This window comes from Parashewanella curva (assembly GCF_003675895.1).
In the GTDB taxonomy this organism is placed as follows: domain Bacteria; phylum Pseudomonadota; class Gammaproteobacteria; order Enterobacterales; family Shewanellaceae; genus Parashewanella; species Parashewanella curva.
In genome coordinates, this window is the sequence record NZ_ML014777.1 from 1 (window position 1) to 57,671 (window position 57,671).

The window sequence follows — 57,671 nt, forward strand, 5'->3', positions numbered from 1 at the left end:
TGAAACACCGTGGCAATGAGGACATTGAACATCAATAGAATGGCGCATGACATGCTCTAAAATAAATTAAACCAGCGTGCAACCATGATAGAACAATTCACAAAAGCAGCCCACTACCCCTTATCTTACGTTAACACAATTCATCGACATAGTTTCTAAAGCCACATCACTAAGTGAAGCGAGAATGGTACAAGCTCGGATACTTGAAGGGTTAAGACCTCAATAACAAAAAAGGTCGGCAGTGCCGACCTTTAAACATTTAAGCTAGTTATTACCAGCCAGTTTTCTCACGAAGTGCTTTACCAATGTCAGCCAGAGAGCGAACAGTAGTTACACCAGCCGCTTCTAGTGCAGCGAACTTCTCGTCAGCCGTACCTTTACCGCCAGCGATGATTGCACCAGCGTGACCCATACGCTTACCAGCAGGTGCAGTAACACCAGCAATGTAAGAAACAACAGGTTTAGTTACGTGGTTCTTGATGTACTCAGCCGCTTCTTCTTCAGCTGTACCACCAATTTCACCAATCATAACGATAGCTTCAGTACCTTCGTCGTTTTGGAACATTTCTAAAACATCGATGAAGTTAGTACCTGGGATTGGGTCACCACCAATACCAACACACGTAGATTGACCGAAACCTTCGTCAGTAGTTTGCTTAACCGCTTCGTAAGTCAAAGTACCAGAACGTGAAACGATACCCACTTTACCAGGCTTGTGGATGTGACCAGGCATGATACCAATCTTACATTCACCCGGAGTAATAACACCTGGGCAGTTAGGACCGATCATGCGAACGCCAGTTTCTTCAAGCTTAACTTTAACTTCAAGCATATCCAAAGTTGGAATACCTTCAGTAATACATACGATTAGCTCGATACCTGCGTCGATAGCTTCTAAGATTGCATCTTTACAGAAAGGTGCAGGAACATAGATAACAGTCGCAGTTGCGCCAGTTTCAGCTACAGCGTCTTTAACAGTGTTAAATACAGGTAGACCTAGATGAACTTGACCACCTTTACCTGGAGACACACCACCAACCATCTGAGTACCGTAAGCGATAGCTTGCTCAGAGTGGAAAGTACCTTGACCACCAGTGAAACCTTGGCAGATAACTTTAGTATCTTTATTAATTAAAACAGACATTATTTGCCCTCCGCAGCAGCAACGACTTTAACTGCAGCATCAGTTAGTGACTCAGCAGCGATAATGTCAAGACCAGAGTTAGCTAGAACTTCGCGGCCTTTCTCAGCGTTAGTACCTTCAAGACGAACAACAACTGGTACTTCAACGCCAACTTCTTTAACAGCACCAATGATACCTTCTGCGATCATGTCACAACGTACGATACCACCAAAGATGTTAACAAGAACCGCTTTAACATTGTCATCAGAAAGAATGATCTTGAATGCTTCAGCTACACGCTCTTTAGTTGCGCCGCCACCTACGTCTAGGAAGTTAGCTGGCTTGCCGCCGTGTAGGTTTACGATGTCCATCGTACCCATCGCTAGGCCTGCACCGTTAACCATACAACCTACGTTACCGTCTAGAGCAACATAGTTAAGTTCGAACTTAGCCGCGTGTGCTTCACGAGCATCTTCTTGAGAAGGATCGTGCATTTCACGGATTTTAGGCTGACGGAACAATGCGTTACCATCAACACCAATCTTACCGTCTAGGCAGTGAATGTTACCTTCTTCAGTGATAACAAGTGGGTTGATTTCTAGAAGTGCGAAATCATGGTCAGTAAACATAGTCGCTAGGCCCATGAATACTTTAGTGAACTGCTTCATTTGAGTTGGGTTTAGACCTAACTTGAAGCCAAGATCACGTGCTTGGTAAGCTTGAGGACCTACTAGAGGATCGATGATTGCTTTGTGAATCAACTCAGGAGTTTCTTCAGCAACTGTTTCGATTTCAACACCACCTTCAGTAGAAGCCATGAATACAACTTTACGAGTTGCACGGTCAACTACAGCGCCTAGGTACAACTCGTTAGCGATATCTGTGCAGCTTTCTACAAGTATTTTAGCAACGGGTTGACCATTCTCGTCAGTTTGGTAAGTAACCAAGTTTTTGCCTAGCCATTGCTCAGCAAATGCTCTGATTTCTTCTTTGTCGCCAGTTACTTTAACGCCACCAGCTTTACCGCGGCCGCCAGCATGTACTTGACACTTAACGACCCACATGTCACCACCAATACGTCCAGCCGCTTCAACAGCTTCTTGAGCTGTATCACAAGCGTAACCTTCAGATACTGGTAAACCATATTCAGCAAAAAGCTCTTTTGCCTGATACTCATGCAAATTCATGATGATCTATCCGTTTACTACAAAATTGAATTAAATAACCGCCCATTTAACTTCAAGGGCGGTCGCTAGGGTATTGTCTTATTTCAACCTTTATCAGATTCTGTCATTCCTGCAAAGGCGGGAATCTAGCGACTTTTATTTAAGTAATCTAAAATCACTGGGCACCTGCCTACGCAGGTGCGACGGAAACACAAATTATAGGTCTAGTAATAGACGAGTTGGATCTTCTAAGAAGTCTTTAATAGCAACTAGGAAGCCAACTGATTCACGACCATCGATGATACGGTGGTCATAAGATAGTGCTAAGTACATCATAGGTAGAATTTCTACCTGTCCATTCACTGCCATTGGACGATCTTTAATGGCGTGCATGCCTAAAATTGCACTTTGTGGCATGTTAAGAATTGGAGTCGACATTAGCGAGCCGAATACACCACCGTTAGTAACAGTGAAGTTACCGCCAGTCATGTCTTCAACGGTTAGTTTACCGTCACGACCTTTGATCGCTAATTCACGAACTTTCTTCTCGATATCTGCAAGGCTCATCTTGTCAGTATCACGTAGTACAGGAGTTACCAGACCACGTGGAGTAGATACTGCGATGCTGACGTCGAAATAGTTGTGATAAACGATATCGTCACCGTCAATAGAAGCATTCACTTCAGGGAAGCGCTTAAGTGCTTCAGTTACCGCTTTAATGTAGAAAGACATAAAGCCTAAACGTACACCGTGGCGCTCTTCAAAGATATCTTTGTATTGCTTACGGATATCCATGATTGGCTTCATGTTGATTTCGTTAAACGTCGTCAACATTGCAGTTGAATTCTTCGCTTCAAGAAGACGGTTTGCAATTGTCTTACGAAGACGAGTCATAGGAACACGTTTCTCGCTACGTTCAGCTGCTACTTGAACAGGAGCCGCCGCTGCCGATGAACCTTGAGACTTAACAAACTTTTCAACGTCTTCTTTAGTGATACGACCACCAACACCAGTACCTTTCACTTTGCTGGCATCAACATTATGCTCTGCAATTAGGCGGCGCACTGATGGACTTAATGCATCGTTACTTTCTTCTTGCGCTGGTGCAGCTTCTGCAGCAGGAGCCGCTTCCGCTTTTGGTGCTTCAGCTTTCGCTTCAACAGCACCAGGGATTAGAGTCGCAATCACTTGCTCGCCTAAAACGGTTTCGCCTTCGCCAAATTGGATTTCACCAATTTGACCGTCAGCTTCAGCAACAACTTCTAAAACTACTTTATCAGTTTCAATATCAACCAAGTTTTGGTCGCGAGTTACTGACTCACCAGGCTGAACGTGCCAAGTCGCAATGGTTGCGTCTGCAACTGACTCTGGCAATACGGGTACCTTAATTTCGATACTCATAAAAAACTATCCTTTCTATAAACGATAACTAAGTTTGACCTAGAAAAAGCAGTTGGATTTTTCGCAATTGCTTTTTCTCTATCTTATTAGCAGCTTCACTCAAAAAGAGATTACTCTGCTTTTCCTAGGTTTAATGCGTCTTTGATTAATGCTTCTTGTTGACGCATATGTAAGTCAGCATAACCGCATGCAGGAGCAGCGGAAGCTTCACGACCGGCATAAGTCAAATCAGCACCTGCTGGGATAGCAGTTCTGAAATGATGTTGGCTACAGTACCAAGCACCTTGGTTTTGAGGCTCTTCCTGACACCAAACAAAATCGGTAACGTGCTGATAATCCGCTAGAGCCTTAGCCATTTCCTCATGTGGGAATGGATATAGCTGCTCAATACGAACAATCGCCACGTTCTCAATGTTTTCTTTACGACGCTTATCCACTAAATCGTAGTAAACCTTACCGCTACAAAGTACAACACGGTCTACTTTCTTAGCGTCTAGCTCGTCAATCTCACTAATCACATTTTGGAAAGTACCATTAGCCAGCTCATCCATTGATGAAACTGCAAGTGGATGACGAAGTAGAGACTTAGGAGACATAACCACAAGTGGACGACGCATTGGACGTACAACTTGGCGGCGTAGCATGTGATAAACCTGTGCTGGTGTTGATGGTACACACACTTGCATATTATGGTTAGCACAAAGCTGTAAAAAACGCTCTAGACGTGCACTTGAGTGCTCTGGTCCCTGCCCTTCATAACCATGAGGAAGAAGCATAGTTAGACCACACAAACGTCCCCACTTCTGCTCACCAGAAGATAGGAATTGGTCAATAACTACTTGAGCACAGTTAGCAAAGTCACCAAATTGGGCTTCCCAAATGGTTAGACCGCTAGGCTCAGCAGTTGCGTAGCCGTATTCAAAGGCTAGAACTGATGCTTCAGACAGTACTGAGTCAGTGATATCAATCGGTCCCTGCTCACCCTCTAGATTACGAAGAGGCATGAAGGTACTCGCCGTCTTTTGCTCGTGTAGAACAGCATGACGGTGGAAGAAAGTACCACGACCTGAGTCTTGCCCCGTAATACGAACACGTTTTTGATCATCAAGAATGGTTGCATAAGCCAAGTTTTCAGCCATACCCCAATCAAGCAGTTTTTCACCATTCGCCATTGCAACACGATCTTTGTAGATCTTCGCAACACGAGATTGAACAACGTGACCTTCTGGAATCAACGCAACACGATCAGCAAGTTGTTTTAACTTGTCAGCATCAATGGTAGAAGCGTAATCTTCTTCCCACATGCGATTTAGATATGGACTCCAATCAACGGCATACTTTTCCATTTGACGCCATTCTTTAACCACACACTCGCCAGCATCTAAACCATCACGATAACCGTTGACCATTGCAACCGCTTCATCAGAAGCGATGACTTGTTCTGCAATTAGCTTGTCAGCGTAGATCTTACGTGGCGTTGGATGTTTTTTGATTTTCGCATACATCAACGGCTGAGTTGCACTTGGCTCATCAGCTTCATTGTGGCCGTGACGACGGTAACATACCAGATCAATCACAACATCACGTTTGAATTCGTTACGGTAATCAACAGCAAGTTGAGCCACAAAAGCTACAGCTTCTGGATCGTCAGCATTAACATGGAAAATTGGCGCCTGTACCATCTTAGCGATGTCAGTACAGTATTCAGTAGAGCGAGTATCTTCTTGCTTGGAGGTTGTGAAACCCACTTGGTTATTCACTACAACACGAATGCTACCGCCAACCTTGAATCCATGTGTTTGCGACATGTTAAAGGTTTCTTGAACGACACCCTGACCAGCAATTGCAGAGTCACCGTGAATAGTGATTGGCAACACTTGGCTACCATCTTTACAACCACGACGATCTTGGCGAGCTCGAACAGAACCCATAACCACTGGGTTTACGATCTCAAGATGAGATGGGTTAAACGCAAGTGCTAGGTGAACTAAGCCAGCTGGAGTTTCAAAATCAGATGAAAAACCTTGGTGATATTTAACGTCACCAGAACCGCCATTTGCAGCATGCTTACCCGCAAATTCATCAAATAATTCACCCGGACGCTTACCTAATACGTTAACAAGAACGTTCAAACGACCACGGTGTGCCATACCGATAACAACTTCTTTAGTAGAAGACTCACCAGCACGGTAAATGATTTCACGCAACATTGGTACTAACGAATCACCACCTTCCAGTGAAAATCGTTTTGCACCTGGGAATTTAGCACCAAGGTATTTTTCCATACCTTCTGCAGCGTTTAGACCTTCAAGAATACGAGTCTGAACGTCTTTCCCATAGTTACCATTACCTAAAGATGGCTCAATACGTTGTTGAATCCAACGCTTCTCATCAGTATCGGTAATGTGCATGTACTCAGCACCGATAGAGCCACAATAAGTTGTTTTAAGCGCATTAACCAAATCAGAAAGCTTCATGGTTTCGCCGCCGAAGGCAAACGAACCAGTATTAAACTCACTGCTCATGTCTTCAGCCGTTAACCCATGAAATGCAGGGTTTAATTCAGCAACAGCTTCACGCTTCCATAATTCCAATGGATCTAAGTTAGCATTTTGGTGTCCACGGAAACGGTGAGCATTGATAAGTTGGAGAACTTTAACTTGTTTTGCATCAAGCTCAGGATCAGCGGCTCTTGCTGCAGTGCCGCCACGACTTTCAAGTGCCAAACTACGGAAGTAATCTCGAACTTTAGAGTGTGCAACTTCTGGGGTACCGAATGCTTCACCATTTACGGAAGGAAGGTTATCAAAGACAGTTTTCCAATCTTCGGAAACTGACTGCGGATCTTCTTGATAGGCCTCGTACATCTCCTCAATGTAAGTGGCGTTAGAGCCATACAAATGAGAGGATTCGAGCCAGGCTTTCATAGTGCCTTGGTGCATTTCCATTCCTTTCAAACTTTATATCAATTAGTGGCAGATACTGTAGGTGGGAAAGCGTGTTTTCTTAATGTACAGTTTTGCTTTTCTAAAAGTACTTTTACAGATAGAAAAAGCCACCTCTATAGCATAGAGGCAGCTTTCTATTTTTACACCGTTATATTAACCAAATAGCTTTGGGACATTTATACAGCTCGCTTCAATAGCATTGACTTAATATGACCAATAGCTTTAGTTGGGTTCAATCCCTTAGGACAAACATCAACACAGTTCATGATACCGTGACAACGGAATACGCTGTATGCATCATCAAGCTCTGCAAGACGCTCCTCTGTTGCTGTATCGCGACTATCAATAAGGAAGCGATAAGCATGCAGAAGACCACTTGGACCGACGAACTTGTCTGGGTTCCACCAGAATGACGGACACGCTGTAGAACAACAAGCACACATAATACATTCGTACAAACCGTCTAAATGAGCGCGGTCTTCAATTGATTGAAGGTGCTCACGAGCTGGCGTTCTTTCATCATTAATCAAGTATGGCTTAATTTTTTCGTATTGCTTGTAGAATTGAGTCAAATCTACAATCAAATCACGAACAACCGGCATACCTGGTAACGGACGGATTTCAATTTTCTTACCATTGAAGGTAGAAACAGGCGTGATACACGCTAGACCGTTTTTACCATTCATATTGATACCGTCTGAACCACATACACCTTCACGACATGAACGACGGAATGCAAGTGTTGAGTCTTGCTCTTTAAGAAGGATAAGTGCATCCAATACCATCATATCGGAGCCTTCTTTCACTTCTAGCGTGTAATCCTTCATGTAAGGCTTAGTGTCTACATCAGGATTATAACGATAAACTGAAAAATTCAATTTCATCTTGGCAACTCCTTAGTAGGTACGCTTCTTAGGCGGGAATGCTTCACGGAACTTAGGCTCCATGTTCACATCACGCTTATTCATAGCTTCTGTATTCGGATCGAAGATCGAGTGACATAGCCAGTTTTCATCATCACGCTCTAGGAAATCTTCACGTGAGTGCGCACCACGGCTTTCGGTACGGAAGTTAGCTGCATATGCAGTAGCCAATGCCGTTGCCATTAAGTTATCTAATTCTAAGCACTCAATACGTTGAGTGTTAAACTCTTTCGAGTTATCAGATAGTTTAGCGTTGTCTAAACGCTTACGAATCGCTTTTAGCTCTTCTAGACCTTCAGCCATTGAGTCACCGCTACGGAATACCGAGAAGTTCAACTGCATACATTGCTGTAGATCTTTCTTAATTTGTACTGGGTCTTCACCGTCTTTGTTGTTTTCCCAACGGTTTAGACGCGCAAGACTCGCGTCGATTTGTGCTTCAGTTGCTGCTTTAGGGTTTGGCGTTTCATCTAACGCTTTACCTAAGTGCTGACCTGCTGCACGACCAAATACCACAAGGTCAAGTAGTGAGTTACCACCTAAGCGGTTTGCACCGTGTACTGAAACACAAGCGATTTCACCTACTGCGAATAGACCGGGAATGTCATGCTCTGTGCCATCTTCATTTTGGTGGATAACTTGACCAGAAACCTTAGCTGGTAAGCCACCCATCATGTAGTGACAAGTTGGGATTACAGGGATTGGACCATCTGCTGGATCAATGTGTGCGAATGTACGAGACAGTTCACAAACACCCGGTAGACGCTCTTCAAGCGTTTCTTTACCTAAGTGATCAAGCTTCAAATAGATGTGTGGACCATGTGGACTATCAACACCACGGCCTTCACGGATTTCGGTCATCATAGAACGAGCTACAACATCACGAGATGCAAGATCTTTTGCGTTTGGTGCATAACGCTCCATGAAGCGTTCGCCGTCTTTATTTAGAAGATAACCACCTTCACCACGACAACCTTCAGTCACAAGAACGCCTGCGCCAGCAATACCCGTTGGATGGAACTGCCACATTTCCATATCTTGTAATTGAACGCCAGCACGAGCCGCCATACCAACACCATCACCAGTGTTAATGTGAGCGTTAGTGGTAGATGCGAAGATACGACCTGCACCACCAGTGGCTAAAACAGTTGCTTTAGACTTGAAGTAAACGACTTCACCGGTTTCGATTTCTAATGCAGTACAACCTACGATTGCGCCGTCTTCGTTTTTAACAAGATCCAGTGCATACCATTCAGAGAAAACTTCAGTCTTGTTTTTAACATTTTGTTGATACAAGCAATGAAGCAACGCGTGACCAGTACGGTCAGCTGCCGCAGCAGTTCGTGCTGCTTGCTCGCCACCGAAGTTTTTAGACTGACCACCGAATGGACGCTGATAAATTTTTCCATTCTCGAAACGAGAAAAAGGAAGACCCATGTGCTCAAGCTCAATAATGGCTTCAGGGCCAGTTTGACACATGTATTCGATTGCATCTTGATCACCAATAAAGTCAGAACCTTTAACGGTGTCATACATGTGGTATTCCCAATTGTCTTCGTGTGCATTACCTAGCGCAACTGTAATACCGCCTTGAGCAGATACAGTGTGAGAACGAGTTGGGAATACTTTAGATAAAAGCGCACAGCTTTTACCTTCTTTAGAAATTTGCAATGCGGCGCGCATACCTGCACCGCCAGCACCGATTACTACGGCATCAAATTCGCGAACTGGAATACTCACTTACACACCCCACACTGTAATTGTGCCAACCGCTAGATAAGTAAAAGCGGTAATAACAAAAATAAACTGCAATAAGCCACGTAATTTAGTGCACTTAATATAGTCAGTCAGAACCTGCCAAGTACCAATCCACGCGTGGATTAGTAATGCAATTAAGGCAATCAAAGTAAATACTTTCATTCCTATGGTGCTGTATAAACCAGACCACGCCTCATAAGTCATCGGCGCATTGCAGGCAAAAAAGCCAACTAAAAAGAGTGTGTAACAAGCTAGGATGATTCCGCTTGCACGAATAAAAATGAAGTCATGAACACCGCTGCGTCCAAAACTTGCTGCATTGGTTACCATACCCAAATCCCCGCTACAATAGAAACAACAATCGTTAACGCAAAAGAAACTTTTGCCGATGTTGCACCTGAGTTCAATTCTTCCCAACGCCCTGTATCCATGATCAAGTGACGTATGCCACCAATCAAATGGTAAGCCAAGGCGGTCAAGATGCCCCAAACAACGAACTTAGCTAGAGGGTTGGCAAATAAATTTTGCAATTCGGCGAAGCTTTCTGCTGATGCTAATGAAGAATGTAACATCCACAGCAAGATGCCTGTGGCAAAAATCATAATCACACCGGAAATTCGGTGAAGAATGGACGCAATCGCTGTTGCAGGAAAGCGGATTTGTTGTAGATCTAGATGGACAGGTCTTTGCTTTTTCACGTTCTGCTCACTCAGCCTCATTGAGTTTTGTTTAATTATACGATGCTTGCCAAAATTCCGATCTTTTTTTTAACAACCGATACTCTGGCAAAAATCGTTATTGAAAGTACTTGCTCTCTGAAGCCACTAATTTTACAAATAGAGATCAATCTTATTATTTTCACTTTTGAAACTCTTTCAAAAGCCGAAAAGAGTATACTCGCGGGAAAAGTCAAATACAAACATCACATAACGTAAAATATCAATTTTCCGAAAATTAGTGTTCAGCTGTATAAGTAACGAGCATTGTGAGCCAGATCACCGTTAAAAAAATTAACAATTTTGAATAAAACAGCCATTTGAATTGCAACCTTCCCCTAAATGCGGTTAAAGTATTGCACCTTTTATATATATATTCACTATTGCATTTTTATGCACTACTATGAATATACATACCACTCTCATATGAAGATTGAAGTAAGGAGAACGCGGTATGGCTGAATTAAAAGCCACTTTAAACTTACCGGAAAACGATTCTATCGATTTACCAATCAAACAAGGAACTGAAGGTTTCGATGTAATCGACATCAGCAAGTTGGGTAGTAAAGGCTACTTTACGTTTGACCCAGGCTTTCTTGCAACAGCGTCGTGTGAATCATCTATTACATACATTGACGGTGCGCAAGGCATTTTGCTTCATCGCGGCTACCCTATCGAGCAATTAGCTGTAGATTCAAACTACCTAGATGTTTGTTATCTACTACTAAATGGTGAATTACCAAATAAAGCACAGCACGATAACTTCGTTGAAACCGTGACTAAACACACCATGGTTAACGAACAATTGGCGACCTTTTTTAAAGGTTTCCGTCGTGATGCACACCCAATGGCAATGCTTTGTGGTGTAACAGGTGCTCTTGCAGCTTTCTATCAAGACTCTCTTGATGTAAACAATGAAAGACATCGTGAAATTGCAGCGTATCGCTTAGTTTCCAAAATGCCTACATTAGCCGCAATGTGCTATAAGTACTCAATGGGTCAACCTTTCGTTTATCCTAAGAATGACCTTAGCTACGCAGGCAATTTCCTAAGCATGATGTTTGCTGTGCCATGTGAAGAATATAAGGTAAACCCAGTTGTTGAGCGTGCGATGGATCGTATTTTCATCCTTCACGCTGATCACGAGCAAAACGCATCTACTTCTACAGTACGTCTTGCAGGTTCTTCGGGCGCTAACCCATTTGCATGTATTGCAGCGGGTATCGCTTCACTTTGGGGACCTGCTCACGGTGGTGCTAACGAAGCTTGCTTGAAGATGTTAGAAGAAATCGGCTCAGTAGATCGTATTCCTGAGTTCATTGCAAAAGCGAAAGACAAGAATGACCCATTCCGTCTAATGGGCTTCGGTCACCGTGTTTATAAGAACTTCGACCCTCGCGCTAAAGTCATGCGTGAGACTTGTCATGAAGTTCTTAAAGAGCTAAACATACAAGATCCACTACTAGACGTAGCAATGGAACTTGAACGTATCGCTCTTGAAGATGAATACTTTGTATCTAAGAAGCTATATCCAAACGTAGACTTCTACTCAGGTATCATTATGAAGGCTATCGGTATCCCAACAAGCATGTTCACCGTAATGTTTGCACTAGCGCGTACTGTTGGTTGGATTGCTCACTGGAAAGAAATGCTAGATATGCCTGGTCATAAGATCAGCCGTCCTCGACAGCTTTATACTGGTGAAAAAGCGCGTGACTTTGTGAAATTGGGCGATAGATAAATTCCTATATCCTCTTAAGCCTGCTTTATGCAGGCTTTTATATTGTAATTAATTTATCAGCAACCTGCTTTTTTCAAAAAAAGTTTGATCTTTGTAAAGCACAACAAAAGGTTGGCCTAGTTCAGTGACTTATGAACGTGTTAAGCGTCTATACAAGAAGTTGAAATTTGATACGCTAGCATTCAACACTCCAGATGAAAAACGCAACTTTTGTTGCTTCTCTAGGTATTCCTGTTGGAATGCAAAACGCTGATGCGCCTAGTTTGACTCAATTTTGGAGTTGGGTTATACCATTGTTCCTTTGTCCGACAACTTACTTGGATTTTGTATTGGCGCCTCTTTTTTTGCGCAATCGTAGCAACAATCTTCACCCGTTTCATCACAGTGATACCAAGTCTTAGGAGGAATTCTTTCAGCCTTTCTATTCTCATCAGTTAAATCATAATTTAACCTAAACCTTTGATATGGATTCCTGCAAATATCACATGTCCCCTGTGCTTGCTTTTGAAAGTCTTTCCAACTATTTTCCTCTGCTGTTTTCTCAGCATAGCGATAATAGCTTGGGCCTAACATTCCAATACCAATAGCTTTGAAGCGACAGACTTTACCATTTCTACTAAGCGAAAATGCCCATAGATCTTGTGGTTCTTTGGTTTGTTTCGGCTTGATATGTAATGTATCTTTGAAAGCTCTTTGATAAACACTTGTACAATCTGCTGACCTTGATTTATGAGCCAATTCAAAATCCAACCACATTGCACCAACAGTCGTATCACCTTTAAGGATTCTTTTTCGGGGTTGATTTTCTTCTGCTGTTTCGAAATAGTCCCACAATAACTTAGGTGTTATTCCAAGCTCTTGTAATTGATGAATATGATTAGAATGCTCAGAAAGAATCTTGCTGAGATCATATCTTTGAAATTGTATATCATCTTTCAATAACTGAGCTCTAAATTGTTTAGCTTGATTAATTCCTGCCTTGTCCCGCACAAACAACCTAAACTCTAACTGTTCATTATCCAAAAACTTTATTGGCAAGTTGCTTACAGCATCTTCACTGAGTCCTAGCAAATGAAAAAAATTGAGTATATCGAACAGGTAAAATTGGTCTTGATTAGGTACCAGCGTAAATAGAAGCTTTAGCTCTGGAATCACAGTTATTACAGTTTGTAATGCTTTTTTATTTATTAATGTTTTTTGAGCAGCTATGGGATATTTCGCTTTTAACTCCGCTTGAACGGCTTGTTGTTGCTTTGTTTCAGTATTAGCCAAGTCTATACGCAATGCAGTTAAAAGATCTGAAACTCTAAATGGCTCACCCAACTCGTTCCCTAACGTTTCAATTAATGGTGCACAACCAAGCTTGAGGTATGGTGTTTGCTTACTTTGGTCATCAGTCACTTGGCTTGTTAGCGTTTTTTGCCATTCAGTCTTAAATTTCTCTGCATTTTCTCCATTAACATGGTATGCCTTATATATGCTTAATGACAGTTTGTATAATGGCATTTTTATTAATATTGCTTCCTCTGGGTGGTCAACACAGCAAAAGCAAAACAAATAACAAATATGAGTCATTGCATCCAGAGCATATTGATATCGCTCTGTGCTATGAAGTTTTGAGGCTTTTATCGCGGTATTTGGGTCAATACAAGCAAAAAAATAACAACCACAGGCGTTTGTTATATATCCGCTTTCATCTCTGATTAATGGGTTTTGTGCTAAAAGGAGTTGATAACGACCTTGGTATTTAGCAGTATTAATATCCCTTATGATTCTTGATAGTGCATCTTTTGTATTTGCGAGTAGTAGCTTAGCAGACATGCTTTTAATTTGCTTTATAGCGTCAGAAGTCCCTAAATTAAAGCGTGTTGGCGCTTGAGACATAACTCCTAAAAACGTTAATGTGTGATTAAAATCCACTATTACACCTGTTTTCTTGCTGTTCAGACAGCATGCGTGCGCGTAATCAAATGGCGTATCTGGGTTTGTTCCCCACATTACGAATTGAATATAATTAGTTTTTTTTGTACTTATTCGAGCTTGAGGATAATCTAGCCAAGTATCAATAACATTTTTTTCTCGATTGAGCCGCACATGGCCAGTTCCAACCACTTGTACCTCTGCAACAACACTGTCATTACCAATTCCAAGTTGAGCAGGTACTTGCTGTACTATGACCGGAACTTGAATAACGACTGGGTGTGATGAGAACTGATTACCTTGAAAGGGCATGCCAGGTCTAGTGATCGGCTTAAAGGCACTTGGATTAGGCTGATGAGTAGGTCTAACATAGCACTCTGAAAATTGTGGATGATAATAATTATAAGGTGGGAGATAAGGGTTATCACCATCTAAACGCTTCCCTGCTGAGATGGAAGCATTTTGCATTTGCTGAGTTACTCTTGAAACACTTGTCGCAGCTTGCTTATTAGGGGAGCTAGAAACGTCAAATTGGCTTAGTAGTGAATTAGGCGGAGCCGCTGGAGTCGCTGCTCCGGAATCAGGGGGTAAGCTTGAATTTAGATGATCTTCCCCTTCTGGCTCACTTACACTCCAATCTTGCCCTCTAAAATCTACAGGAGTTGGTTCACCAGTTTGCGAACTCCCTACCCAGTTTCTATCTCCATATTCAGCTGTATATGAGCGATGATCACTATGTCGTGGATCCCAATGATATAAACCGTTTGCCTCAGACATAAAGCCTCCTACCCTTTTAGTATCCACATAAAGAACAGCTTGTTAGCGGATTTTGAAACCTTTGGTCAGTTATATCAAAGATTTATAGTAACGAGTTGAGTATGAAAAAAAATTAACTTATTTATTTGATTGAGTTGTATATGCTTGCCCTATTCGAAACCATCATTCATAAATACACATGTCAACTCAAGTCACACCATCTTTACATTCTCCTGTTCATGAATGCTTGTATACCCATGAAGTTAAAGACGAGAAAGATATTTTTACTTGTAAGACTTGTAATGCTGAAAAGGCATATCTAGTAAGTGGCCGCGTTACTACTGTGGAAACTATCGATGAAAGGTGCCAAGAATTAGATAAGGTAATATCTAAGTTTTTAGATAGGTATCCAGATGAAAATGCTAAAATTTTTACAAATATAAAGCCGGGTAAATTTGATTCTGTTAGCAGTGAAGCCTTCATGGCTATCAGCAATAACCTCACTCGAGCTTTTGCGACATTGACTCCAACTCAAGCGCATATTTTAAAACAGCAAATAGAAGAGCAAGGGTTCTTAACAACAGGATTCTCAATGGAGCTCATTCGAAGAGAGAGAAACCCGAAACAACCTCCCTTATTTGACAGTAAAATAACTCAACGCTTTATTTATGAATTTAAATTAAGAATAAGTAATGATAACCCTCAACTTATGAGAAAACTTCTAGTAGGATTTCATAATGTGCCCAACAGTGAAGTGAAACAATTAGCAACAACAATGATTGAAAGATTAGAATCGGAACTATAAACCCTAGGGCCTGTTGATCTTTCAGGCTTAAATTTTGTGCTATTTGAGCACTTTTCTGTTCAAGGCGTGAGCAGTGAAGCTTAGCCATCTAAGTAAGCTGGTCACAACACAGAACAGGAAGTGCTCAAAAGCATCGAAGACAGCGTAAATTGGTCACTTCTGCTTCGTTATCGTTTGTTTATGTAGCAACGAAGTAACGACAGTTTTGTATGTCGGTAATAACTACACAGCACAAACTCCGCCTTGCACAAGATAACCAATTTGTCGCTGCAAAAATAAGCACGAAAGATCAACAGGCCCTAAATACTCTTTAGAAAACTATACCCAGTATTTAGTCCTGATTTTGTTTAAATGTGACTTTATAGCTTCGAAATCTACTGAACTTAAAAATTCAGGTTGGAGCATATAAACCACCATAAGAAGTAAACTGTCAATTGCGCTTACCTCACCAGATACTCTTATATCTGGCGACAGGGGAGTTTTATCATTAGTTTTTGTAAGTTTTTTCCAATTGGGAGAAGATGTTCTCAGATGACTAATCACTTTAGATTTCATCTTTGAAATGTCTAATCCTAATTGAGTCCAATCTGTTTTTTGCATATTTGTTGATACTAGCTTAGAAAATTTACCAGATAGAATAAAAATGAGCTGTGCAAACACCACAACGGCATTTTGTTTTGACTTATCTGGATCCATTTTTCCAACAGAGACATCACTTTTTATTGGTGATATTTTACGCCATTCTAAAAGAATTGACTGACTTCTCTTGGGAGCATAGCCAAAGTAGGATGGTAGTATTTGGGTTAAATCATAACCTTTGTCACAAAACACCTGCAATCCACTGCAAACCTGTTCTAAAAAATCAACCAGCCAAATATTATTAAACTGATAACCTACTCTATCAAACTCCTCAGAAGTAATACTATTCCTAGCATCAAATAACCCACGAAAATCGAATACCTGAATATCATCAATACCAAGAATAACAAACTGACTTGTATGGGTACTTTTAGTTTCAATAGCTACATCTAATCTCTTATTGGGCAACAATGGATGATCAGGAAGCTCAGACATTAACTGCTTGATATTTTTTAAATGTGACAGACCGCTTTCAGAAGTAGAAAAATCCAGCGTTAGAATTCGCTCAAGGTCATTAGACACAGGATTAAAAAACTTGATTAGAGCAATATTGATATATGGCTGAAGCCTAAGCTCGACCTGAAACAAAGACGTTATTGGAGCCCGTGCGAGATTAGAAAATTCAACACTACATTCAAAGGCATTCAGATTTGGGTTTTTCGGTAGACTTCCATTAGTCGAATAAAAACTATACCAAGCACTACAACAAGCGATTTCGGCGGGAGTAAAATTAGGATCAAGCCTTACATTGTAATAACAACTGAAGCCGTTTCTAAGTCCTAACTTAACTGAAGTGTAAGGCTCAACTGCTTCATCTGTTTGGACAACCGACTTGTGTTGTCCAGAAAAAGTTGCTGTAATTTCTGTAGCCACCGAAAAACCCTATTAAAAACTAACGGCAAATAAATATCATGGTGCAACCTTGGTTTCAATTTTTGCTTGAATGTCTTTAAAACTTGTTCAGTTTGTATAAAGATGCGAAGTTCTCCCCTTTGTTTTATTCAAAGGGGAAACAGAAATGAATCACTCTTGCCAATGTTCGGCACGTTCAGCAAGTAAAACCGGAATACCTTCCGTGATGGGATATGCTAACTTATCAGCTTTACAAATCAATTTTTGAGCTTCTTTGTCGTAGTCCAACTTACCTTTACATACTGGGCAAGCTACAATTTCCAACAGTTTTCTATCAAGTGACATAGCAGTGTCCTTAAGCGGTAATATGCTGAAGTTTATCCAGCAACTTTTTATCAAATTCAGTTTCTAAACGTGCAGTAACTGGTAGATACCACCAGTTGTTTTGTGAAAAAGGAAAGCATTTTATGGCGTCTTTTTCAGTCATTATCAAAGGATATTTGTCACTCAACTTTTCTAACTCATCTGCCGAGAAGGTATGATGGTCAGCAAATTCGATTTGACGTTCAATGTTATATCCCTGAGCTTTTAGGGTATCGAAAAATCGTTGAGGATTACCAATCCCAGCCATTGCCACTGCCGATTGAGTAATATCAAAAGTTCTGTTATCACCAATTAGGGGAACTGGCGCACTAGGCTCAAGCAACATTGAAAATTCATCTTGTTGATCGCTTCCGCCATTGATAACCGTAAAATCAACAGATTGCAACCTACCACTTAATTCTCGTAATGGTCCAGCAGGGATCAAACAACCGTTCCCTAAACGACGTTCACCATCAATGATAGCAATTTCGATATCACGCTCTAACGCATAATGCTGTAAACCATCGTCGCTGATAATAATATCAATATCATGTTCATCAATGAGTTTTTGAGCAGCCTTAACCCGCTTTGCAGCTACCACCATATGCACTTGAGTACGGGCTTTTATCATCGCAGGTTCATCACCTACCTGCTCAGGAGTATGTTCAGACGTAACGGTACGCTCCCCGTCAAACTCAGCGCCATATCCACGACTAATTACGCCGGGTTTATAACCATTAGCTCTTAGCAGTTCGATAAGATGAATCACCATCGGGGTTTTTCCACTTCCCCCAGCAGTAATATTTCCTACAACAATAACAGGCACAGGTGATTTATATTGTTTTTTTAAACCAATAGTAAAAAGTACTTTTCGAATACTCGATACAAGCCAAAATAGACAACTCAATGGCAGTAATAACCATTTGAACCAATGATTTTGATACCAAATCTTATTAACTAGTGAATGCACAAGCTTTCCCTAATCAGCTGCTAAACTGCATCGAGTACAATTTGGCATAATGACCGTCTTGTTCCAACAGTGATTGATGGTCACCTCTTTCAATCACTTCACCACGCTCAACAACCAAAATTTCATCGGCATTTTCAATTGTGGATAGACGATGGGCAATGACAATAGAGGTGCGATTTTGGCGCAAATTCTCTAAGCCTTTTTGGATAGCCTTTTCTGATTCAGTATCCAGAGCAGAAGTCGCTTCATCCAAAATCAATACAGGTGCATCACGCAACATTGCACGAGCAATAGCGATTCGCTGTCTCTGACCACCAGATAATAACACTCCGTTATCACCCACTACTGTCTCTAATCCATCAGGTAATTTTTCAATAAACTCCATAGCATAAGCTAATTCAGCAGCTTTGATTATTTGTTCCCGAGTGACCTCTCCCGGATACGCATAAGCAATGTTATTAGCAATAGTGTCATTAAATAATGTAACTTGTTGAGATACTAGCGCAATTTGGTTTCTCAATGATTTGAGCGTGTAATCTTCAACATTGATACCATCCAGAGTAATTTCCCCTTGCTCTAGCCCACCATAGAATCGTGTCATTAAACTGGCGATTGTTGATTTACCAGAACCTGAACGACCAACTAAAGCCAAGGTTTTACCTGAAGCTACAGAAAAGTTCACATCGGATAACGCTAGGTTTTCTTGTTCAGGGTAACGGAAGTTTACGTGATTAAGCTGGATATCACCTTTAGCACGTTCAACAGTGTATGTGCCCTCATCTTTTTCTGGCGCAGTATCTAACAAGTCAAAAACGGTACTACAGGCGGCAATACCTCGTTGAAATTCTGCATTAACACGTGACAAGTTTTTAATGGGTTGCAGCATAGAAAGCATGGCACCGATCACTGCAGCAAACGTACCTGCTGTTAAATCTGCTTTTAACGCATCAAAGCTGGCTGCAAACAATACAAAAGCCAAAGCAAAAGAACCGATGATCATAATCACTGGTTGACTAATGGCTTGCGCCACTGCCAACTTCATGTTTTGCTGCCTATTGGAATTGTTGATCTTATTAAAGCGCTCTTTTTCAGTATCCTGTCCGCCAAAAGCCAGAACATTTTTATGACCTTTTAGCATTTGTTCTGTTGCCGCTGTTACACCACCCATGGCCGTTTGAATTTGTTTAGATACCTTACGGAATCGTTTACTAACAACAGACACCACTAATCCAATTAAAGGGCCAATGATTAAGATACATAAAGATAATTGCCATGAGTAATAGAACATCAAGGTCAGCATACCAAGAATCGTAACGCTATCTCGAACAATCGTGATTAGCGCACTTCCTGATGCTCTTGCAATTTGTTCCGTGTCAAAGGTAACACGAGAAATTAGATTACCCGTATTTTCACGGTCAATATAACTGACAGGCAATACCAAATAATGATCAAAAACTTGTTGGCGCATCTTCATAATCAATTGCGCACTCATATAAGAGACACAATATGTCGACACAAAGTTTGCTATACCTCTCAAAGTGAACATGCCCATAACAAATAAAGGAGCCACCATCAGCATATCGTTATCGCTATTGAAACCTTGAGAGCTAGGTAAAATATCACCAGCAACGCTGCTCACGGCTGCTGGCTGTGAGAAACCTTCATCAATGAAAGGTTTAATGAAGTAAATAAAGCTGGCATCGACAACGCCATAGGTAATAAGGGCTAATACCGCCATAATAAACATGGCTTTCATTGGAGCAAGATAAGTAAGCAGACGTTTAAAAACGGCTCCAACAGAATGTTCAGAAGATGTTGTCATTCATTAATCCTAATAGCGTCTATCGCTGACATGACATAATTGCGTCAAAGTATACTAAAAAGCGGCTGATTAGGCTCAATTTTGTATTTCTAGCAATTTTAAAAATTGCGGTATTTTACCTAAATTCGCCAAAGTTAAACAGTTGGTTATACCAATATGGCGCAATTGTGCGGCGATAAGTGCGTGTTTTTATAGCACTTGCAGAAAAGACAACACTAATTTGGCCTTCTATGCCGGTTTGTAATTTTTCTGCACCAATGTTTGTGTAGCGAGAAACCACATCAGGCTTTGGAAAACCATATCGGTTTTGATATCCCGCAGTAAAAATTGCTAATTTAGGATTAACGCTATTTATAAACTCATGAGTCGATGATGTACGACTTCCATGATGAGGCACAATTAATACATCTGACTGCAGATGCTTATTAAGATTCACTAATGAATATTCCGCTTCTTTTTCAATATCACCAGCCAACAACAAGCTGTTGTGGGTATCGCTCACTCTGATAACACAGGAACCATTGTTTCCCTTTTCAGGTTTTAGAGGCCATAAAAATTCAAGTGAAAGCTGTTGCCAAGTTATTAGCCCTAAATCACAAGGCAAATCACTGTTCTTAATATCGCCTATCAATTGAGCATCAGCAAATCGATTCCTAATAACTCCAAGTCCACCAGCATGATCATTATCTCCATGGCTCACAACGATATAATCTACGTCGGTTAATCCCTTAGATTCTAAAAATGGTATAACCACAGTCTTAGCGTAACTAAAATCTTGGCCATATTTTGCACCTGTATCATAAAGAAGCACTTTGCCTTGTTTTTCAAGCACTATTGCCAAGCCCTGCCCTACATCAAGAACATGCATTTTCCATTCAGTTTCATTTGTCCTGTTTGAGCTCAAAACTTGTAATATCAGAGGCAAAGATAAAATCACTGCTATCCAATACTTTTTCTTCTGATTTATGAGAAAAGCCAGAGTAACGGCTAAAAATAAATAAGCAGTTGCGATCACCCATGAGGGTTGAATATGAATCCAACTTAAAGGTAAATGTACAACTTGATTAACCAATATTGAAAATGGTTCAAGCAGCCAATTCGTTAATTGCAAACCAAAATCAAATTGAAAACCTAATGTTTGCCCTATCCACCAAACTAAAAAACCAATAAAAGCGAATGGAATTACCACCAAGCTGAACCAAGGTACGGCAAGTAAATTAACCCAAACACTATGAAAACTTAAACCACCAAAAAACAAACTACCTAGCAACCCAAGACCAAATGAAAGTCCGAGCTGGATCATTATGAATATCTTAAATTTTGAGACTACCCCATTCACTCCGGTTACTTGCTCATCGCTTATTACTCGATTAATACACAATAAGATAATGGATAGCGCTCCAAAAGATAGCCATAAACCAGCACTTAAAATAGCAAGGGGATCTAGCAATATCACCACAAACAAAGCGATCAATAATCGCTCCCATGGCGATGAAACTCTCTTCCAGAGAGTCAAAACCATAACCGTTAGTAACATGATCAATGCGCGCTGGGTCGCAATTGCGAAACCTGCTAGGTAGGCATAAAACAAAGCACTAGCACAGGTCAATACAATCGCTATTTTCAGATTCCGTAATCCTTGTGATGGCGTTAACCAACTCAAAACCATAATCGTCAGCAAAAAACACCAGACACTGATTACAGATAAATGCAAACCTGAGATCGCCACTAAATGACCTGTTCCACTTGAGCGTAATGCTTGCCATCGTTGCTCTGTAAAAGCTTGCCGCTCTCCCATCAACAATGCTAACAATAAGTCTCGATTAGATAACGGTTTGGTTTGTTGTATTAATTCCTCAATCAAATAGGCTCGCAAACTCTGACTACTGCTTAACTGCTTTGCTTCAACCACATTAGCCTTACCAATGACATGTTTGCTCAATAAGTTTTTTTGTTGATTAAAGCCACCTTCATTTGACACACTCGTGACACTTTTGGGTCTTAAACTAAAAAGGTATTTATCACCAACTTTAATGTCTTGCTCTGTACGCCAATAAATTCGAAGGTATTGATATGGATATGCAATTAAACTTGATTTAATTATCCTAATATCAGCAGAAAGAAAGTCGCTGTTTTGTGAAACTAGTGATATGATTTCCGCCTTTGCGTTAATGTACTTGCTTTTGGAATCATACTGATAATCGAGCAATAGTTCGGTGAAACCTGATAACCATATGGCAGCACAAATGGCTCCAAGCAAAATATAATTGCGCAGATAAAGTAAAATTAGAGCAATTACCACTCCTGGGATCAGAAACTCCAACGGCAGTAGTGATGGCCAGAAAATCGCTGATAATGACATGGCACAAAAGCCAGACATAAACCGATTCATAGCTATAAGTTAACTAGTATTTCAGTCTATGCCAAAGAAATTTATAAAAAAATATATGCCAGACCCAAATACCATTAGAGAGCATAAGCATCTCAAGATATTTGGTAGCTTACTCAACAAACCCAATTTATGGCTATTAAATCGAAAGTCTGCACCCGGTGCTTTTGCTGTTGGTTTATTTTGCGCATGGGTTCCTATCCCATTTCAAATGGTTTTGGCAGCAGGTTTAGCCATACTATTTAATGTGAATATTCCGGTTTCGGTCGCTTTGGTTTGGATCACCAACCCGATAACAATGCCGATTTTCTTCTATGCGGCCTATTGGCTTGGCACAAAAATTTTAAATACTCCGACTCATGATTTTACATTTGAGCTCACTTGGCATTGGTTAGAAAGCTCACTTGCGACTATAGGTCCGCCATTTTTGTTAGGGTGTTTGGTTATTGGCGTGACGTTTTCAATCGTAGGCTATTTTACCATTAAACAATTATGGTTTAGCTCGATTAAAAAACGTTGGAAGAAACGAAAGGCTTAAATGAAAAAGCAGCTTTACAGCTGCTTTAACATCCAAATATCACAACCATTGTGAGTTGAATCAATATGAGGTTGTTCTAACTGAACAAACCCCATTTTCTTATATAAAGCTATGGCTGACTCCATATTAGATAAAGTATCAAGATAACACTCTCGAAAACCTTGCTCTTTGGCAAAATTCAGGCAAGCTTTCGTTAACCCCTTACCAACACCCAATCCTCTAGCATCAGGTAAAATAAAAAGCTTCTTTAGCTCGCAAGTTTCATTACTATGATGAAATGAAGCAATCCCACTGCCACCAATCACTTTGCCGTTCAGTTCAGCCACAAAATATTGACTCTGATATTCAGTCTTATAGTGACTGCTCATGGCATATACTTCATCATCAGAAGGGCCGAAACCTTCACCAATTGCACCAAATTCAGCTCCAACTGCGTGAATGATTGACTTGACGGTTAAGTCGTCTTCAGCAGTGATAGCCCTGATTATGTATTCCATTGTATTTACCCCATACTCAATGCTCTGGCAGGATGAACTTTACTTGCCATCCAAGCGGGATAAATGGTTGAAAGCAGACTCAAAAGCAAAGCAAGAAAAACCGATAAGTAGACATCTTTTAAGTGTAAATGTGAAGGCAAGAAATTAATAAAGTAGACATCACCAGCAAGTATTTTAAAACTAAAAAGTTTCTCCAGTATTAACGCTAATTCAGTCAGGTTAAGCGCAACCAGCACACCAACCGTAACCCCGAAAGCACAACCAAGCAGACCATTAAGCACACCTTGAATCATGAATACTTGCATCATCTGATATTTCTTAAAACCCATGGTGAGTAAAATCGCAATTTCCGATTGCTTATCCCTTACAGACATCACCAATGTCGAAACCACATTAAAACAAGCAACCGCAATCACTAATGTTAATGCCAAATACATCACCATTCGAACCAGTTGAATATCGTTGTATACATGCCCCTGAGAACGTGTCCAGTCTGTCATATACACCGGTTGTTCTTGCATAAAGCCCAATTCACGTGAAATCCGATTGGCTCTAAATACATCCTCAACTTTTAAACGAATACCTGAAACGCCTTGCTGATAATTAATGGCTTTTTGTAAGTAATCCATTGGAGCATAGGCCGTCATAACTTCTAAATCGCCGCCTAACTTGTAAGAACCTGAAATAGTAAACTGTAGACTTTTAGCAGCAGATAATTGCTTTTTATCAGTGGCTTTATCTAGCACGTATAAAGAAACTATATCCCCCACTTTCAAATTCAATTTGGTTAACAAGTTTTCACCAACAACAATATGGTTACCGCGGCCCTTTGCCAATGACGACCACGCTTCAGCAGACATAAACTTAGGAATTGCCGACACCTTGGATTCTTGCTTAGTATCAATGCCAACAACTTCTAATCCTTGAAATCCATCCAGCTTCTGCACTAAACCATGAATTTTTACAAAAGGAGCAGCATCAACAACGCCATCAAGCTGTTTGGCTTGTTGCAATATTGGCTGCCAATGCTGGAGTGGCTGATCAACACCACCTATCTCAGCTTGCGGGATCACACTCAGTAATCGATTTTCTAATTCTCTTTCAAATCCATTCATCGCAGACAGTAAAATAATAAGAACTGCAACACCAAGCGCTATGCCTGCCGTTGATGCAAAAGAAATAAAACTGATGAAAGAATTGGACTGGCGCGCACGGTAAAACCGCCAACCGATTGTTAACGCTAATCGACTCATGCGACACTTCCATCTAGCTCTGTTAATCGACCATTGACCATTGTCACTTGTCTATCCATTCTGTTAGCAAGGTTTTGATCATGAGTCACCACAACAAATGCTGTACCTAACTGCTTGGCAAGATCTTGTATTAATTGGTAAACCACTTCGCTGCTATTGGAATCCAAGTTTCCGGTTGGTTCATCCGCCAATACTAGCTTAGGTTGATTAATTAACGCTCTAGCAATAGCAACACGCTGCCTTTCACCACCAGACAATTCAGCTGGCGTATGAGTTAAACGATGCTCTAAACCAACTTTTATTAATAACTCTTTTGCAGTTTCAAAAGCGGCACTTTTGTTTTTGCCTTGGATAAGCGCAGGCATTGCCACATTTTCTAACGCGGTAAATTCAGGCAAAAGATGATGAAATTGATAGATAAAACCAATTTCAGTATTTCTCAATCGACTGTGTTTGCCGCTAGACATTTGATACAGGTCTTCGCCATCAAAAAATACTTGCCCTGCTGTTGGTTGATCTAATGTGCCCAAAATATGCAATAAAGTACTTTTACCAGAGCCGGAACTACCCACTATGGCTAATTGCTCTCCAGAATACACTTTCAAATTAACCTCATGCAGCACTTGAGTTTCGACTTCTCCGTCATCAAATACCTTGCTAAGGTTCTCAACATTTAATAATAATTTTTGTTCCATGGTGTATGTATTCTCGTTACTCATAGCGAAGTGCATTGGCCGGCTCGATTTTGGAGGCTTGTAGCGCGGGATAAATAGTGGCAACAAAACTCAGGATTAGTGTACCAACCGCGATAGTTATGACGCGTTGCCATTCAAGATCAACAGGGAGCGCCATTCCCGGCCCTAAAATCGATAATCCCAATGCATTTAAGATGGAATTAATATTAAAGCTCAATATAACGCCAACAATTAAACCACCCACAAGTCCAATCACAGCATTAAACGTCCCTTGAACCATAAACACAGCCATGACATTTGAGGAGGAAAGCCCTTGCGTTTTAAGTACTGCCACATCTGTAGTCTTATCCGTCACCATCATCACCAATGCAGAAATGATATTAAAGGCAGCAACTAACACAATAAGACTTAACATCAGCGACATCATATTGTTTTCCATACGTACAGCACCAAAAAAACTGCCATAAGTTTGTCGCCAATCAGTCACTTGAATTTTTTGTTCAGGGAAAATAGGCGCAAGTTGAGGCTCAATCTCAGGGGCATAAAATGGATCTTTCATAAATAGTCTAAGTTCACTGACCTTAGACGGTGAACGTCGCATCATTCTTCTTGCATCTTTGTAATGAATATAAGCCACGTTAGCATCAACTTGAGAGCCAGTTTCAAATACACTCGCAACGACAAATTTACGTTGACTAGGTACAGGACCAAGGGGGGAATAAATCACTCCTTTACTGCTTACCAAGCGTATTTTATCCCCTATACGTACTTTTAATTTTCGAGCCAGTTCCTGCCCTAATATAATGCGATATTTTCCTGAGACTAAATCAGATAACGCACCGGGATAAATGTTATGGCTAACGGTTGGAATATGATTACCATCACTAGGGTAAACTCCAAATATTTGCACTGCGGTTAGGTCAGCGCTTGATTGAAGCATTCCTTGAATTGAAGTACTAGGAATGGCCGTATTTACGTCACTCAATTGCTCCACTTGTTTAACTTTTTGCTTCCAATCCTGCATTGGCTTTGCTGTGCTTACCGTTACATGCGGAACTGTCCCCAGTAATTTGTTTTTTAAATTACCTTCTAAGCCATTCATTACTGAACTGACAAGAATTAACGCTGCTACTCCCAAAAAAATACCTGATACGGCAAAAAAGGTAATAAACGAAGCGAAGCTATTAGATTTTTTAACGCGCCAATATCGATAACCGATAAAAAAGGCAATCCCAAAATTCATAAATACGATCTTAAGTGCTTGCTAAATCATAAAGATAGGCACGATAATAGGTGGAATAAGATTATAAATAAAGAGGCAAATAATGTTAGATGATTCAAATTCCTATTTTATGGTGCCTCATTCATTTAAAGCTTACCTTGAAGAATGGCCTGCAGGCCAGAACATTCCCTCTGAACATGAACTTGAAGGTTTACAATCAATTGGACTAAAACTGTTAAGTGAAGTTAAAGGCATAGAGTCATCATGCTTGTTGCAACTTCGTAAGCTAGAAGGCGATAGCAAAGCCGTCATTGACTACCTAAAGTTACAATCAAAAAAAATCGACCTGATACTGCAATACGTGCTTGAAAGTGAACACCAGGATGGCCGCCAAGTTGCAGGTTATAAATTTGGTGGAGATGGGATTGAAGTCATTTCTAATGCTGCTGCTGAGGTTAACTCCCTATTTAAAACAACACTATTTATTAGGAACGAATTAATTGCCATTTTAGCAATTACCGAAGTTAAAGATTGTCAGCAGCATCCTGAATATAGCGATCGATATTTGCTTAAGCTTGAATTCAGTCAAATTTTAGAAGCAGATGTTGAACTATTGATTCAGGCAAGTTTAAGTGTTCAGCAAAAGTTACTGAAAGCAAGAAACAACAGGCAGTAGTAACTTAATTAGTCAGTTCATAAGCCGTACTTTCTAATAAGTACTGTTGTAAAATACGGGTTAGCTTGTCAACTATTTCATTCTTACTATATGATTTAACACCTGTTGTTTTAATACAAAAAAATAAGTTTTAACCACATCAAATGTAAGTAAATCTTCTGAATTTTCTACTTCTTTTGAATCAGATTTCGGTACGCTTTTAAACCTCGCTAGCCGCCCTTCTACTTCTTCGGCACAATCGTAAAACTCAAGCTGTGCCATAAAAGACTCTGTTGTTCTTGAAATGCTCCTACCATTGCTATCAATGACCGAACAATTCACATTGAAAAGTCTACTTGCATATCTAGAATCTATATAACGCCTTGGCACAATGTCAGATGGAACAAAACCCTCAAGAGAACTATCTGCTTGAGAATGTAAACCTACATTTATTGTTTCGTAACTTGTCACAGACATTGAAAAATCCTACAGATTAAACCACCGATGCAGATCACATTCATTAACCGTTTATGTTGTTCGCATATAGGTATACAATGACGTAATTTTTGCGTTTTATCAGATGATTAGTTTCTAATGTCCGTTTTTTCAGTTTTTACGCCTCCCGTCAATAATAAACCCTCTTTCGTTCAGTACTTGTCTACTTTAGGTGGAGTTTCGCAAGCTTTAACCTTACAACATATTGTTAATCAGAACCAAAGCACTACGTTACTGGTAACAGCAGACACTCCGACGGCACTCACATTAGAAGCCGAACTAAATTATTTATTTAAGCCATCAAACATTGATGTTTGCTTATTTCCTGATAGAGAAACTTTACCTTATGATAATTTCTCGCCACATCAGGATTTGATATCGCAACGACTAACAGCACTTTCTAAACTTGCAGAAGCCAAACAGCGTGTAGTGATTGTGCCTGTAAACACCCTCATGGTTAAACTGCCACCCAAATCATTTATTAATAATCACGTATTCGAGCTAGAAAAAGGCTCAACCTATCATTTAGATTCGGTCAAAAAGCAGTTAATCGACACTGGCTATCACATGGTTGATCAGGTCTATGAACATGGTGAGTTCGCTGTTCGTGGCTCAATCATCGATATTTTCCCTACAGGAACTAAACAACCATTGCGAATTGAATTATTTGACGATGAAGTTGAATCGATTCGATATTTCGATGCTGAAACCCAACGTTCAGAGAGCCCAATAGATAAAATTAGTTTACTACCCGCTAAAGAGTTTCCAACTGATGATGCGGCTATCGAAGTTTTTCGTCAAAATTATCGACAAGCTTTCGAGAAAGTTTCGAACGCAGCAGAGTCAGTTTATCAGCAAGTCAGCAAAAAGCTGTTTCCATCTGGTATTGAAAACTATTTGCCCCTATTTTTTAGCGAAACAGCGACCTTATTCGATTACTTACCCGATGACACCCAGCTGATCACCGTCGGAGATATTGAAGGTTCTACTAGTAAGTATTTAACGGAAATTGAGCAAAGGTTTGATAATCATAATATCGACCCTCAACGACCTTTACTTCATCCAAAAGATTTATATCTACTACAAGACCAGTTGTTTTCTGCTTTTAAAGCGCAGCCTAGATATCAATTATCAATTAAAGAAAAACAAAGCAAGTTTGCTCAGATTGATGCCAATTCACTGCCAGATATCAGTGCCAACCACAAGCTTAAACAACCGCTATCGGCACTGGCAAAATTCATTGAAGCCAATACCAAGCAATGTTTCTTATTTATCGTTGAATCTGAAGGGCGACGAGAAGCCTTAATCGATCTTCTCAGCCGGATTGATATCAAACCGATTAAGATTGAGCACCTCTCAGAATTCATTGAGCAGCACAATAACTTTGCAGTTTGTGTCAGCCCTCTAACTCAAGGCATGAGTTTTGAGCACAAAAACAAAACACTGAACATCATCTGTGAAACTGAGCTGTTTGGACAACGCATTAGCCAACAACGTCGTCAAGACAAGCAACGTCAGATCAGCAGCGATGCCTTAATCAAAAACCTTGCTGAGCTTAAAGTTGGTCAACCCGTGGTTCACCTTGATCATGGTGTTGGTCTATATCAAGGTCTTGAAGTCCTAAATACAGGTGGCATGGACAGTGAATATCTAAAACTTGAATATGCATCTGACGATAAGCTGTATGTTCCTGTGAGCTCATTGCATTTGATCAGTCGCTACTCAGGCTCTGGTGAAGCGACGCCACCACTAAATAAACTGGGCAATGAAACATGGGCCAAAGCTAAGAAAAAAGCCATCGAACGTATTCGTGATGTCGCCGCCGAATTGCTAGACGTATACGCCAGACGCCAAGCTCGAACTGGTGAAACTTGCGAACTCGACCAACAAGAATATGCTCAGTTCTCTCAGGGCTTTCCATTTGAAGAAACCATAGATCAACAAAACGCCATTGATGCCGTAGTTACGGATATGACCGCCAAAATCTCGATGGACAGATTGGTGTGTGGTGATGTTGGCTTTGGTAAAACCGAAGTCGCGATGCGAGCCGTGTTTGTGGCGGTGAATGCTGGCAAGCAAGTCGTGGTGCTTGTTCCAACAACCCTGCTCGCCCAACAGCATTACGAGAACTTTAAAGACCGTTTTGCAGATTGGCCTTTCCGAATTGAAGTGCTTTCTCGCTTCAAAACCGCCAAACAACAACAGCAAATTTTGGACGATTTAGAAGCGGGCAAAGTGGATGTGGTGATCGGGACTCACAAACTACTCAATGCTGAAGCCAAATTCGAACAACTAGGGTTATTGGTCATTGATGAAGAACATCGCTTTGGCGTTCGTCAAAAGGAGAAGATCAAAGCGCTTCGAGCCAATGTCGATATTCTCACCTTAACGGCGACACCGATTCCTCGAACTTTAAATATGGCCATGTCAGGCATGCGCGATTTATCGATTATTGCCACGCCACCAGCCAAACGTTTAGCCGTAAAAACTTTTGTTCGAGAATACGATAAAGCAACGATTAAAGAAGCCATACTGCGTGAAATTTTACGTGGGGGTCAGGTGTACTTTTTACACAATGACGTAGCCACTATCGAAACCTGCGCAGAAATGATCCGTGAACTTGTACCAGAATCTCGAGTCGTGGTCGCCCATGGTCAAATGCGTGAACGAGAACTTGAACGAGTGATGTTCGATTTCTATCACCAAAAATTCAACGTCTTAGTGTGTACCACCATCATTGAAACCGGTATTGATGTACCTACTGCAAACACCATAATCATGGAACGTGCCGATCATTTCGGTTTGGCTCAATTACACCAATTACGTGGGCGTGTGGGTCGTTCTCACCATCAAGCTTACGCTTATTTGATGACACCTCATCCGAAACGCATGACCAAAGATGCTAAAAAGCGTTTAGAGGCCATTGATGCATTAGAAGATCTTGGTGCTGGCTTTATGCTTGCTACTCAAGATTTAGAAATTCGAGGCGCTGGTGAATTGCTTGGCGAAGAACAAAGCGGTCATATCTCTAAAGTTGGGTTTACCTTATACACCGAGTTGTTGGAATCTGCCGTTGAATCGTTAAAGCAAGGGAGAGAACCATCGTTAGAACAACTCAACAAACAGCACAGTGAAATCGAGCTTCGAATCCCAGCTCTTTTACCAGAAGATTATGTACCTGATGTCAATATGCGTTTATCACTCTATAAACGTATAGCCAATTGCAAAACTGAAGCTAAACTCGACGAAATGAAAGTAGAGCTTATCGATCGTTTTGGATTATTACCAGATGCAACCAGAAACCTAATGGACTTGACGTTACTCAAGCATCAAGCAGCCAGAATTGGTGCCAGTAAAATCGACATTCACGCTAAAGGTGGCAGCGTTGAATTTGCTGAACACCATAATGTAGATCCAGGTTTTATTATTAGCCTATTGCAGCGCCAACCAAAGGTGTATCGCATGGAAGGACCAAATAAATTAAAGTTTGTCTTGCCAGCAGCTGAGAGTAAAGACAGAATAAAACTAGCAAAACTGATGTTAGACCAATTTTCTCAACACCGTCAGGGAGAGTAATCTGTGTTACGCACTTTAACCTTAACACTGTTATCGGTAATCATTTCAAATGCAGCCTACGCAGCATCGGAGCGTTGGTTTGAAGTTGAGGTATATATTTTCAAGCGTGATACAGCGACAACTGAACATTGGTCAGAAGCAGCACCGAAGGTCAAACTTAGAGGCAATATAGATTTAATCACACCTATTGTTCACACTGAGCATGTAGTCACACCTGCTGTAGACTGTGAACCCACATTCCCAAGTTTAGAAGAGGATTTTACTCGCTCATTAATGGCTGATTGTATCCCTCAAGATGCGGTCACTGAAATCACATTTCCAGAAGTTACTCCCGTTAACGTTAGTTCAGTTGACGTTCCAGAAGTCTATCAGGGTGATCCAGCCACTTTATTAGCTTATGAGCAAAATCAATTCTCTGACATCATCAAAAAAATTCAACGTCAGAGAGGTGTTACCAGTCTTCTTCACCTCACATGGCAGCAAGCGATGCTGCCAAAACGTCGCTCAAAAGCCTTGCACCTATTTGGTGGTAAAGATTTCAGTAAAGAATTTCAATCTGATGGTTTCGCCATAAAGCCGATTGAACCTGAAGTTGAAAAAAATATTGAAACAGCGATTGAGTCAATCACTCCGAACACGATTGATCAAAATGCAGCCGTTCCAGAAACGACATCAGATACAACACAAGAATCTGTAACGAAAGCTGTACCACCGATATGGCAATTAGATGGCAAACTCAATATCTATTTGCAGCATTACCTTTATATTGAGACAGATTTACGGCTGCGTGAACCAGAAATGTTATTGGCAAAGCCAAAACCAGAATCGGACCAAATTACTTCCAACCTACTTGCTGAAAGCTCTGAAGCTGACATCGAACCTAAAAAACCACAGGAGTTTTTATTTTCAATTCCGATGATCCAAAATCGTCGTGTTAGAAGCACTGAGATACATTATTTCGATCACCCTAAAATGGGAATTGTGATTCAAATACGGAAAATGAAAGCGCCGGTGGAAAAGCCAGTCCAATCCGAAGATACGACATCAGAAAGTACTGTAACTTCACAGCCCCGTTAATGGGTAATGCCAGTCATGTTATACCTGCGTAGGCAGGTATCCAGCTAGGCTCCTGACTTCACAGGAGCGACGGTAATTTGCTTGGTATTGGTCTTAGCATTACCCGAAACGGGGCAGATTATCTTAACGTTATCCTTTAAATGCTTTAATAGACTTTAAATGAGCCCCTAACGCCGGAAATTTATGTGGCTGCTTATCATCCCAAATAATGTCATAAAAATCAGCTAATGCTTTTTCTGTATCAGCACTATCTAATACTTCATCTTCCCTAGATAAGATACATAATGACTTGCTTTTATTTTTGGTTCGGAATTCAGTAACACACTTTTCAGCGATATCAGCATATTCTTCAGGGCGGTCTATTTTTCCCTGCATGTTATTTTCAGGGTATAAATTAGGGTTGATCATTACACTTCGAGTTTGGGTTAGAAAGCCAATGCGTTCCACCCAATAACCACCTAACCCTACTCCAATAAGTAAAGGCGTTTCATCACTAGACATCGACTTTTGTTTTACTACTTCTTTGAGTAACTGTTGCATATCATGTCGTGGATGTTCTGTGCTATAACTAATTAAACGCACGTCTTCATCTATAAATTGTAGTTGGCGCATTTTTTCGTGATTACCAGGGCTCGTTGAGTCAAAGCCATGAAAATATAAAATCATGAGTCAGTTACCACTTTGAATTGTCATAAATTACTGTCAAGATAACAGAGAAACGTTCCTCGCAGTTTGAGGTGAGTCAAAATACAACAAACTGGATAAAGTGGGTTTAAACATTCCCGCTAAATAGGTAACGATGACACAGACTAATCGACGCTTAACCCATTTAGTGCTTGCCAAAGAATACATGAAATTTTCAGCAGCACATTTCACCATTTTTTCTGTTACTGAGCGTGAAAGGCTTCATGGTCACAATTTCCAAGTCTCATTAGAATTAACGCTTCCCGTAGGGAATGACGGTCTATCCCACAGTTACCGTTTATTTAAAGACCAAGCCAGAGCCTTATGCGAAACGTTAGATGAATATTGCTTATTGCCCAACCACTCTCCATATTTAGATATTCATCAGAATAACAATGAATACCATGTAAAATTTCATAATGAAACATTACGTTTTCCAGTTTCAGACACCTTGTTACTTCCCATCAAAAACACCAGTGTTGAGGAGCTTTCTTTTTATCTGCTTGAACAGATCATTCGAGCCCTTCCACCTGTAAAATATGGTATTGAACACGTTACTGTTTCGGTTTCATCTGGAGCAGGACAGTCAGGTTCAAGCTCTTGGAAAAAAGAGGAATAACAATGCAAAAAGTCATGATAGTTACAGGTGGAAGCCGTGGTATAGGTTATGCCGTCAGCCAACACTTTAAGCAAGCCCAGTTTAAGGTCATTAACTTATCTCGCTCCCCAAATAACATCCAAGATACTTTAAATCTAAAAACAGATTTATCATCGCCAACTAGCCTTAAAGAACATCAAGCACGTTTGATTCAAGAATTGGAAGGTGCAACACAAGTCGTCATCGTTCATTGTGCCGCAGGACATACTGGCGATACTATTTTTACTGCAAATGCAGAGACCTTAAATAAAGATTTAGCCATCAACATTGTAAGTCCTACTTTGCTCAATCAGATGCTGTTGCCACATATGCCTGAAAGTTCATCGGTCATATTTATTGGTTCGACATTAAGTGAAAAGGCCGTTCCCGGATGCTATTCCTATGTTACAAGTAAACACGCCGTTATTGGAATGATGCGCTCTGTCTGCCAAGATCTTGCAGGAAAAGGCGTTCATACGGCTTGTATCTGCCCTGGCTTTACAGATACCGAAATGCTTAGAGAGCATATCAGTCATGAACCAGAAGCAGAAAAATCCATTTCACAAATGGTTACTTTCGGTCGCTTAATCGCACCTGAGGAAATAGCCAAAACTGTGTTCTTTACAGCCAATACTCCAGCCATAAACGGTTCTGTGATTCATGCTAACTTAGGACAAATCGAACGTTAATGAAATTACTGATCATATCTACGCCCGTACAAGCTATAGGGCAAGGTGAAGGTGGTGGCGTTGATACTTCGCTACTCAACATTATTAATGCCCTCACCCCGCTTGGTTTTCAAATTTCTGTGCTGGCACCAACTGGCTCAAAATTACTCACGGATGCAGCAAACTTAATAGAAATTGCCGGACAGTTACAAACTAGCGTTCAAACCGAGTCAGCAACTACTCCTGTTACAATGAGTCACGACAGCACCATAGTAACCATGTGTCGCTACGCACAAGTCCATCAGCATGAATTTGATATCATTGTTAATATGGCTTATGACTGGCTACCCATTTGGTTAACTCAATTCTTTTTTACCCCGATTTATCATCTGGTTTCTATGAGTAATGAAAACCAAGCTGTGGCATCGGCACTTCAAGAGTTAAATGCAACACTTCCAAAGCGTATTGCATTTCGGACTCAAGCTGCAGCGGATACTTTCCAGTTTACTAATCAAGTTCCCATTATCGGCAATGGTTTTGAACTTAGTGATTTTCCTTTTCGTGAAACGCCAAAAGAACAAATTGCATGGGTTGGGCGAATCTCCCCAGAGAAAGGATTAGAAAATGCGTTAGAAGTGGCAAGTAAAGTAAAACTACCCATTCATATTTGGGGGAAAGTGCAGTCTTCATCGTATCAACAGCAACTGATAAAACAATTTTCTGACGTGAATATTCACTGGCGGGGCTTTGTAGCACATCAGCAACTACTCAACGAGATGAGTGAATCAGCTTTGATGCTAATGACACCTACTTGGGTTGAAGCTTTTGGAAATAACGTCGTCGAAGCCAATGCTTGTGGTGTTCCTGTAATTGCCTATAACAAAGGTGGCCCAGTTGAAACAATTGAATCAGGAGTCACTGGTTACTTAGTCAATAACAATGATGAAATGACCGAAAAAGTCAGGGACACTCTTAAACTATCCAGAGCTCACTGCCGAGATTCAGCTCAGCAGAGATTTTCCATTGAACAATATGCAAAAACGTTACTGAACTGGCTTAAAACTGATTAATTTGGTTAGCGATTTCTTTGGCTTTTTGCCATCGAGTTTCATTTTCCAGCGATTTCATTACATTGACAAAATCAGGCTTTAAGAAGCTGGCTGGCTTTTGAGGTGCTGCACTGGGCCACTGAAAATCAGTGAGTAAAGTATTAACTGCATCAGGGTTATTGCACACTAAGATCATGTCACAACCAGCCGTCAATGCTGCATTTGCTCTCTCTTTAAAGCCACCTGCAACACTAGCACCTTCCATCCCTAAGTCGTCAGAGAAAATAACACCTTTAAAATTCAATTCTTTTCTTAGTACTGTTTGCAGCCAATATTCTGAAAACCCTGCAGGACGGTCGTCTACATTAGAATAAATAACATGAGCAGGCATAATGCCTTCTATTTGCTCATCAGCAATAAGTTGCTTAAATGGCAGTATGTCATATGTAAAGATTTGCTCTTTAGTTCTATTATCGACCGGTAAATCAATATGCGAATCGGCTTTAACACTGCCATGCCCAGGAAAGTGCTTTCCAACTGCAGACATACCTGCCTGCTTCATACCAGTAATAAACGCACCAGCTAGCTCAATAATCTCATCAGTTTTTTTACTAAAGCTACGCTCACCGATAACTTCACTAATACCATTAACATCTAAAACTGGTGCAAAACTTAAATCAATGTCGCATGCTAATAGCTCAACAGCCATTAAAAAGCCTAATTCACTCGCCCAAGTTCTGGCTTGAGATAGATCGCCATTAGCGGCAAGTAAAATTTTACTCATAGCAGGAATATCAGTAAATTCACCACGAAAGCGTTGAACGCGCCCCCCTTCATGATCAACAGCAATAAGAATATTGGGGTTAGATTTTCGTACTTCTTTAATCAAGGCCATTAATTGAGCTTTATTTTCATAATTTCGAGTAAATAAAATTAATCCACCAACCATAGAGTGAGCCAATTGTTTTTGCTCATGCTCGGTGACTTTTTTCCCCGATAAATCTAACATTAAATAACTCACTCAACGCCCTTTTCTCAAGTATAAAAACAACTGTAATTAAGTCACAAAGAGCGCTCAAATTCAATCTGTTCAAAAGCTCAAATAGGTAAGGTGATTTTATTCGAAGCTTACTTATTAGAAATACTAATAGCAAAAAATTAGAATTGTGTGTGATACTTATACTCATATTAAAAAGAAGGAATCATTCCTCATAATTAGGTTTTTGCAAAATGATCAGTGTTTTTGACATGTTTAAGATCGGTATTGGGCCATCTAGCTCCCATACCGTAGGCCCGATGAAAGCCGGCAAAATTTTTATTGAACTAGTTTCAAGTAAAGGGCTTCTTAATGAAGTAGATGAATTGCGTGCCGATTTATTTGGTTCTCTTGCCCAAACAGGTCAAGGACATGGTACTGGCAAAGCTGTAATTTTAGGGTTAATGGGTGAAGATCCGGAAACGGTTGATACTGATGCTATTGATGGCATTTTAAAGCACGTATCTGACTCTGAATCCTTAAAACTCGCCAACGGTAAAATCGTCGACTTTACTCGTGAACACGGGATTGTTTATAACCGTCTTATCAATTTAGAAGCTCATGCAAATGCAATGACTCTGTACGCTTACGCTAAAGGTGAATGTGTTTATAAGCGTACTTATTACTCTGTAGGTGGTGGCTTTATTCTCGACGAAGATGAAATCGCTCAACAAGATGCTTCCCTCGCTGCCCCAATCATCTCTGCACCTTTTGATTTTCACAGTGCTAACGAATTGCTAGAACTTTGTCGTAAGAATGGTTTATCTGTCTCTTCATTAATGATGGAAAATGAAAAATGCTTAGCTGATGAAAACCAGATTAAAGAAGGCTTATGGCAAATCTGGATGACCATGAAGACATGCATCGAGCGTGGTTACCAAAAAGAAGGTTTACTACCCGGCGGTCTAAAACTCCGTCGTCGAGCTCCAGCTCTTTACCGCCAATTAAAAGCTGAAAGTAAAACGTGTAACGATCCTTTAAAAGCGGTTGATTGGGTTGATTTATTTGCGCTATCCGTGAATGAGCAAAATGCAGCTGGCGATAGAGTGGTAACCGCTCCAACGAATGGTGCAGCGGGTATCATCCCTGCAGTACTCTGTTACTATGACACCTATGTTGAAACCGTTGATATTGAAATCGCTACTCGATTTTTACTCACTGCTGCCGCTATTGGCATTTTATATAAAAAGAATGCTTCAATTTCTGGTGCTGAAGTTGGTTGCCAAGGTGAAGTTGGAGTTGCATGCTCAATGGCTGCAGGAGCCTTAACGGAAATCATGGGCGGTACTATCGAGCATGTTGAAAATGCCGCTGAAATCGGCATGGAGCATAACCTTGGGCTAACTTGTGATCCAGTAGGTGGACTTGTACAAGTTCCATGTATTGAACGTAATGCCATGGGCGCAATGAAAGCGATTAATGCTTCTCGAATGGCATTAAGAGGTGATGGCAATCACAAAGTGTCTTTAGATAAAGTTATCAAAACTATGATGGACACAGGCATGGATATGAGAAGCAAATACAAAGAAACCGCACAAGGCGGTTTAGCTGTGAATATTGTTGAGTGCTAAAACTTATAAAGGTTGATGAGTGTATTTAACGCTCATCACTTTTGAGATAAATCCTAGCACCTACTTCATCGGCAATTCCATATTATCAAACATATGGTCAATTAATTCTTGATCTCGTAATGCAATGGCTTTTTCAACTACATCTTTGGTCAAGTGTGGAGCAAAGTACTCGATAAAATCGTACATGTAAGTTCGTAAGAAGCTACCTTTTCTAAATCCTATCTTTGTAGTGCTGTGTTCAAATAAATCACTAACGTCGATTGCGACTAAATCACCATCAATTTTAGGGTCAACCGCCATTGATGCAATAACACCAACGCCAAGCCCTAAACGTACATAGGTCTTCAACACTTCTGCACTGGTAGCGGTAAATACCACTCTTGGATCTAAATTCGCACGTTTAAAGGCTTTTTCGATTGCAGATGATTTGTCGAAACCAAATACGTAGGTAACTAACGGGAACTGTGACAACTCTTCAATAGATATTTTACTTCGAGATGCTAGCGGGTGATCTTTTTTGACTACGACCGATCGGTTCCAGTGATAGCATGGCAGCATCACCAAATCGGAATAAAGGTGCATAGCTTCTGTTGCAATAGCAAAGTCAGCATCACCGCGAGCAGCGAGTTCACTTATCTGATTTGGCGTTCCTTGATGCATATTTAGATTCACTCTAGGATAGCGTTCTATAAATCCTTTAATAATCGGTGGCAATGCGTATCTTGCTTGAGTATCCGTTGTTGCAATATTTAACTCTCCCATATCTGGTTGAGTATATTCTTCTGCTACTTTTTTGATGCCCTCTACTTTACTCAAAATATCATTAGCGATATTGATCACCTGCTCACCGGCAGGTGTGACATGAGTAAGATGCTTCCCACTTCTGCCAAAAATTTGGATCCCTAATTCATCTTCCAGCATTCGAACTTGTTTACTGATCCCTGGTTGTGATGTATACAAGTTCTCAGCCGTAGCTGAAACATTAAGATTATGGTTGACAACTTCGGCAATAAAACGGAGTTGTTGCAGCTTCATAGTAGGGCCTCGTATCGTGGCGTCTCAGGTAAGTTATTGGTATCGAAGCAATTCAATACCGTAAATTTCTATCTAGATTTAAGCGTTATAATATATCCTGTCTCTTATTGCAAAAAAATATAAATAGAACGACAAACGTTAAAAAAAGTTATAGCGATGTACACTTGTTAACCACAAAGACTTTGGCTGACGTTTTATTGCACTTTTAAGTGTAAATTTTACCGATAATCGGCCGAAAAATGACTATAACGCTTAACAGTGACAACTGAGATAGCGTAAAATTGGTGTACGACCCTGTTGATAATTAACGACGACTTTTAAATATAGGAACACAATGATTTTTACAATCTCACTTATCGTGATCAGTGCGTTATTACTTCTTATCATTGGGATCAACCTTTACCAACAGCATAAGGAAAAGCAAAACGCTGATCGTCGAGTACAACACCAACAACAACGCGCTAAGATCGATGAAACAGCAAAAGTGTTGGAGCATATCTCGTTATTTCCATGCTCAAACCAGATAATGATTGTGCTCTATAAACGACTAGTAGATGAAATGAATACAGCAGCTAGCGTAGCACCAAACTCCTTAAAGAAAGATTACGAAAGACAATTAATTGATTTTGAGGCTCAAATAAACCAGCTAGAATCGAGCCCCTCATCTCCCCCTTCATTAGACGGAATTCAGATCCCTAATGATGACAAACAGCTTGTACTAATGGTGCAAGTGTTGAAAAAACTGAAAGCAATTTTGCGTAGTGAACATAATAAAGGAAAAATTGATCCTACTGTATTTACGAATGAAGATAATCGTATTAACAGTATGCAACTTAGGATCAATGTTGACACTATGCTATCTAGAGCTCAAAAGGCAAAAGATATCAAGCAATATGGCTCAGCAAAACAAATGCTAAATAAAGCATTGGCAACATTAAATTCAATCAAATTGAATAATCCAGATGATCACTTTGTTCAATCTAAATTGAATTTAGCTCAATCAATCAGCGCAAGTATTGATAACTCTCAGCAACAAAAAGCCATTGAATCTATCCCTACAGCTAAAGCTGCAAACGGTGAAGATGATATTGACGTGCTGTTCCAACCGAAGAAGAAATGGTAGTAACCTAAATTAACAATGAAGTGTAAGTCTTTGTGCTCTTACACTTCAAAACCTTACAATACCTCTCTATCAATAACATACCAGCCTTCCGTAGAATCACCCTCTTAGATTTTCCTAACGCTACTTTTTTAATTACTGATACGAGCAGTTACATAGTCATGTAATCTTCGCAATAATCTACAAATCAAGATGCACTTCTATGACCTTCTCATTAGGTTCATATCTGTTAGAGAAACAATTCACAGTAGTTTTCTGTAGGTAACCTCATCTCTGCATAATCCAACTTGTACAGTACAGCAACTTAAGCGTATTTCGGTGTTAGAACAGCCCGAAATAGAAACGCAGCAACGACAGTTTTGTATATCGGTACCAGCTATTACGAACTGTTCTGCCTTGAACTACACATAATTAGCCGCACTGTAGATAAAATTTAAGGTTCAGATTTAAAACCAAAACGTTATTGATTTCGTTATACAGTGCTGAGGTTAGGTACTATGACTAGAAAAAATAAACAGCTCTTACCATCAGCTAAACTGAATTTTTTCCATAAAAAATGCCGCTAGTGTTAGCGGCATTTAGAGTGGTTTCATCTGGTAATATTAGAACTTGTAACCTACTGAAACCATGTAAACCATTGGGTCTATATCTGTTTTAACTTTTACAGCAGCACCATCTAGTTTGAATTTAACATCTGTAGAGATGTCAGCATACCAAATTGAAGCATTCACAAGCCATTTTTTGTTAAGTTGAACATCTAGACCAACTTGAGCAGCAAAACCTAAAGAGTTACTCATGCTTAAGTCAGATAAGCGACCACCAGCAGTATTGGTAAACTTATTATCAAAGAAGTTAGTAAAGTTAATACCAGCTCCAACATATGGGCGAACTTTAGATTGTGCGTTACCGAAGTAATACTGTGCAACTAAGGTTGGTGGCAAGTGCTTAGTTTCTGCAATTTTGCCTAAAGGACCTAAAGAAACATCATGACTAAATGGAGTAGCAGCTAGCAGCTCAACACCAAAGTTATCAGTTACCATGTAACCAAAGTTCAGACCTAACTGAGTGTTATTATCTACCTTAAACTCTCCTAGGTTGATAGTAGTGCTTGCACCTTTTGCAGTAGGAATAACAATATTAGGGCTAGACTCATTTGGAGCAACCATTACTGCACCGGCACGAACAATGATATCACCCGCTTGGTGTGCTTGAGCGCCAAAACCAGCAGCAATTAGACCAGCAGCAATTAGACCTTTTACAAAACGCTTGTTCATCATCTTTCTCCATTTAAGATGTTTACCACTCATTGATTTATTTTTGAGTGATATGAGTTAACTGGCTTCTTTGAATTATTAGGTTTTCAATACGAACCAGTAGTTTTTTGTGTCGTATCACATTTAGGTGCTAATTTGCCAGATGAATCAGATAATAATATTGATCTAAATCAATCGAAAAACGCCTCAAATGGAACATCGTTTCATTACATGATCTCGATCATAAAACAGAGTCAAAATAACAACAGAACGTTGTTATTTTGAGCATTCAATGAGAACAAATGACAGTAAGTTTGGGATAGGTTAAAAGCCAGTGTTTACTTTTAACTCTTTGATTAAAGGCCGACAAACTTCTTTTAGGGTTATATGTAACTTCTAAAGAGAACAGTGATTGCAAATCAAATGCAGATTGAACAACAATCTCATTATTTTCAAGCCTCACACCTATTGCCGTTTCTTTCTCAGGCCAATAAGACATAGCATCAATAATGGATACGTAAGGGTTATCCCCATTTCTAATATGCATTCTCGCTTGATTCTTGACAGACCAAGGTAAACGCAGCTGCTCATTAAGCATAGCTTCTAAACTTTTATCTTTATCTTCAGAAAGCTCATTCGCTTCATAGTAAATCACATCTATATCAGACAAAGATGTTATAAGCTCCTTTGAATGGAGCTTATCCCATACCAAGTTTCTTACAAAGCCAGCCGCTAATAAATAATCCTTTATACCTTGAGCTTGCATCACTTGCTCGGCAACCTCTAATGCCCTCACTCTGCTGGGATCTTGGTACAGCCACTCTGTAATTTGTCGCTGATGTTTACAGTTCAATGCTCTCCTCTCCTTGAGTAATTGTTGGAGGAGCTGAAGCCAAGTTTTGTTTTTCACAAAATGGAAGAACGTCATCTACTGCTAGTGGACGTGAAATATAGAAACCTTGAATCGCCGAACACCCCATTTGTTGCAAGAAATCGAGCTGTTCCTTGGTTTCTACGCCTTCTGCAACAATTTTCATACCTAGGCTATTTGCCATAGACAAAATAGCGTCAACTAACTGTATCGCGTCCTTTTGATGAGGAACATCTTTAATAAATGAACGGTCAATTTTTAAAGTATCAAATGAGAAACGACGCAAATAACTCAGGGATGAATAACCGATTCCAAAATCATCAACCGCCAGATGAACCCCAAGCTTATGTAGCTTATTAAACGTTTTCTGATTTTCTTCTGAATTCTCAATTAATGCTGATTCAGTCAATTCAAGCTCTAGAGCCGAAGCAGGAAGCCCGTGCAGTGCAAGACCTAAATGAACATCATCAACAATGACATTATTAAGAAGTTGTCTGCTAGAAACGTTTACAGACACATAACGAGGCCCATGTTCGTGTTTACGCCACTTCTTAATTTGGGCGCATGATTGCTCCAACACCCATTCTCCAATAGTGCTGATCAATCCAAGAGATTCAGCTAATGGTATAAAATCAGCAGGCGAAACATGACCTAACTTCGGGTTATTCCACCTAAGTAACGCTTCTACACCAATCACAATGCCTGTATCACCTGAAATGATTGGTTGATACAAAACATATAACTCATCACGTCTCAAGGCTTGTCTTAATTCATTTTCCATTTCAAGACGCGACTGAACTGCATTGCTCATAGCATTAGAATAGAACTTTAATGCATTTCGACCAGCCATTTTACTTTCATACATGGCAGCGTCGGCATTTTTAGTTAATGCTTCATAATCATTACCATCTTGCGGGAAAGTAGCAATGCCAATACTACAACCAACTACAACCTCATGGTGTTGTATCAAAACTGGTTGCGAGCATGACTTATTTACTTCTTCCGCGATTAACTGGGCATTAGCTACTGAATGAGGCTCCGTTAAAATAATCACAAATTCATCACCACCAAGACGTCCCAAGGTATCATTTGGGTTGATCAAGTGACCAATTCGTGAAGATATTTGCTTAAGTAAAGCATCGCCAGCGTTGTGACCAAAGCTATCATTAACTTTTTTAAAGTCATCCAAATCTAACAACATCAACACTACGGATGTGTTATTTAATTTAGCAATGTTAATCGCACTGGTTAAACGCTCAAATGTCATTCCCCTGTTAGGTAGACCTGTTAACTCATCAAAATTAGCTTTGCGATACAATTGATCTTGATATGTCCGCTGCTGAGTCAAATCAGTAATTGAAGTAATTACTGCTTCGCCATCAGTATATTCAACAACTTTTGATGATAATGAAGCCCAAATCAAGTCCCCAGCATCCGATTTTATTTGCACTTCAAAGCCATCTACACGATTTTGAAGAGTCAAGTATTCAACAAATAAATTTCTATCTTTTGGGTTAACGTAAAATTCGGCTGCGTGTCTGCCAGACAAGGATTTATCACCGGATGTGAGTAACTCGTTTGCTCTCAAATTCCCATATAAAATTTTCCCTGTTTGGGGTTGAGTAATCAGCACCGCAATTGGTGCAGAGTGGGCGATTGAATGAAAATGGTTTTGTGACTCGGCGAGCGAGCGTCCTTTTTTCCATACCAATTGATTTTGTTTATATTGCAACCATAAACTAACAGCAACTCCAGTGATAAATAACGATAATAAAAAGACAAACAATTTCATCCCTTCACTAATTGTAGAAGGTTTAGTGGCTACACTAAGCCAAAGTAAGTTATGCAGTTTAGAGATAGGGGCGTTATGTGCTAAATGATATGAGCTAAAGTCTGTATCACTTTGGTACAAAAGTTTATGTTTATTATCCTGCATTGAAACCTGATATTGCTCAGAAAAATTCTCCGCAACTAAGGTATCAACCAATTTGGGAATCGAATAAATAGCCCCAAGATTGCCTATAAACTTCTCACCCGAAAAGATAGGCACAAATAAAGCAAAGACTGGCTGTGCTTGTTCAAGCATAAAAGGTTTAGTGTAAACTACTGCACCATACTTTTTGGAAAGTTGAGCTGCTTTTTCCAATTCAGTTAATGCCAACTTTAGCGCAACACTGCTTTGTGTTTGAGTAGAAGATACTCGTTTAACAAGTTTAAAGTTACTATCACTGAGAGAAAAATGAAGCAAACTAGAATGAGGAAGTAAATAATCCTTCAAACATTTCTCTATATCTTCATTTTGCAACCCTACTTGCGGGATTTCCGTTGCAAGGAGGTACAAAAAATTTTCATCAAGCGACAATTGAGTCTCAATTTTGCTGACAGAATGAGACAATTTAGTACTTAGAAGCTTGCTATCCGCTCCTCGGTCTTGCTCTTTAATAAAGTAGTGTAAAGCAGCTAAAGAAAGCGTGATGGTAGCCGTAGCGATAAACGGCATAACAAAGCTTGATTTACGCTTCCTTAAAAAGTAGTTAGTTGGCTCTGAGCCAAATGAAAATATCTGATCAGGTTGCGCCTTATTTGAACGAAGCTCTGTGAAAACCAGAAAGACTTGATGATAAAAAATATACATAGCCCCTAACAAAAGGAACATAAAAGCGGCAAGGAATACTCGAAATAAATCAGCTTTATTTTCAACTTCAGAATTTTTGATAATAGTGGCAGCAGCGACTTCCCAATGTCGTGATGGCAAGTTAACGGTAAAACGAAGTAAACTGTGATCAAACAATTCTGGATCACCAATAAAGTCTTTACCTTTGTCTGTTCGAAATGCCATTTGTAATTCTGGATTACTATCTATTAGTTTCGAAGCCAATACTGAAGATGTTAAATTAACGATTATAGAAGCACTGCCCCAGTACTCACCTTCCCTGTATATCGATTTCGTTAACGCTACCCCTTTACCACCTAACTGCAAATCAAAAGGGTCAGATACCACTAACTGATTTGTTTTAGGTGAAGAGTCACGACCGACAATGTAGGAAACCCCATTAGAAGGAACAGTAATATTTAAGCCATATCGATTAGTAACTTGTAATGATTTTAGCCCAGAATTAAGTTCAAGCATGGCTTTCATTACTTGTTTAACATGAGTTCTATTGACAGTTTCAAGCCTAACATCTTCGTGGACTTCACTTTCAACTATCGAAGCCAAACTTGACACTAAGAGTCCATGGCGACTCATTATGTCTTCAAGTTTATCGACTTTCTCTTTGAATTTTTCTGAAACAGAGACATGATAATTTTCATATAAATAATTCTCGTACCAATTAGTGGTTTGCCACCAAATAGTAACGCAAGTCAGCAAGATAAAGACAATTGCTATTGTTCTTTTTGTAAACATAAACGTATCTTGGGGAAGCTTTCAACTTAGTAACCTGAGCTCAGGTTAAGTAAATTTTGCCACCCTCTTATTTTATTAAATAACAACCGACTTTTTATCGGTCAACAACTATAATCTTTAAAGTAAATTTGTACTTTACTTGGCAGGTTGCATAATAACTTCAACCGTAGTTTTACCATTATTGATAATAGGGTAGCGATTATAAGTCTGAAAAATCACTCGATCTTGGTTCTTGATCAAAGCAACAACTCCATAGTTTACTTTTTTATCAATGGACTCTGCTGGCAAAATAAACTTAAAAGGAATCGGCTGAGTAGCAACATTAAAGGTCTTTTGAGCCAATATGACCCCTGGTGTATCCAAGTCAATAATGGCTACAGTAAACATGCTATTCATGGGTAGTAATATTTTTTGTAAATAACCAGCAGCGCCATTGATCACTATCGGCTTCGGTTTCTGAACCGTTACACATGCCGTCAAACTCATTGCCATTAAGAGTATTAGCAGTTTTTTCATTTGTGTTTCTCACTTATTCTCATTAAGCCTTCTTGGGTTGCCGATGCTACCAACTTACCATTGCTATCATAAAAATGGCCCTTAACAAATCCGCGTCCACCGCTGGAACTTGGACTTTCAATATTGAATAAAATCCAATCATTCATATTTATCTCATGATGGAACCACATCGAATGGTCAATTGTAGCCATTTTCATGCCAGGCGTTAAAAAGCTAACTCCATGTGGCTGTGCAGCCGTTACTAAAAAGTTAAAATCCGAGGCATACGCTAAAAGATATTTGTGGACTCTAGGATCATCTGGTACCTGACCATTGGCACGGATCCAAACTTGCTTTGTGGGGGCTGATTTTTCTGGATTAATTGGGTTAAGAGGATCCACTACTCTCATCTCGAAAGGAGATGGCTTGGTGAAAGTGGATAATAAGCTTTGTGGTATTGAACCCGCTAAACTTTTTGCGAGTTCTTGATGATTTAGTACACCTTCTGGCCCCGACACATTTGGCATCGAAATTTGGTGTTCTAAACCACTTTCTTGCGACTGAAATGAACAAGTCATCATAAAAATGGGGCGACCACTTTGTATCGCGTGCACACTTCTGGCACTAAAGCTGCCACCATCTCTTAAGTTTTCGACTTGATAGATAATGGACTTTTTAGGATCGCCGGCTCTTAAAAAATAAGCGTGTAACGAATGACTTGAACGAGCATTGGAAACCGTTTGTTTCGCAGCATTGAGTGCTTGCCCCATAACATGACCACCAAAAAGATGTCCAAATCCTATATCATGTGGTTGTCCGCGAAATAAATTATCATCGAGCTGCTCTAAAGATAATAAAGATAAAAGTGAATCTAAGATGTTACTCATAGCACCCTTCATTTATTTGGTAACAAGATAAGACTATCTTAAAAAGATCAAAGAAACTATATACTAAATAAGATTAAACCTATCATTATTACGAATAATTATCTTTAAAAAGTACAGCTAAACGCTAAAATGTCGACTTTTGCGATTGATTAAACAAACAATGAACCCTTGGATAATCGCCATTCGGCCTAAAACCCTATTTGCAGCAATAAGTCCTATCATTTTAGGCAATACAATGGCTGCCTCTTCACCTTATTTCGAGTGGTCGATTGCAATACTTAGTTTAGTTTGTGGCGTGTTTTTACAAATCACAGTCAATCTGGTTAATGATTATTCTGATCATAAAAATGGTATCGACAGCCAGCAACGGCTTGGCCCAATTAGAGCATGTCAATCCGGTATAATCACGCCGAATACAATGGTAGTCGGCATATCCATTAGTACACTGCTTTCAATTTTATCGGGCTTATTTTTAGTCTTTCATGGTGGTATCGGCTTTCTTTATCTTGGTGTCGCATCAATAGCCTGTGCGTTCGCCTATAGTTTAGGCTCAAAATCATTGGCCAATCTTGCATTAGGCGAACTAGCAGTATTCATTTTTTTTGGATTAATCGCCGTTTGCGGCAGTTATTACTTGCAATCACACGCCTTAAATACTGACATCATAATCATGGCTGTATGTTTAGGGTTATTAAATGCTGCAATAATGTTTGTGAATAACACCCGAGATAGACTGACAGATGAGCAGGCTGGAAAGCGAACGTTAGCGGTTAGAGTTGGAAGTACAATGTGTTCACCTGTCTATCGAGCATTGGTTTTTGGTGCTTATGCGATAATGGTAACCGCTTACTTTATGGGGGCATTGCATGGTTTGCCAGTATTACTTGCGGGTTTGAGTTTTGTTCTTGGTAAAAAGCTAACTCTAGACTTTGAAACCGCCAAAGACACTGAGTTTAATGCTATTTTACATAAAACAGCATTACTAACTTTTATGTTCAGTTCACTCTATTGCATTGGTTTAGCTTTGACCTGAAGTAGCTTGAAGCATATCTTCATAAATCACTTTGATAAAAGCATGCGCCTGTTGAAGGCTTGGGCGGTTTTGCGGGCTTTCTCTAAGCATGTAGGTCGCTAAACAGAGTACATTTAACTCAGGTGATAATTCCTTGGTATGTTTTGGTGTTTTAAACTCCATTGGGCTTACATTTTTCTCTGAGCCTCTTTTTGCACTTACTCTAAGTATTGTTGATACTTTTTGTACACTTTTTAACTTTTTGATAGGGTTGGTATAGGTTTTCCAATCGCTTTTTTGTCTAGAAAGATACTGCTTTGTAAATGCTTTTAATTGGCTATCACTAATATCAGATCTAGCACTATTAATATCTTGCAGTGCATTTAAGTAATTTTGCCCATATTCCTGAATCTTGCCAGATATGAGCACAAACAACTTCCCTAAAAAAAATACAGCACGGCTTTCACAATTTGCTTTACAAGAAAGGTCGAGCGTACTCATGCGCACATCTTTTCCTGTGGAAAAGCCGTTTTCACTTTCTTCATCTTTTTTGGCTTCAAGGCTGGTAGTTTTAGCTAAAAAAGGCTCAAGTGTACTTTCCTCAACCCCTATATCCGTCACTGGAAGAGTGCTCACATCAAATCCAAGTTCATTCAATGCAACGAAGCCATCAATCAACCTGAAAACGATCATTATAAACTCTTGCTCAAGTAAAGTATTTTTCAAATACAGTGGATTACCCTCTGTGATAAAAGGCGCTCTGTGAGTGGTAGTAAAATTTTGGATTGCCAGCAATTCCAAAAAACCATGCTCAGCTGGTTCAGATATCAATACAGCAAATGGAACATCATCACGGCTTGCTTTATAAAAAACACAAGGCGATGGAAAAAATCGATGACCGGTAAAAGCCTCAAATTTTTGATATTCCTGTTCAATTGGCGCAAAGTCACCATTCATTTGCGGAAAACTGAACACTAGACAAGTTGATGGTTCATAAGCATTTTTTTCATAAAAATAAGCAAAGTAACTATTGAGATTAGCGGCCTGAAAATGAGTTTCAAGCTGAACTTTGAAGACCTTGGCCTGAAGAGAATCTCCAAGTTCAGTTTCAACAGAAAAGGGTTTGCTTTTTCTTTCAGTCGGGAAATGGTTATATGCAGTATGAAAATTGCTTATCGCCAGCAAAACAGCAGCTTCTTCAGAGGGGATATTATACGGGCAAGAAAATTGATAGCTTTTTGAAAAACCGCCCCGAAGCCTGACTTTTACAGTTTTAATTTCGTTCACTTGCATTGGTGACGGACAGTCTACACGCAATACTTCATTTAACGGTAATAAATGCTCGTTTTTAATTGCCATCTTACGTTTCTCATGAATTTAAAACATAAAGAGTATTTTAAGCAAAGTAATCAGTACTCGGTTTTGTTCTCGTACAAAGCTAGAAGGCAAGAACACGTATAGTTATGAGTCCATAAAAAACAGATGCTTTTTAAAATTAATAAACATGAATAGAAACTGGGTCAATTATTGTTCCATCTTGCGAGAAATAAATTGTTTTTTTGAGAGACAGATATAAAAACAGATGGAATTAACGTGCATTTATTGGTTATATTCGGTAATCGACTTGAACTTTTAGCTAAAGCAGAATGAGTTAATTTTTTGACTATGCGATTTTGGTTCAAGAGAATATGTATGGTTCAGCTTTATCCCCCGCTGTATATTACGGGGGATTGTAAACAAGCTTCTAAATCGAGATTTGCTCTCGACTAGTGCTACTCCACTCTAAATGAAATTTTTTACCTGACTTTTTATCGATGCGCTCATAGGTATGAGCACCAAAATAATCTCGTTGACCTTGTAGCAAGTTGGCTGGCAAGGTTTCGCTTCTAAAGCTGTCATAGTACGCCAATGCTGAGCTAATACATGGAGTAGGAATCCCATTAAGCACTGCAAAGCTTGTTGCTTGACGCCAATTTTGCTGAAGCTGAGATAATTGCTCAGCAAAACTGTAGGCTAAAAATAAATGAGCCAAATTAGCTTGCTGCTGATATGCCTGAGTAATTGATTGCAAAAATGATGCACGGATAATACAACCAGAACGCCAAATTTTTGAGATTTCAGCAAAGTCTAAGTTCCAGCCTTGCTCTTTAGCAGCCATAGCCATTAATTGGAAACCTTGAGCATAACTGGCTATTTTTGCGCAGTACAAAGCATTTTCTAATTGATCAATGATTTGCTGTCTGGATTCCAAGGACACTTCATTAGTCTCTTTACCTGCTAATTTAGCACTTAAACTAACCCTTAGTGATTTTTGAGTACTGATGGCTCGAGCTGAAACCGCTTCAGCAATCGTAGGTGCAGGACAGCCTAACTGTAAACTACTGACTGCTGTCCATAAACCAGTGCCTTTTTGCCCTGCTTTATCTAAAATCATTTCAACTAAAGGGCGATTGGTTTCTGGGTCAGCCTGTTGAAGAACATCGGCACTGATTTCAACAAGGTAACTATTCAGTTTTCCTTGATTCCATTTTTCAAATACCTTACCGATTTCTGAAGCAGTCATGCCGCAGCCACTAGACAAAATATGGTAGGCCTCGCAAATTAATTGCATATCAGCGTATTCAATGCCGTTATGCACCATTTTTACGTAATGACCAGCGCCAGCGCCACCAATATAAGTCGTGCATGAATCACCATTTTCTACAATTTCACCTGCAGAGGTTCTTTCTATTGGCAATCCCGTCTCAGAGTCAACTTTCGCTGAAATAGAATGCCAGATAGGTGCAATACGTTCCCAAGCATTAGCGTCTCCACTTGGCATTAAACAAGGGCCAAATCGCGCCCCTGTTTCACCACCAGATACCGCAGAACTAAAAAAACTAAATTTATCTTTATATCGTTTTTCACGTTCTACCGTGTCCGTCCATAAACTATTTCCAGTATCAACAACAATATCTTCAATTTGAATACCAGCTTCTATAAGGGCATGACAAACACCATCGACAGGCGCTCCTGCAGGGACAGAGAGTACAACAATTTTTGGGCTAACTAGCTGATCTAAAAGATGCTGGATACTCTCACAGCCAATGACCTGAGATGGATATTTACGAGCCGAAGACTCTGCATTGAACTGACTCAAAAACTGGCTAACTTTAAGAGCATCAAGATCGTACGCTGCAACATTAAAACCATTGTCAACTATATTAAGAGCAAGGTTTTTTCCCATTACTCCAAGTCCAATGACCCCAATATCCATCTGCTGCGTTTTTTCTGGCATGTGATTCTTTTCCAAATGATCTTATACCGTTCGTACTTATCAAGTATTCAATAAATGCAAATAGTATGTTTAAAAAATTCGCGCGATTATATCTGTAATAATTATGCAAAACTATAGAGTAAAAACTGGAAAGATGTTTCGTATTTTAGAACAATGGAAGTGGTTGAAACCTGTTTAACATACAACGTTTAATTTTTGTGCTAATTGAGCTTGCTTTTGTATAAGTCGCAACCGATAAGGCCTCTTATTGTCTGTACCCAACAAACTTTAAGTTGCAAAGGATGTACAGTATTCAGCCCGCGAAAGGAAACAATTACAAAGTGATAAACTCTATTTTTATTATCTCTTCCAATTTTTTTAACTTGGATTCTTAAAATCACGCCCTCTTAAAACTTTACCTTTACGTCAACTTCCTGTACCTTTTTGATAAATTGTTTTGCTAGGTACAATAATGAGCATCAAAAGCAACTCCCCAACCAGTTACTCGATTAGTGATCTCTCCAAAGAGTTTGACATCACCACTCGTAGTATTCGGTTTTACGAAGATCAAGGCTTGCTAAAACCGAGTCGTCGTGGCCAAACCAGAATTTATAGTCTTAAAGATAAGGTAAGGCTAAAACTGATATTACGAGGTAAGCGACTGGGATTCTCGCTAGCAGAAACGCGACGCTTATTTGAGCTTTATGACGCAGATAAAACCAGCAACAGTCAGCTAGATACCATGCTCAAGCTAATTGCGGATAAAAAAGCCGCGTTGCAGCAGCAAATGGATGATATTCAGGTGGTATTGATGGAACTCAGTTCAGCTGAACAACAATGCCGCGATGCTCTCCAAAAATAACAATATTAAACAATTAATGATGTAGTAACTATTTACTACATGAATACATCATGCAAAGGACCTTACAATGAGCGCAATGTACTCAAGCTTAAATTTTGGATTAGGTGAAGATGTGGATATGCTGCGTGATGCAGTACAACAATTCGCTACTAATGAAATTGCACCACTTGCAGAAAAAACAGATCAAGAAAATGCCTTCCCTAATGAACTTTGGCCTGTTCTTGGTGACATGGGCTTATTAGGTGTAACCGTTGATGAAGAGTTCGGCGGTGCCAACATGGGTTACCTTGCTCACGTTGTAGCCATGGAAGAAATTTCACGTGCATCAGCTTCTATCGGCTTGAGCTACGGCGCTCATTCAAACTTGTGTGTAAACCAAATCAACCGCAATGGTAATGCAGCGCAGAAAGCTAAATATCTACCTAAGCTGATTTCTGGTGAGCATATTGGCGCACTAGCAATGAGTGAACCCAATGCCGGTTCAGACGTAGTATCAATGAAACTGCATGCACGTAAAGAAGGCGACAAATACATTCTTAACGGCAACAAAATGTGGATCACTAATGGTCCTGATGCTCATACCTATGTAATTTATGCAAAAACAGATGTAGAAAAAGGTCCGCACGGTATCACAGCCTTTATTGTCGAGCGTGGATTCAAAGGTTTCTCTACAGCACAAAAACTCGATAAGTTAGGGATGCGTGGTTCAAATACCTGTGAACTTGTTTTTGAAGACTGTGAAGTACCAGAAGAAAACATTCTTGGTAACCTAAACGAAGGTGTAAAAGTCCTAATGAGCGGACTTGATTATGAGCGTGTAGTACTTGCAGGTGGCCCACTTGGCATCATGCAAGCCTGTATGGATATTGTTGTTCCATATATTCACGACCGCCAACAGTTTGGTAAATCAATCGGTGAATTCCAGCTAGTTCAAGGCAAGCTAGCTGATATGTATACTCAAATGAATGCTGCGCGCTCTTATGTCTACGCTGTAGCTAAAGCTTGTGATCGTGGTGAAACCACTCGTAAAGATGCTGCTGGCGCTATTTTATACAGCGCGGAGCTTGCAACAAAAATGGCGCTAGATGCAATTCAGTTACTAGGTGGTAACGGCTACATTAATGAATATGCTACAGGCCGCTTGCTGCGTGATGCCAAACTTTATGAGATTGGTGCAGGTACCTCTGAAATCCGCCGTATGTTAATTGGACGAGAGCTGTTCAACGAAACCAAGTAAGAGTCGAACATTATGCCTGCCTTTGCAGGCATTTTCGTTTCTAATCCTACTGCAACGATTTTGAGGAATTAACCGTGACGCAAATTACCAGTCGTATTAATGCTCGTAGCGACGAGTTCAAAACAAAACATAATGATATGTCTGAGCTCGTTGCTGACTTACAACAAAAGCTTGAACAAATCCAACAAGGCGGTGGCGAAGTAGCCATGCAACGTCACTTATCACGTGGCAAATTAGCACCAAGAGATCGCATCGAAAAACTGCTCGATCCAAGCTCCCCTTTTATTGAGCTATCGCAATTTGCAGGTTACGAAGTCTATGACGATGTTGTGCCAGCTGCAGGTGTTATTACAGGAATCGGCCGTGTTAGTGGCGTTGAATGTATGATTGTGGCTAACGATGCGACAGTAAAAGGTGGAACCTACTACCCTCTTACAGTAAAAAAGCATGTTCGTGCACAAGAAATTGCTGAGCGCTGCAACTTGCCTTGTATTTATCTTGTTGATTCAGGTGGCGCATATTTACCACTGCAAGATGAAGTTTTTCCAGACCGTGATCATTTTGGTCGTATTTTCTTTAATCAAGCGAAAATGTCAGCAAAAGGCATTCCTCAAGTAGCAGTAGTAATGGGATTATGTACCGCAGGTGGCGCTTATGTTCCAGCTATGGCTGATGAATCCATCATTGTAAAAGAACAAGGAACGATTTTCCTTGCAGGCCCTCCATTAGTTAAAGCTGCAACAGGTGAAGAAGTCAGTGCAGAAGAGCTTGGTGGTGCTGAGGTTCATACCAAAATTTCAGGTGTTGCCGATCATCTCGCACAAAATGATGAACACGCATTAGAAATTGCCCGCAATTCAATAGCTCGTTTGAATCACAACAAACAAATAGAATCAACAGTGGATCAAGTTAAGCCACCCAAATATAGCATTGAAGAACTTTATGGCATTGTCGGCACAGACTTGAAAAAGCCATTTGATGTAAAAGAAGTGATTGCTCGTATTGTTGATGACTCAGATTTTGACGAATTCAAAGCAAACTATGGTGCCACATTAGTGTGCGGCTTTGCCCGCATCCATGGCTACCCTGTTGGCATAGTGGCCAATAACGGCATTTTATTCTCAGAGTCAGCCCAAAAAGGCGCTCACTTTATTGAGTTATGCTGCCAACGCAAAATCCCACTGCTGTTCTTACAAAATATCACTGGCTTTATGGTGGGTAAGAAATACGAACATGAAGGCATAGCCAAACATGGAGCCAAAATGGTAACGGCCGTTTCTTGTGCCACTGTTCCTAAGTTCACCGTACTCATTGGTGGTAGTTATGGTGCCGGTAACTACGGTATGTGCGGCCGCGCATTTGATCCAACAATGATGTGGATGTGGCCTAATGCTCGTATTTCTGTAATGGGTGGCGAGCAGGCCGCAGGTGTATTGTCCACAGTGAAAAAAGATGGTTTAGCTCGCAAAGGTCAAAGCTGGACTGAACAAGAAGAAGCTGACTTTAAAGCACCAATCGTAGAACAATACGACAAAGCTGGTCACCCTTATCATGCCAGTGCGCGCTTATGGGATGATGGCATTATCGACCCAGCTCAAACTCGTGATGTTGTTGGCCTAGCGCTTTCAGCTGCCTTTAATGCACCAGTAGAAGACACCAAGTTTGGTGTGTTCCGCATGTAATTCGGAGACAAAAATAATGACTACCGTCTTTGAAAACGAACAATTTCAGCACATTTTGTGCGAACTAGAACAAGGTGTCGGCAAGCTAATTTTAAACCGTGTCGAAAAACACAATGCATTTGATGAAGTCATGATTGCTGAAATCATCAAGGCATTAGCTTTGTTCGCTGCTAATAGCCATTGCCAAATACTCGTATTAAAAGCAAATGGTAAACACTTTAGTGCTGGCGCAGACTTGAACTGGATGCGCAAACAAGCACAAATGGATTTTGAGCAAAACCTAGCAGATGCCAATGAACTTGCTCGATTGATGCACGACTTAGATAAATTCCCAAAGCCTACCCTAGTTCAAGTTCAAGGTGCGGCGTTTGGTGGTGCATTAGGTCTGATTTGTTGCTGCGACATCGCCGTTGCATCACCAAAATCCAGTTTCTGTTTGAGTGAAGTAAAGCTAGGGCTTATTCCTGCGGTGATCAGCCCTTATGTTGTTCGTGCAATGGGCAATCGTGCTTCACGTCGCTACATGTTAACGGCTGAACGCTTTGGTGCAGAAAAAGCGCTCGAGCTACAAGTACTTCATGAAGTCAGCGACGATTTAGACGCTGCCAGCCAGCCGCTGATTGATGCATTACTTTCGAACAGCCCACAAGGCATGGATTGGTGTAAAAAGCTCATCGCTCGTATGGAAAGTGGTGAAATTAACCAAGATACCCTCGACTACACCACCGACAGAATTTCTAACATTCGTGTATCTGATGAAGGTCAAGAAGGCCTAAACGCCTTTTTTGAAAAACGTCAGCCTAACTGGCATAAGGCAGAGGAATAATAATGATCACAAAACTACTGATTGCCAACCGTGGTGAAATCGCCTGCCGCATCATGGATACCGCTCGTAAAATGGGCGTTAAAACCGTTGCAATATATTCAGATGCAGATGCAAACGCTCGCCACGTAGCAATGGCTGATGAAGCCTTTTATCTAGGTGGGAGCGCGCCAGCAGAATCATACTTACGTGGCGATGCCATCATTGACGTAGCTAAACGTGCGGGAGCACAAGCGATTCATCCCGGTTATGGTTTCCTTTCAGAAAATGCCGAGTTTGCCAAAGCCTGCGAACATGCGGGAATAGAATTTGTTGGACCTGGCTCAGCCGCCATTGATGCTATGGGCAGTAAAAGTGCAGCAAAAGCGATTATGACTGAAGCCAATGTACCGCTGGTTCCCGGCTATCATGGTGACGACCAATCAGATTCATTACTCAATTCAGAAGCCGATAAAATTGGTTTTCCTCTGCTAATCAAAGCCGCTTACGGTGGCGGCGGCAAAGGCATGCGAATTGTTGAAAGCAAAGCTGAGTTACAAAATGCAATCGACTCAGCGCGTCGTGAAGCTGCTTCATCGTTTGGTAACGATAAGCTGCTGATGGAGCGTTACTTACGTCAACCTCGCCATATCGAAGTACAAGTATTTGCAGACAAACATGGAAACTGCGTTTATCTATCGGATCGCGATTGTTCAGTACAACGTCGTCACCAAAAAGTTGTCGAAGAAGCCCCTGCTCCGGGTTTAAGTGACGAACTTCGTAAGCAAATGGGTGAAGCCGCTGTTGCGGCAGCTAAAGCAATCAATTACGTTGGTGCAGGTACCGTTGAGTTTTTGTTTGATACTGACAACAGCTTCTACTTCATGGAAATGAATACACGTCTTCAAGTAGAGCATCCCGTCACGGAACTGGTCACAATGCAAGATTTGGTTGAATGGCAACTTAAAGTGGCCGATGGCCAACCGCTGCCACTTCAACAAAATCAAATTGAAGTGACAGGTCACTCTTTTGAAGTGCGTATTTACGCAGAAGACCCACAAAACGAGTTTTTACCTGCAAGTGGAAAATTAGATTACTTACAAGAGCCTGAAGCCAATCCTTATGTACGTATTGATTCTGGTATTCGTCAAGGTGATGTGATCAGTAACTTCTACGACCCAATGATTGCCAAACTTATCGTTTGGGACAAAGATAGAAAGCTAGCATTGCAGCGTATGTCCAAGGCTCTTGAAGATTACAAAATTTCTGGCCTTAAGCATAACATCCGTTTCTTGCATGCCATCATCGAACACCCTGCTTTTGCAAGCGAAAACTTTAGCACGGACTTTATTGATCGTTATGGTAACGAACTGCTCACTCTAACATCAACCGATGCTCAGACTGCTCAAGCTTTAGCTGGTTTGTATCAAGTGCTTTATCGTAAGCAGCAAGCCAATGCTATGTTATCCGATCACTCAGACAGCACTTCACCTTGGTCAACACTTTCTGGTTTTAGACTCAATAGCCCTAAGCAACACGCGGTAAGATTGCTTGATGACGAGCACCAACAAATTGATTTACGTTTAACAGAAGTTGCTAATGGCTACCAAGTAATTATTGGTGATAATAACTATCAATTAGATGGCCTATTGAAGGATAACCTGTTTAAAGTACAGCTCTATGATCACCGCTTTACATTACAAGTGGCTCAAGTTGATGATGACTTTACACTCTTCACAGGTACAGAGCAGTTCCATTTCAAAGCGATACAAGCTCAAGAACTAGATCAGCAAGATGATGCAGCAGAC

46 protein-coding genes (1 of these 46 running past the window's edge) are annotated in these 57,671 nt (G+C 40.3%); 17 read left to right on the forward strand and 29 right to left on the reverse strand.

Annotated features, from left to right (window positions below):
• Positions 1-271: 271 nt before the first annotated feature.
• The 8 genes from sucD to sdhC all read right to left on the reverse strand — a co-directional run bounded on the left by sucD (position 272) and on the right by sdhC (position 10,038).
• Positions 272-1,144, reverse strand: a complete 873-nt coding sequence (gene sucD / locus D5018_RS10525) for a succinate--CoA ligase subunit alpha (RefSeq protein ID WP_121838966.1) — start codon at positions 1,142-1,144, stop codon at positions 272-274.
• Positions 1,144-2,310 (reverse strand): ADP-forming succinate--CoA ligase subunit beta, encoded by a 1,167-nt coding sequence (sucC, locus tag D5018_RS10530; protein ID WP_121838967.1) that lies wholly within the window; start codon positions 2,308-2,310, stop codon positions 1,144-1,146. Before sucC ends, sucD begins: the two co-directional genes overlap by 1 nt.
• A gap of 195 nt (positions 2,311-2,505) precedes the next feature.
• Positions 2,506-3,690 (reverse strand): 2-oxoglutarate dehydrogenase complex dihydrolipoyllysine-residue succinyltransferase, encoded by a 1,185-nt coding sequence (gene odhB, locus D5018_RS10535; RefSeq protein ID WP_121838968.1) that lies wholly within the window; start codon positions 3,688-3,690, stop codon positions 2,506-2,508.
• Between the two features lie 110 nt (positions 3,691-3,800).
• Positions 3,801-6,632: a 2-oxoglutarate dehydrogenase E1 component gene (gene sucA, locus D5018_RS10540; protein ID WP_121838969.1), complete on the reverse strand. Its 2,832-nt coding sequence runs from the start codon at positions 6,630-6,632 to the stop codon at positions 3,801-3,803.
• 182 nt (positions 6,633-6,814) lie between these two features.
• Positions 6,815-7,522, reverse strand: coding sequence for a succinate dehydrogenase iron-sulfur subunit (locus tag D5018_RS10545; protein ID WP_121838970.1), 708 nt, complete (start codon positions 7,520-7,522; stop codon positions 6,815-6,817).
• Positions 7,523-7,534: 12 nt separating this feature from the next.
• Positions 7,535-9,301, reverse strand: coding sequence for a succinate dehydrogenase flavoprotein subunit (sdhA, locus tag D5018_RS10550; protein ID WP_121838971.1), 1,767 nt, complete (start codon positions 9,299-9,301; stop codon positions 7,535-7,537).
• Positions 9,302-9,649 carry a succinate dehydrogenase, hydrophobic membrane anchor protein gene (gene sdhD, locus D5018_RS10555; protein WP_121838972.1) on the reverse strand — a complete coding sequence of 116 codons (348 nt, stop codon included), beginning with the start codon at positions 9,647-9,649 and terminating at the stop codon, positions 9,302-9,304.
• Positions 9,643-10,038: a succinate dehydrogenase, cytochrome b556 subunit gene (gene sdhC, locus D5018_RS10560; RefSeq protein WP_121838973.1), complete on the reverse strand. Its 396-nt coding sequence runs from the start codon at positions 10,036-10,038 to the stop codon at positions 9,643-9,645. Before sdhC ends, sdhD begins: the two co-directional genes overlap by 7 nt.
• Positions 10,039-10,489: 451 nt before the next feature.
• On the opposite strand from sdhC, the gene D5018_RS10570 reads away from it, so the two are divergent.
• Positions 10,490-11,776, forward strand: coding sequence for a citrate synthase (locus tag D5018_RS10570; RefSeq protein ID WP_121838975.1), 1,287 nt, complete (start codon positions 10,490-10,492; stop codon positions 11,774-11,776).
• Between the two features lie 285 nt (positions 11,777-12,061).
• Here the strand turns inward: D5018_RS10570 and D5018_RS10575 are convergent, their stop codons facing one another.
• Complete coding sequence (locus D5018_RS10575) at positions 12,062-14,473, reverse strand: hypothetical protein (protein WP_121838976.1); 2,412 nt, start codon at positions 14,471-14,473, stop codon at positions 12,062-12,064.
• 178 nt (positions 14,474-14,651) lie between these two features.
• On the opposite strand from D5018_RS10575, the gene D5018_RS10580 reads away from it, so the two are divergent.
• On the forward strand, positions 14,652-15,257 hold the full coding sequence (locus D5018_RS10580; RefSeq protein WP_121838977.1) for a hypothetical protein: 606 nt from the start codon (positions 14,652-14,654) through the stop codon (positions 15,255-15,257).
• 318 nt (positions 15,258-15,575) lie between these two features.
• Here the strand turns inward: D5018_RS10580 and D5018_RS10585 are convergent, their stop codons facing one another.
• From D5018_RS10585 to D5018_RS10605, 5 genes are all read right to left on the reverse strand, one after another.
• Positions 15,576-16,769: a hypothetical protein gene (locus tag D5018_RS10585; RefSeq protein ID WP_121838978.1), complete on the reverse strand. Its 1,194-nt coding sequence runs from the start codon at positions 16,767-16,769 to the stop codon at positions 15,576-15,578.
• 150 nt (positions 16,770-16,919) lie between these two features.
• Positions 16,920-17,093, reverse strand: coding sequence for a Trm112 family protein (locus D5018_RS10590; protein ID WP_121838979.1), 174 nt, complete (start codon positions 17,091-17,093; stop codon positions 16,920-16,922).
• Between the two features lie 10 nt (positions 17,094-17,103).
• A complete protein-coding gene (lpxK, locus tag D5018_RS10595; protein ID WP_121838980.1) occupies positions 17,104-18,081 on the reverse strand; it encodes a tetraacyldisaccharide 4'-kinase in 978 nt (325 codons plus the stop codon).
• A gap of 13 nt (positions 18,082-18,094) precedes the next feature.
• A complete protein-coding gene (msbA, locus tag D5018_RS10600; protein WP_121838981.1) occupies positions 18,095-19,903 on the reverse strand; it encodes a lipid A export permease/ATP-binding protein MsbA in 1,809 nt (602 codons plus the stop codon).
• Between the two features lie 115 nt (positions 19,904-20,018).
• Positions 20,019-22,283, reverse strand: a complete 2,265-nt coding sequence (locus D5018_RS10605; protein ID WP_243637422.1) for a DNA internalization-related competence protein ComEC/Rec2 — start codon at positions 22,281-22,283, stop codon at positions 20,019-20,021.
• Positions 22,284-22,323: 40 nt separating this feature from the next.
• On the opposite strand from D5018_RS10605, the gene D5018_RS10610 reads away from it, so the two are divergent.
• Positions 22,324-22,830 carry a DUF2062 domain-containing protein gene (locus D5018_RS10610; RefSeq protein WP_121838982.1) on the forward strand — a complete coding sequence of 169 codons (507 nt, stop codon included), beginning with the start codon at positions 22,324-22,326 and terminating at the stop codon, positions 22,828-22,830.
• Between the two features lie 14 nt (positions 22,831-22,844).
• Here D5018_RS10610 and D5018_RS10615 read toward each other — a convergent pair whose 3' ends face one another.
• Genes D5018_RS10615 through D5018_RS10630 form a run of 4 tightly spaced genes read right to left on the reverse strand, consistent with a single transcriptional unit; the run spans position 22,845 to position 26,518 of the window.
• A complete protein-coding gene (locus D5018_RS10615) occupies positions 22,845-23,327 on the reverse strand; it encodes a GNAT family N-acetyltransferase (protein WP_121838983.1) in 483 nt (160 codons plus the stop codon).
• A 5-nt stretch (positions 23,328-23,332) separates the two neighbouring features.
• Positions 23,333-24,580, reverse strand: coding sequence for a lipoprotein-releasing ABC transporter permease subunit LolE (lolE, locus tag D5018_RS10620; RefSeq protein ID WP_121838984.1), 1,248 nt, complete (start codon positions 24,578-24,580; stop codon positions 23,333-23,335).
• Positions 24,577-25,299, reverse strand: coding sequence for a lipoprotein-releasing ABC transporter ATP-binding protein LolD (gene lolD / locus D5018_RS10625; RefSeq protein ID WP_121838985.1), 723 nt, complete (start codon positions 25,297-25,299; stop codon positions 24,577-24,579). Before lolD ends, lolE begins: the two co-directional genes overlap by 4 nt.
• Positions 25,292-26,518: a lipoprotein-releasing ABC transporter permease subunit gene (locus D5018_RS10630; protein WP_121838986.1), complete on the reverse strand. Its 1,227-nt coding sequence runs from the start codon at positions 26,516-26,518 to the stop codon at positions 25,292-25,294. The genes lolD and D5018_RS10630 overlap by 8 nt, the downstream gene beginning before the upstream one ends.
• Positions 26,519-26,600: 82 nt before the next feature.
• On the opposite strand from D5018_RS10630, the gene D5018_RS10635 reads away from it, so the two are divergent.
• The gene (locus tag D5018_RS10635; protein ID WP_121838987.1) at positions 26,601-27,173 is read left to right on the forward strand and encodes a hypothetical protein; all 573 of its coding nucleotides are present in this window, start codon (positions 26,601-26,603) and stop codon (positions 27,171-27,173) included.
• A 72-nt stretch (positions 27,174-27,245) separates the two neighbouring features.
• On the opposite strand, the gene D5018_RS10640 is transcribed toward D5018_RS10635, so the two are convergent.
• Positions 27,246-27,629: a hypothetical protein gene (locus D5018_RS10640; protein ID WP_121838988.1), complete on the reverse strand. Its 384-nt coding sequence runs from the start codon at positions 27,627-27,629 to the stop codon at positions 27,246-27,248.
• Positions 27,630-27,746: 117 nt separating this feature from the next.
• Here D5018_RS10640 and mfd point away from each other — a divergent pair, with 117 nt between their 5' ends.
• Both mfd and D5018_RS10650 read left to right on the forward strand, forming a co-directional pair.
• A complete protein-coding gene (gene mfd / locus D5018_RS10645) occupies positions 27,747-31,223 on the forward strand; it encodes a transcription-repair coupling factor (RefSeq protein ID WP_121838989.1) in 3,477 nt (1,158 codons plus the stop codon).
• 3 nt (positions 31,224-31,226) lie between these two features.
• Complete coding sequence (locus D5018_RS10650) at positions 31,227-32,300, forward strand: peptidoglycan binding protein CsiV (protein WP_121838990.1); 1,074 nt, start codon at positions 31,227-31,229, stop codon at positions 32,298-32,300.
• 129 nt (positions 32,301-32,429) lie between these two features.
• Here D5018_RS10650 and ycfP read toward each other — a convergent pair whose 3' ends face one another.
• On the reverse strand, positions 32,430-32,966 hold the full coding sequence (gene ycfP / locus D5018_RS10655) for an alpha/beta hydrolase YcfP (protein WP_121838991.1): 537 nt from the start codon (positions 32,964-32,966) through the stop codon (positions 32,430-32,432).
• Positions 32,967-33,099: 133 nt separating this feature from the next.
• On the opposite strand from ycfP, the gene D5018_RS10660 reads away from it, so the two are divergent.
• Genes D5018_RS10660 through D5018_RS10670 form a run of 3 tightly spaced genes read left to right on the forward strand, consistent with a single transcriptional unit; the run spans position 33,100 to position 35,359 of the window.
• Positions 33,100-33,603, forward strand: a complete 504-nt coding sequence (locus D5018_RS10660; protein WP_121838992.1) for a 6-pyruvoyl trahydropterin synthase family protein — start codon at positions 33,100-33,102, stop codon at positions 33,601-33,603.
• A gap of 2 nt (positions 33,604-33,605) precedes the next feature.
• Positions 33,606-34,310 carry an SDR family oxidoreductase gene (locus D5018_RS10665; RefSeq protein ID WP_121838993.1) on the forward strand — a complete coding sequence of 235 codons (705 nt, stop codon included), beginning with the start codon at positions 33,606-33,608 and terminating at the stop codon, positions 34,308-34,310.
• On the forward strand, positions 34,310-35,359 hold the full coding sequence (locus tag D5018_RS10670) for a glycosyltransferase (RefSeq protein WP_121838994.1): 1,050 nt from the start codon (positions 34,310-34,312) through the stop codon (positions 35,357-35,359). Before D5018_RS10665 ends, D5018_RS10670 begins: the two co-directional genes overlap by 1 nt.
• Here the strand turns inward: D5018_RS10670 and nagZ are convergent.
• Entirely contained in the window at positions 35,346-36,359 is a 1,014-nt protein-coding gene (gene nagZ, locus D5018_RS10675; RefSeq protein WP_121838995.1) for a beta-N-acetylhexosaminidase, read from the reverse strand. The genes D5018_RS10670 and nagZ overlap by 14 nt on opposite strands.
• Positions 36,360-36,568: 209 nt before the next feature.
• Between nagZ and D5018_RS10680 the strand changes: the two genes are divergently transcribed.
• The gene (locus tag D5018_RS10680; protein WP_121838996.1) at positions 36,569-37,945 is read left to right on the forward strand and encodes an L-serine ammonia-lyase; all 1,377 of its coding nucleotides are present in this window, start codon (positions 36,569-36,571) and stop codon (positions 37,943-37,945) included.
• A 60-nt stretch (positions 37,946-38,005) separates the two neighbouring features.
• On the opposite strand, the gene cysB is transcribed toward D5018_RS10680, so the two are convergent.
• Positions 38,006-38,980 carry an HTH-type transcriptional regulator CysB gene (cysB, locus tag D5018_RS10685; protein WP_121838997.1) on the reverse strand — a complete coding sequence of 325 codons (975 nt, stop codon included), beginning with the start codon at positions 38,978-38,980 and terminating at the stop codon, positions 38,006-38,008.
• A 334-nt stretch (positions 38,981-39,314) separates the two neighbouring features.
• On the opposite strand from cysB, the gene D5018_RS10690 reads away from it, so the two are divergent.
• Positions 39,315-40,103 (forward strand): hypothetical protein, encoded by a 789-nt coding sequence (locus tag D5018_RS10690; protein ID WP_121838998.1) that lies wholly within the window; start codon positions 39,315-39,317, stop codon positions 40,101-40,103.
• 599 nt (positions 40,104-40,702) lie between these two features.
• On the opposite strand, the gene ompW is transcribed toward D5018_RS10690, so the two are convergent.
• The 5 genes from ompW to tesB form a co-directional block, all read right to left on the reverse strand.
• On the reverse strand, positions 40,703-41,377 hold the full coding sequence (gene ompW / locus D5018_RS10695) for an outer membrane protein OmpW (RefSeq protein WP_165905042.1): 675 nt from the start codon (positions 41,375-41,377) through the stop codon (positions 40,703-40,705).
• A gap of 265 nt (positions 41,378-41,642) precedes the next feature.
• Positions 41,643-42,206, reverse strand: coding sequence for a nucleotidyltransferase family protein (locus D5018_RS10700; RefSeq protein ID WP_243637423.1), 564 nt, complete (start codon positions 42,204-42,206; stop codon positions 41,643-41,645).
• A complete protein-coding gene (locus D5018_RS10705) occupies positions 42,196-45,630 on the reverse strand; it encodes a bifunctional diguanylate cyclase/phosphodiesterase (protein ID WP_121839001.1) in 3,435 nt (1,144 codons plus the stop codon). The genes D5018_RS10700 and D5018_RS10705 overlap by 11 nt, the downstream gene beginning before the upstream one ends.
• Positions 45,631-45,765: 135 nt before the next feature.
• Positions 45,766-46,146, reverse strand: coding sequence for a YbaY family lipoprotein (locus tag D5018_RS10710; protein ID WP_121839002.1), 381 nt, complete (start codon positions 46,144-46,146; stop codon positions 45,766-45,768).
• Positions 46,143-47,012, reverse strand: coding sequence for an acyl-CoA thioesterase II (gene tesB / locus D5018_RS10715; RefSeq protein WP_121839003.1), 870 nt, complete (start codon positions 47,010-47,012; stop codon positions 46,143-46,145). Before tesB ends, D5018_RS10710 begins: the two co-directional genes overlap by 4 nt.
• Positions 47,013-47,172: 160 nt before the next feature.
• Between tesB and menA the strand changes: the two genes are divergently transcribed.
• Positions 47,173-48,045, forward strand: coding sequence for a 1,4-dihydroxy-2-naphthoate octaprenyltransferase (gene menA / locus D5018_RS10720; RefSeq protein ID WP_121839004.1), 873 nt, complete (start codon positions 47,173-47,175; stop codon positions 48,043-48,045).
• Here the strand turns inward: menA and D5018_RS10725 are convergent.
• Both D5018_RS10725 and gndA read right to left on the reverse strand, forming a co-directional pair.
• Positions 48,031-49,383: a hypothetical protein gene (locus D5018_RS10725; RefSeq protein ID WP_121839005.1), complete on the reverse strand. Its 1,353-nt coding sequence runs from the start codon at positions 49,381-49,383 to the stop codon at positions 48,031-48,033. The genes menA and D5018_RS10725 overlap by 15 nt on opposite strands.
• A 385-nt stretch (positions 49,384-49,768) precedes the next feature.
• Positions 49,769-51,301, reverse strand: coding sequence for an NADP-dependent phosphogluconate dehydrogenase (gndA, locus tag D5018_RS10730; RefSeq protein ID WP_121839006.1), 1,533 nt, complete (start codon positions 51,299-51,301; stop codon positions 49,769-49,771).
• Positions 51,302-51,752: 451 nt separating this feature from the next.
• Here gndA and D5018_RS10735 point away from each other — a divergent pair, with 451 nt between their 5' ends.
• From D5018_RS10735 to D5018_RS10755, 5 genes are all read left to right on the forward strand, one after another.
• Positions 51,753-52,142: a MerR family transcriptional regulator gene (locus D5018_RS10735; RefSeq protein WP_121839007.1), complete on the forward strand. Its 390-nt coding sequence runs from the start codon at positions 51,753-51,755 to the stop codon at positions 52,140-52,142.
• A gap of 67 nt (positions 52,143-52,209) precedes the next feature.
• Positions 52,210-53,379, forward strand: a complete 1,170-nt coding sequence (locus D5018_RS10740; RefSeq protein WP_121839008.1) for an isovaleryl-CoA dehydrogenase — start codon at positions 52,210-52,212, stop codon at positions 53,377-53,379.
• Between the two features lie 74 nt (positions 53,380-53,453).
• On the forward strand, positions 53,454-55,061 hold the full coding sequence (locus D5018_RS10745; RefSeq protein ID WP_121839009.1) for a carboxyl transferase domain-containing protein: 1,608 nt from the start codon (positions 53,454-53,456) through the stop codon (positions 55,059-55,061).
• Between the two features lie 16 nt (positions 55,062-55,077).
• The gene (locus D5018_RS10750) at positions 55,078-55,887 is read left to right on the forward strand and encodes an enoyl-CoA hydratase-related protein (RefSeq protein WP_121839010.1); all 810 of its coding nucleotides are present in this window, start codon (positions 55,078-55,080) and stop codon (positions 55,885-55,887) included.
• A 2-nt stretch (positions 55,888-55,889) separates the two neighbouring features.
• Positions 55,890-57,671, forward strand: partial view of an acetyl/propionyl/methylcrotonyl-CoA carboxylase subunit alpha gene (locus D5018_RS10755; protein ID WP_121839011.1) — the 5' portion only. 213 nt of this gene lie beyond the right edge of the window; 1,782 of the gene's 1,995 nt are visible here — the first part of the coding sequence; it begins with the start codon at positions 55,890-55,892; its stop codon lies beyond the right edge, outside the window.

Coding starts and splice junctions, on each gene's coding strand:
- sucD (WP_121838966.1), bottom strand. CDS start 1,144: ATGTCTGTTTTAATTAATAAAGATACTAAAGTTATCTGCCAAGGTTTC.
- sucC (WP_121838967.1), bottom strand. CDS start 2,310: ATGAATTTGCATGAGTATCAGGCAAAAGAGCTTTTTGCTGAATATGGT.
- odhB (WP_121838968.1), bottom strand. CDS start 3,690: ATGAGTATCGAAATTAAGGTACCCGTATTGCCAGAGTCAGTTGCAGAC.
- sucA (WP_121838969.1), bottom strand. CDS start 6,632: ATGCACCAAGGCACTATGAAAGCCTGGCTCGAATCCTCTCATTTGTAT.
- D5018_RS10545 (WP_121838970.1), bottom strand. CDS start 7,522: ATGAAATTGAATTTTTCAGTTTATCGTTATAATCCTGATGTAGACACT.
- sdhD (WP_121838972.1), bottom strand. CDS start 9,649: ATGGTAACCAATGCAGCAAGTTTTGGACGCAGCGGTGTTCATGACTTC.
- sdhC (WP_121838973.1), bottom strand. CDS start 10,038: ATGAGGCTGAGTGAGCAGAACGTGAAAAAGCAAAGACCTGTCCATCTA.
- D5018_RS10570 (WP_121838975.1), top strand. CDS start 10,490: ATGGCTGAATTAAAAGCCACTTTAAACTTACCGGAAAACGATTCTATC.
- D5018_RS10575 (WP_121838976.1), bottom strand. CDS start 14,473: ATGTCTGAGGCAAACGGTTTATATCATTGGGATCCACGACATAGTGAT.
- D5018_RS10580 (WP_121838977.1), top strand. CDS start 14,652: ATGTCAACTCAAGTCACACCATCTTTACATTCTCCTGTTCATGAATGC.
- D5018_RS10590 (WP_121838979.1), bottom strand. CDS start 17,093: ATGTCACTTGATAGAAAACTGTTGGAAATTGTAGCTTGCCCAGTATGT.
- msbA (WP_121838981.1), bottom strand. CDS start 19,903: ATGACAACATCTTCTGAACATTCTGTTGGAGCCGTTTTTAAACGTCTG.
- D5018_RS10605 (WP_243637422.1), bottom strand. CDS start 22,283: ATGTCTGGCTTTTGTGCCATGTCATTATCAGCGATTTTCTGGCCATCA.
- D5018_RS10610 (WP_121838982.1), top strand. CDS start 22,324: ATGCCAAAGAAATTTATAAAAAAATATATGCCAGACCCAAATACCATT.
- D5018_RS10615 (WP_121838983.1), bottom strand. CDS start 23,327: ATGGAATACATAATCAGGGCTATCACTGCTGAAGACGACTTAACCGTC.
- lolE (WP_121838984.1), bottom strand. CDS start 24,580: ATGAGTCGATTAGCGTTAACAATCGGTTGGCGGTTTTACCGTGCGCGC.
- lolD (WP_121838985.1), bottom strand. CDS start 25,299: ATGAGTAACGAGAATACATACACCATGGAACAAAAATTATTATTAAAT.
- D5018_RS10630 (WP_121838986.1), bottom strand. CDS start 26,518: ATGAATTTTGGGATTGCCTTTTTTATCGGTTATCGATATTGGCGCGTT.
- D5018_RS10635 (WP_121838987.1), top strand. CDS start 26,601: ATGTTAGATGATTCAAATTCCTATTTTATGGTGCCTCATTCATTTAAA.
- D5018_RS10640 (WP_121838988.1), bottom strand. CDS start 27,629: ATGTCTGTGACAAGTTACGAAACAATAAATGTAGGTTTACATTCTCAA.
- mfd (WP_121838989.1), top strand. CDS start 27,747: ATGTCCGTTTTTTCAGTTTTTACGCCTCCCGTCAATAATAAACCCTCT.
- ycfP (WP_121838991.1), bottom strand. CDS start 32,966: ATGATTTTATATTTTCATGGCTTTGACTCAACGAGCCCTGGTAATCAC.
- D5018_RS10660 (WP_121838992.1), top strand. CDS start 33,100: ATGACACAGACTAATCGACGCTTAACCCATTTAGTGCTTGCCAAAGAA.
- D5018_RS10665 (WP_121838993.1), top strand. CDS start 33,606: ATGCAAAAAGTCATGATAGTTACAGGTGGAAGCCGTGGTATAGGTTAT.
- D5018_RS10670 (WP_121838994.1), top strand. CDS start 34,310: ATGAAATTACTGATCATATCTACGCCCGTACAAGCTATAGGGCAAGGT.
- D5018_RS10680 (WP_121838996.1), top strand. CDS start 36,569: ATGATCAGTGTTTTTGACATGTTTAAGATCGGTATTGGGCCATCTAGC.
- cysB (WP_121838997.1), bottom strand. CDS start 38,980: ATGAAGCTGCAACAACTCCGTTTTATTGCCGAAGTTGTCAACCATAAT.
- D5018_RS10690 (WP_121838998.1), top strand. CDS start 39,315: ATGATTTTTACAATCTCACTTATCGTGATCAGTGCGTTATTACTTCTT.
- ompW (WP_165905042.1), bottom strand. CDS start 41,377: ATGATGAACAAGCGTTTTGTAAAAGGTCTAATTGCTGCTGGTCTAATT.
- D5018_RS10705 (WP_121839001.1), bottom strand. CDS start 45,630: ATGTTTACAAAAAGAACAATAGCAATTGTCTTTATCTTGCTGACTTGC.
- D5018_RS10710 (WP_121839002.1), bottom strand. CDS start 46,146: ATGAAAAAACTGCTAATACTCTTAATGGCAATGAGTTTGACGGCATGT.
- tesB (WP_121839003.1), bottom strand. CDS start 47,012: ATGAGTAACATCTTAGATTCACTTTTATCTTTATTATCTTTAGAGCAG.
- menA (WP_121839004.1), top strand. CDS start 47,173: ATGAACCCTTGGATAATCGCCATTCGGCCTAAAACCCTATTTGCAGCA.
- D5018_RS10725 (WP_121839005.1), bottom strand. CDS start 49,383: ATGGCAATTAAAAACGAGCATTTATTACCGTTAAATGAAGTATTGCGT.
- gndA (WP_121839006.1), bottom strand. CDS start 51,301: ATGCCAGAAAAAACGCAGCAGATGGATATTGGGGTCATTGGACTTGGA.
- D5018_RS10735 (WP_121839007.1), top strand. CDS start 51,753: ATGAGCATCAAAAGCAACTCCCCAACCAGTTACTCGATTAGTGATCTC.
- D5018_RS10740 (WP_121839008.1), top strand. CDS start 52,210: ATGAGCGCAATGTACTCAAGCTTAAATTTTGGATTAGGTGAAGATGTG.
- D5018_RS10750 (WP_121839010.1), top strand. CDS start 55,078: ATGACTACCGTCTTTGAAAACGAACAATTTCAGCACATTTTGTGCGAA.